General features: G+C 68.3%; 52 protein-coding genes (2 of these 52 running past the window's edge). 25 read left to right on the top strand and 27 right to left on the bottom strand.

Going from position 1 to position 56,834, the window contains the following annotated elements; genetic code table 11:
* Window positions 1-405: the 5' end (the start) of a diacylglycerol kinase gene (locus ACFXNW_RS10330; protein WP_379417309.1), read on the bottom strand. Its footprint begins 684 nt before the window's first position; 405 of the gene's 1,089 nt are visible here — the first part of the coding sequence; it begins with the start codon at window positions 403-405; its stop codon lies beyond the left edge, outside the window.
* Window positions 406-415: 10 nt separating this feature from the next.
* Window positions 416-1,207, bottom strand: coding sequence for an SDR family oxidoreductase (locus tag ACFXNW_RS10325; protein WP_379417308.1), 792 nt, complete (start codon window positions 1,205-1,207; stop codon window positions 416-418).
* A gap of 95 nt (window positions 1,208-1,302) precedes the next feature.
* Between ACFXNW_RS10325 and ACFXNW_RS10320 the strand changes: the two genes are divergently transcribed.
* Window positions 1,303-2,187: a helix-turn-helix domain-containing protein gene (locus ACFXNW_RS10320; protein ID WP_379417307.1), complete on the top strand. Its 885-nt coding sequence runs from the start codon at window positions 1,303-1,305 to the stop codon at window positions 2,185-2,187.
* 15 nt (window positions 2,188-2,202) lie between these two features.
* Here the strand turns inward: ACFXNW_RS10320 and ACFXNW_RS10315 are convergent, their stop codons facing one another.
* Complete coding sequence (locus ACFXNW_RS10315; RefSeq protein WP_379417306.1) at window positions 2,203-2,913, bottom strand: histone deacetylase; 711 nt, start codon at window positions 2,911-2,913, stop codon at window positions 2,203-2,205.
* Window positions 2,914-2,941: 28 nt separating this feature from the next.
* Entirely contained in the window at window positions 2,942-3,670 is a 729-nt protein-coding gene (lexA, locus tag ACFXNW_RS10310) for a transcriptional repressor LexA (protein WP_379417305.1), read from the bottom strand.
* Between the two features lie 289 nt (window positions 3,671-3,959).
* Here lexA and ACFXNW_RS10305 point away from each other — a divergent pair, with 289 nt between their 5' ends.
* From ACFXNW_RS10305 to nrdR, 3 genes are all read left to right on the top strand, one after another.
* The gene (locus ACFXNW_RS10305) at window positions 3,960-4,487 is read left to right on the top strand and encodes a hypothetical protein (RefSeq protein WP_379417304.1); all 528 of its coding nucleotides are present in this window, start codon (window positions 3,960-3,962) and stop codon (window positions 4,485-4,487) included.
* 165 nt (window positions 4,488-4,652) lie between these two features.
* Window positions 4,653-5,906, top strand: coding sequence for a hypothetical protein (locus tag ACFXNW_RS10300; protein ID WP_379417303.1), 1,254 nt, complete (start codon window positions 4,653-4,655; stop codon window positions 5,904-5,906).
* Between the two features lie 208 nt (window positions 5,907-6,114).
* A complete protein-coding gene (nrdR, locus tag ACFXNW_RS10295) occupies window positions 6,115-6,585 on the top strand; it encodes a transcriptional regulator NrdR (RefSeq protein WP_379417302.1) in 471 nt (156 codons plus the stop codon).
* A 44-nt stretch (window positions 6,586-6,629) separates the two neighbouring features.
* Here nrdR and hrpA read toward each other — a convergent pair whose 3' ends face one another.
* Window positions 6,630-10,847: an ATP-dependent RNA helicase HrpA gene (hrpA, locus tag ACFXNW_RS10290; protein ID WP_379417301.1), complete on the bottom strand. Its 4,218-nt coding sequence runs from the start codon at window positions 10,845-10,847 to the stop codon at window positions 6,630-6,632.
* Window positions 10,848-11,086: 239 nt separating this feature from the next.
* Here hrpA and ACFXNW_RS10285 point away from each other — a divergent pair, with 239 nt between their 5' ends.
* The 3 genes from ACFXNW_RS10285 to ACFXNW_RS10275 all read left to right on the top strand — a co-directional run bounded on the left by ACFXNW_RS10285 (window position 11,087) and on the right by ACFXNW_RS10275 (window position 13,981).
* Window positions 11,087-11,740, top strand: coding sequence for a Pr6Pr family membrane protein (locus ACFXNW_RS10285; RefSeq protein ID WP_379417300.1), 654 nt, complete (start codon window positions 11,087-11,089; stop codon window positions 11,738-11,740).
* Entirely contained in the window at window positions 11,740-12,963 is a 1,224-nt protein-coding gene (locus ACFXNW_RS10280) for an aspartate aminotransferase family protein (RefSeq protein ID WP_379417299.1), read from the top strand. Before ACFXNW_RS10285 ends, ACFXNW_RS10280 begins: the two co-directional genes overlap by 1 nt.
* A gap of 328 nt (window positions 12,964-13,291) precedes the next feature.
* Window positions 13,292-13,981 (top strand): DUF5134 domain-containing protein, encoded by a 690-nt coding sequence (locus ACFXNW_RS10275; protein WP_379417298.1) that lies wholly within the window; start codon window positions 13,292-13,294, stop codon window positions 13,979-13,981.
* Window positions 13,982-13,984: 3 nt separating this feature from the next.
* Here the strand turns inward: ACFXNW_RS10275 and ACFXNW_RS10270 are convergent, their stop codons facing one another.
* The 3 genes from ACFXNW_RS10270 to ACFXNW_RS10260 form a co-directional block, all read right to left on the bottom strand.
* Complete coding sequence (locus ACFXNW_RS10270) at window positions 13,985-14,659, bottom strand: PhzF family phenazine biosynthesis protein (protein WP_379417297.1); 675 nt, start codon at window positions 14,657-14,659, stop codon at window positions 13,985-13,987.
* Window positions 14,660-14,799: 140 nt separating this feature from the next.
* Window positions 14,800-15,339 carry a carboxymuconolactone decarboxylase family protein gene (locus ACFXNW_RS10265; protein ID WP_379417296.1) on the bottom strand — a complete coding sequence of 180 codons (540 nt, stop codon included), beginning with the start codon at window positions 15,337-15,339 and terminating at the stop codon, window positions 14,800-14,802.
* A 12-nt stretch (window positions 15,340-15,351) separates the two neighbouring features.
* The gene (locus tag ACFXNW_RS10260) at window positions 15,352-15,939 is read right to left on the bottom strand and encodes a peroxiredoxin (protein ID WP_379417295.1); all 588 of its coding nucleotides are present in this window, start codon (window positions 15,937-15,939) and stop codon (window positions 15,352-15,354) included.
* Window positions 15,940-16,070: 131 nt separating this feature from the next.
* On the opposite strand from ACFXNW_RS10260, the gene ACFXNW_RS10255 reads away from it, so the two are divergent.
* On the top strand, window positions 16,071-16,979 hold the full coding sequence (locus ACFXNW_RS10255) for a hydrogen peroxide-inducible genes activator (protein ID WP_379417294.1): 909 nt from the start codon (window positions 16,071-16,073) through the stop codon (window positions 16,977-16,979).
* Window positions 16,980-17,006: 27 nt separating this feature from the next.
* On the opposite strand, the gene speD is transcribed toward ACFXNW_RS10255, so the two are convergent.
* The 4 genes from speD to ACFXNW_RS10235 all read right to left on the bottom strand — a co-directional run bounded on the left by speD (window position 17,007) and on the right by ACFXNW_RS10235 (window position 22,936).
* Window positions 17,007-18,215: an adenosylmethionine decarboxylase gene (gene speD / locus ACFXNW_RS10250; RefSeq protein ID WP_379417374.1), complete on the bottom strand. Its 1,209-nt coding sequence runs from the start codon at window positions 18,213-18,215 to the stop codon at window positions 17,007-17,009.
* Between the two features lie 8 nt (window positions 18,216-18,223).
* Entirely contained in the window at window positions 18,224-19,336 is a 1,113-nt protein-coding gene (locus tag ACFXNW_RS10245; RefSeq protein ID WP_379417293.1) for a type III PLP-dependent enzyme, read from the bottom strand.
* A 99-nt stretch (window positions 19,337-19,435) separates the two neighbouring features.
* Complete coding sequence (locus tag ACFXNW_RS10240; protein ID WP_379417292.1) at window positions 19,436-21,934, bottom strand: DEAD/DEAH box helicase; 2,499 nt, start codon at window positions 21,932-21,934, stop codon at window positions 19,436-19,438.
* Window positions 21,935-21,976: 42 nt separating this feature from the next.
* The gene (locus ACFXNW_RS10235) at window positions 21,977-22,936 is read right to left on the bottom strand and encodes a proteasome assembly chaperone family protein (protein WP_379417291.1); all 960 of its coding nucleotides are present in this window, start codon (window positions 22,934-22,936) and stop codon (window positions 21,977-21,979) included.
* A gap of 261 nt (window positions 22,937-23,197) precedes the next feature.
* Here ACFXNW_RS10235 and ACFXNW_RS10230 point away from each other — a divergent pair, with 261 nt between their 5' ends.
* Together ACFXNW_RS10230 and ACFXNW_RS10225 are read left to right on the top strand one after the other, a co-directional pair.
* On the top strand, window positions 23,198-23,926 hold the full coding sequence (locus ACFXNW_RS10230; RefSeq protein WP_379417290.1) for a DUF5642 family protein: 729 nt from the start codon (window positions 23,198-23,200) through the stop codon (window positions 23,924-23,926).
* 312 nt (window positions 23,927-24,238) lie between these two features.
* Entirely contained in the window at window positions 24,239-25,669 is a 1,431-nt protein-coding gene (locus tag ACFXNW_RS10225; protein WP_379417289.1) for a DUF4192 domain-containing protein, read from the top strand.
* 32 nt (window positions 25,670-25,701) lie between these two features.
* On the opposite strand, the gene galE is transcribed toward ACFXNW_RS10225, so the two are convergent.
* Together galE and ACFXNW_RS10215 are read right to left on the bottom strand one after the other, a co-directional pair.
* Window positions 25,702-26,682: a UDP-glucose 4-epimerase GalE gene (gene galE, locus ACFXNW_RS10220; protein WP_379417288.1), complete on the bottom strand. Its 981-nt coding sequence runs from the start codon at window positions 26,680-26,682 to the stop codon at window positions 25,702-25,704.
* Between the two features lie 3 nt (window positions 26,683-26,685).
* Window positions 26,686-27,372 carry a metal-dependent transcriptional regulator gene (locus tag ACFXNW_RS10215; RefSeq protein WP_379417287.1) on the bottom strand — a complete coding sequence of 229 codons (687 nt, stop codon included), beginning with the start codon at window positions 27,370-27,372 and terminating at the stop codon, window positions 26,686-26,688.
* Between the two features lie 186 nt (window positions 27,373-27,558).
* Between ACFXNW_RS10215 and ACFXNW_RS10210 the strand changes: the two genes are divergently transcribed.
* Both ACFXNW_RS10210 and ACFXNW_RS10205 read left to right on the top strand, forming a co-directional pair.
* On the top strand, window positions 27,559-28,827 hold the full coding sequence (locus ACFXNW_RS10210; protein ID WP_379417286.1) for an acetoin utilization protein AcuC: 1,269 nt from the start codon (window positions 27,559-27,561) through the stop codon (window positions 28,825-28,827).
* Window positions 28,820-31,495 carry a GNAT family N-acetyltransferase gene (locus tag ACFXNW_RS10205; protein ID WP_379417285.1) on the top strand — a complete coding sequence of 892 codons (2,676 nt, stop codon included), beginning with the start codon at window positions 28,820-28,822 and terminating at the stop codon, window positions 31,493-31,495. Before ACFXNW_RS10210 ends, ACFXNW_RS10205 begins: the two co-directional genes overlap by 8 nt.
* A gap of 174 nt (window positions 31,496-31,669) precedes the next feature.
* Here the strand turns inward: ACFXNW_RS10205 and ACFXNW_RS10200 are convergent, their stop codons facing one another.
* The 3 genes from ACFXNW_RS10200 to ACFXNW_RS10190 all read right to left on the bottom strand — a co-directional run bounded on the left by ACFXNW_RS10200 (window position 31,670) and on the right by ACFXNW_RS10190 (window position 34,850).
* Window positions 31,670-32,638 carry a sigma-70 family RNA polymerase sigma factor gene (locus ACFXNW_RS10200; protein WP_379417284.1) on the bottom strand — a complete coding sequence of 323 codons (969 nt, stop codon included), beginning with the start codon at window positions 32,636-32,638 and terminating at the stop codon, window positions 31,670-31,672.
* Window positions 32,639-32,826: 188 nt separating this feature from the next.
* A complete protein-coding gene (locus ACFXNW_RS10195; RefSeq protein ID WP_379417283.1) occupies window positions 32,827-34,347 on the bottom strand; it encodes a methyltransferase in 1,521 nt (506 codons plus the stop codon).
* Window positions 34,348-34,436: 89 nt separating this feature from the next.
* The gene (locus ACFXNW_RS10190; RefSeq protein ID WP_379417282.1) at window positions 34,437-34,850 is read right to left on the bottom strand and encodes a DUF3099 domain-containing protein; all 414 of its coding nucleotides are present in this window, start codon (window positions 34,848-34,850) and stop codon (window positions 34,437-34,439) included.
* An 82-nt stretch (window positions 34,851-34,932) separates the two neighbouring features.
* Between ACFXNW_RS10190 and ACFXNW_RS10185 the strand changes: the two genes are divergently transcribed.
* Window positions 34,933-35,169: a DUF3039 domain-containing protein gene (locus tag ACFXNW_RS10185; protein WP_379417281.1), complete on the top strand. Its 237-nt coding sequence runs from the start codon at window positions 34,933-34,935 to the stop codon at window positions 35,167-35,169.
* Window positions 35,170-35,206: 37 nt separating this feature from the next.
* Here ACFXNW_RS10185 and ACFXNW_RS10180 read toward each other — a convergent pair whose 3' ends face one another.
* Window positions 35,207-36,355 (bottom strand): YihY/virulence factor BrkB family protein, encoded by a 1,149-nt coding sequence (locus ACFXNW_RS10180; protein WP_379417280.1) that lies wholly within the window; start codon window positions 36,353-36,355, stop codon window positions 35,207-35,209.
* A 167-nt stretch (window positions 36,356-36,522) separates the two neighbouring features.
* On the opposite strand from ACFXNW_RS10180, the gene ACFXNW_RS10175 reads away from it, so the two are divergent.
* The gene (locus ACFXNW_RS10175; protein WP_379417279.1) at window positions 36,523-38,250 is read left to right on the top strand and encodes a DEAD/DEAH box helicase; all 1,728 of its coding nucleotides are present in this window, start codon (window positions 36,523-36,525) and stop codon (window positions 38,248-38,250) included.
* 22 nt (window positions 38,251-38,272) lie between these two features.
* On the opposite strand, the gene ACFXNW_RS10170 is transcribed toward ACFXNW_RS10175, so the two are convergent.
* Window positions 38,273-38,887, bottom strand: a complete 615-nt coding sequence (locus tag ACFXNW_RS10170; RefSeq protein WP_379417278.1) for a TetR/AcrR family transcriptional regulator — start codon at window positions 38,885-38,887, stop codon at window positions 38,273-38,275.
* A gap of 105 nt (window positions 38,888-38,992) precedes the next feature.
* Between ACFXNW_RS10170 and ACFXNW_RS10165 the strand changes: the two genes are divergently transcribed.
* Window positions 38,993-39,733, top strand: coding sequence for an SDR family oxidoreductase (locus tag ACFXNW_RS10165; protein WP_379417277.1), 741 nt, complete (start codon window positions 38,993-38,995; stop codon window positions 39,731-39,733).
* Here the strand turns inward: ACFXNW_RS10165 and ACFXNW_RS10160 are convergent, their stop codons facing one another.
* Entirely contained in the window at window positions 39,734-40,501 is a 768-nt protein-coding gene (locus tag ACFXNW_RS10160) for an AraC family transcriptional regulator (protein ID WP_379417276.1), read from the bottom strand. It abuts the gene before it with no gap.
* A gap of 54 nt (window positions 40,502-40,555) precedes the next feature.
* Between ACFXNW_RS10160 and ACFXNW_RS10155 the strand changes: the two genes are divergently transcribed.
* Window positions 40,556-41,125, top strand: a complete 570-nt coding sequence (locus tag ACFXNW_RS10155) for a class I SAM-dependent methyltransferase (protein ID WP_379417275.1) — start codon at window positions 40,556-40,558, stop codon at window positions 41,123-41,125.
* Between the two features lie 181 nt (window positions 41,126-41,306).
* Here ACFXNW_RS10155 and ACFXNW_RS10150 read toward each other — a convergent pair whose 3' ends face one another.
* Both ACFXNW_RS10150 and ACFXNW_RS10145 read right to left on the bottom strand, forming a co-directional pair.
* A complete protein-coding gene (locus tag ACFXNW_RS10150) occupies window positions 41,307-41,867 on the bottom strand; it encodes a hypothetical protein (RefSeq protein ID WP_379417274.1) in 561 nt (186 codons plus the stop codon).
* Window positions 41,867-43,633, bottom strand: coding sequence for a DEAD/DEAH box helicase (locus ACFXNW_RS10145; RefSeq protein ID WP_379417273.1), 1,767 nt, complete (start codon window positions 43,631-43,633; stop codon window positions 41,867-41,869). Before ACFXNW_RS10145 ends, ACFXNW_RS10150 begins: the two co-directional genes overlap by 1 nt.
* 130 nt (window positions 43,634-43,763) lie before the next feature.
* On the opposite strand from ACFXNW_RS10145, the gene ACFXNW_RS10140 reads away from it, so the two are divergent.
* A complete protein-coding gene (locus ACFXNW_RS10140) occupies window positions 43,764-44,540 on the top strand; it encodes a TetR/AcrR family transcriptional regulator (protein WP_379417272.1) in 777 nt (258 codons plus the stop codon).
* A 182-nt stretch (window positions 44,541-44,722) separates the two neighbouring features.
* On the opposite strand, the gene ACFXNW_RS10135 is transcribed toward ACFXNW_RS10140, so the two are convergent.
* Window positions 44,723-44,917, bottom strand: a complete 195-nt coding sequence (locus ACFXNW_RS10135) for a hypothetical protein (RefSeq protein WP_029903635.1) — start codon at window positions 44,915-44,917, stop codon at window positions 44,723-44,725.
* A 305-nt stretch (window positions 44,918-45,222) separates the two neighbouring features.
* On the opposite strand from ACFXNW_RS10135, the gene ACFXNW_RS10130 reads away from it, so the two are divergent.
* Complete coding sequence (locus tag ACFXNW_RS10130; protein WP_379417373.1) at window positions 45,223-45,552, top strand: DUF952 domain-containing protein; 330 nt, start codon at window positions 45,223-45,225, stop codon at window positions 45,550-45,552.
* Window positions 45,553-45,614: 62 nt separating this feature from the next.
* On the opposite strand, the gene ACFXNW_RS10125 is transcribed toward ACFXNW_RS10130, so the two are convergent.
* Window positions 45,615-46,262, bottom strand: coding sequence for a response regulator (locus ACFXNW_RS10125; RefSeq protein WP_379417271.1), 648 nt, complete (start codon window positions 46,260-46,262; stop codon window positions 45,615-45,617).
* Window positions 46,259-47,473, bottom strand: a complete 1,215-nt coding sequence (locus ACFXNW_RS10120; protein ID WP_379417270.1) for a sensor histidine kinase — start codon at window positions 47,471-47,473, stop codon at window positions 46,259-46,261. The genes ACFXNW_RS10125 and ACFXNW_RS10120 overlap by 4 nt, the downstream gene beginning before the upstream one ends.
* A gap of 109 nt (window positions 47,474-47,582) precedes the next feature.
* Here ACFXNW_RS10120 and ACFXNW_RS10115 point away from each other — a divergent pair, with 109 nt between their 5' ends.
* The 6 genes from ACFXNW_RS10115 (at window position 47,583) to ACFXNW_RS10090 (ending at window position 53,407) form a co-directional block, all read left to right on the top strand.
* Window positions 47,583-48,281, top strand: a complete 699-nt coding sequence (locus ACFXNW_RS10115) for a GAP family protein (protein WP_379417269.1) — start codon at window positions 47,583-47,585, stop codon at window positions 48,279-48,281.
* A 9-nt stretch (window positions 48,282-48,290) separates the two neighbouring features.
* A complete protein-coding gene (locus tag ACFXNW_RS10110; protein ID WP_379417268.1) occupies window positions 48,291-48,773 on the top strand; it encodes a cation:proton antiporter regulatory subunit in 483 nt (160 codons plus the stop codon).
* Window positions 48,774-48,777: 4 nt separating this feature from the next.
* On the top strand, window positions 48,778-49,962 hold the full coding sequence (locus ACFXNW_RS10105) for a cation:proton antiporter (protein WP_379417267.1): 1,185 nt from the start codon (window positions 48,778-48,780) through the stop codon (window positions 49,960-49,962).
* Between the two features lie 94 nt (window positions 49,963-50,056).
* Complete coding sequence (locus ACFXNW_RS10100; protein ID WP_379417266.1) at window positions 50,057-51,481, top strand: ethanolamine ammonia-lyase subunit EutB; 1,425 nt, start codon at window positions 50,057-50,059, stop codon at window positions 51,479-51,481.
* Window positions 51,478-52,305 (top strand): ethanolamine ammonia-lyase subunit EutC, encoded by an 828-nt coding sequence (eutC, locus tag ACFXNW_RS10095; RefSeq protein ID WP_379417265.1) that lies wholly within the window; start codon window positions 51,478-51,480, stop codon window positions 52,303-52,305. Before ACFXNW_RS10100 ends, eutC begins: the two co-directional genes overlap by 4 nt.
* Before the next feature lie 325 nt (window positions 52,306-52,630).
* Entirely contained in the window at window positions 52,631-53,407 is a 777-nt protein-coding gene (locus ACFXNW_RS10090) for an MHYT domain-containing protein (protein WP_379417264.1), read from the top strand.
* Window positions 53,408-53,479: 72 nt separating this feature from the next.
* Here the strand turns inward: ACFXNW_RS10090 and ACFXNW_RS10085 are convergent, their stop codons facing one another.
* Together ACFXNW_RS10085 and ppgK are read right to left on the bottom strand one after the other, a co-directional pair.
* Complete coding sequence (locus ACFXNW_RS10085; RefSeq protein WP_379417263.1) at window positions 53,480-54,850, bottom strand: RNA polymerase sigma factor; 1,371 nt, start codon at window positions 54,848-54,850, stop codon at window positions 53,480-53,482.
* Between the two features lie 170 nt (window positions 54,851-55,020).
* Entirely contained in the window at window positions 55,021-55,779 is a 759-nt protein-coding gene (gene ppgK / locus ACFXNW_RS10080; RefSeq protein ID WP_379417262.1) for a polyphosphate--glucose phosphotransferase, read from the bottom strand.
* Between the two features lie 166 nt (window positions 55,780-55,945).
* On the opposite strand from ppgK, the gene ACFXNW_RS10075 reads away from it, so the two are divergent.
* On the top strand, window positions 55,946-56,834 hold the 5' portion of the coding sequence (locus ACFXNW_RS10075) for an inositol monophosphatase family protein (RefSeq protein WP_379417261.1). Its footprint extends 44 nt past the window's final position; only the first 889 of its 933 coding nucleotides appear in the window; the start codon lies at window positions 55,946-55,948; the stop codon falls past the right edge of the window.

Below are 56,834 nucleotides of genomic sequence, written 5' to 3'. Positions count from 1 at the left end.
GACGAACAGCGACGAATTACCCGTGGCGGCAGCCTTTTCCACGGGGACGAGCAGCTCGTCCGGGATCACATCCCACGGGTACTGCAGGAACACCGGTGCGCTCGCCACCACATTGATCCCCGCCGCGAGCAGCACCCGCAGTTCCTCGAGTGCCTCGACCAGCCGGTTGTCGGTCATGGCCGTGTAGACAACGCAGTCGGGCTTCAGCGCCAGGATGCGCTCGGTGTCGGTGGTGGCCAGAATGCCGGTCGGCGCCATACTCACGAGTTCGCCCGCGTCGTGGCCGTCCTTGTCCGGACCGGAGACCCGCACGCCGACGAGTTCGAGCCGCGGATCGTCGATTACACCGGCCAACGAGTGCTGTCCGACATTGCCGGTGCCCCATTGCACTACGCGATATGTCATCGTCGTCACCTCACAGATCGGGAAGGGGGATGTCGAGATTCGGTGCGATGAGGCCGCCGTCGACCTCGAGCACCTTGCCGGTAAGGAAATCGCCCGCAGGCGAGGCGAGAAACAGTGCCGCCGAGGCGATATCGGCCGGATCGCCCAGCCGGCGCATCGGGGTGGCCTGTTCGAGTTTCGAACGCATCTGCTCGTTGCCCGCGACGATCTCGAGGGCCGAGGTGAGAATCGATCCGGGCGCGATCGCGTTCACCCGGATGCGCGGGCACAGATCGAGTGCGGCGCTGCGGGTGTAGTGCGCGAGCGCCGCTTTCGCGGTGGCGTAGGCGGCGAACGCGCGGCCGGGCAGCCTGCCCATCGTCGAGGTTACGTTGATGATCGAGCCGGTACCCGCGGTGTCGAGGATCTTCGGTACGGCGGCGCGCACCAGGGTGTGCGCGGTGCCGACATTGAAGGTGAAGGCCTTGGCCAGATCATCGGCGCTGGTGTCCAGCAGCGGTTTCGGCATCGCGCCGCCCACGTTGTTCACCACGGTATCCAGGCGGCCGAACTGTTCGACGGCCGCGTCCGCCAACGCGGCGGCCGCGTCGAGATCGGCGAGATCGGCGACCACCACGTGTGCGCGCTGCCCGGTCGCCTCGATTCGAGCGGCGACCTCGCGCAGATCGGATTCGGTGCGCGCCGCGATCACCACGTCGGCGCCCGCCTCCGCGAATCCGACCGCGATCGCCGCCCCGAGACCGCGCCCCGCGCCGGTGACGACGGCTACCCGGCCGTCGAGCCGGAATCGATCCAGAATCATCGCCGCGTCCTCCTAGGTGTCGAATACTCGACTATCATTCGGCGAATAGTCGATGCAGTGTAGGGCGGTACGTGCCCGGCGACAAGGGGTTGACGATGTCTATAGCGGGGTCGCCGCCGACGCGACGGGTCATCGCGGTGGTCGAGCTGCTCACCGAATCCGATCGTGGGCTGAGTGCATCGGAAATCGCGGCATCGCTGTCGCTCGCGCGCGCCACCGTCACGGCGGTACTGGCCGAACTCACCGGAGCGGGATGGGTGCGCCGCGACGATGACCTGCGGTATCGGCCGGGTCCCGCGCTGGCCAAATTGTCGCCCGCTCCACCCGGAGCACCCGGCGCGGCCGTGCAGGCCGAATTGGCCGCGCTGGCTTCGGCCGCCGGCTGCGGTGCCACGCTCAGCCGCATCGAGAGCGACCAGCTCACGGTGGTGGCCAAGCAGTACGCCGATGCGCGGGTGGTACCGGGGTTGACTGTCGGGCAATCGCTTCCGCTGGCGTATCCGGCCGGTGCCGCGGTCATGCCGTGGCGCACCGACGCCGAGCGTCGCGCGTGGCTGTCGACCGCGTCGGGTGCCGGCCGCCGAGAGGCACCCGCATTGCTGCGGTTCGTCGCGGGCAATGGCTATGCGGTGTTCCGGCCCGACGCCGACGATGCCGGTCTGGTCGACGTTCTCGCCGATCTGCTGGGAGCGGTGGGTGCCGAGGTGCTGCAGCCGCAACTACGGTCACGGGTATTGCGGCAGTTGTCGCGGTTGACGGCGCGGCCCTACACCGACGTCGAGGTCGCCGCGGAGGAACCGTTGCCGGTCAGCTACCTGTCCGCGCCGGTGTTCGATGGTGCGGCCGCGCCCTATGAGGTCCAGATCGGGCCGCTGCGGCCCGCGGTCCGCAGGGCCGAGCGGGCGGGCTATATCGAGGCGATTCGGGCGGGCGCACAGGCGATTTCGGCTGCCTTCGGGAAGCCGCCGGGCATAGCGTGAACACCTCGGCGCTCCTCACGGGTATGGCTCGCCGGAGTCCTGGCCGCCGGCGGGTGGTGGCGCTGGGGCGTCCTCGCTCAACAATGTGGCCACGGACGCGGTGGTCCAGGTGAGGTCGGCGCCGGGGCGGGTGGCCAGATAGGCGGCGGTGCGCTGGATCGTCCATCCGTGGGAGGCGATCAGCCCGCGGGCCAGGTGCCGCAGGTAGGCGGCGGCCGGGGGGTTGCCCGCGACATCGTGGCATCCCCACGGAGCGGTGAAAGTGAGGATCGGGTAGCCGTCGCGGATGCCGGCGTAGACGAGGGTTTCGTACCGTCCCGGACCGAAGCGGGCGCGTCCGGTACCGACTGCGGTGGAGAAATCCAGATCCGTGCCTGGTTCGCGGTACATCTCCTGTGCGGCGATATCGCTGAACTGGGCGGCGGTGAGCAGGTAGGCGTGTGCGGCGGTGTGGTCGGCGATGTCGGGGTCGTAGAAGGCGCGTCCGCCGGTCCAGACGGCGGATTCGGTGGCGAAATACAGCAGCCCGGGCAGCAGCAGCGGCACCGAATTTCGCGGCGGTGTGGCGTCACGGCAGCCGGGTAGGGTCATGACACCGCCGTCCGGTGCACCGCCGTGCAGATAACAGCCCAGACGCTGCGGATTCATATTGGAGCCGTAGCTGGCGTACCAGACCAGCTCCGTCGAGGGGACTTGCGAATCCCCGACGGCCGCATCCGACCTCACGCGACCGCCGGGACACACGACATGGCTCTCAGATCTTGCGAATGACCGTGACGACCTTCCCGAGAATCTGGGCGTCGTTACCGGGGATCGGCTCGAAATGCGGGTTGTGCGGCATCAGCCAGACATCCTTGCCCGACCGTTTGAACGTCTTGACCGTCGCCTCGCCCTCGATCATCGCGGCGACGATATCGCCGTTGTCGGCGACGTTCTGCTGCCGGACCACGACCCAGTCGCCGTCGCAGATGGCGGCGTCGACCATCGACTCGCCGACCACCTTCAGCAGGAACAGCGACCCGTCGCCGACCAGCTCCTTGGGCAGCGGGAAGACGTCCTCGACGGCCTGTTCGGCCAGGATCGGGCCACCGGCGGCGATACGCCCGAGCACGGGGACGAAGGTCGGTGTGGGCCGATCCGGGTCTGCGGCGGCGACATCGGCGCCCCCGCCAACGGCGGCCAGGCTGGTGACAGCACGGACCGCCTCGTCCAAGCCGCGCACATCCACCGCGCGCGGCCGGTTCGGGTCGCGGCGCAAATAGCCCTTGCGTTCCAAGGTGCGTAGCTGATGCGCCACCGAGGACGTCGAGGTGAGGCCGACCGCGTCACCGATCTCGCGGATGCTCGGCGGGTAGCCGCGCTCGCTCACCGAGGTGCGGATCACCTCCAGCACCTTGCGCTGACGCACGGTGAGATCCGTTCCGGTCCCGGCTGTTTCGGTGCCGAGACCGCTCCCGTCGCCCGTGCCGTCTGTCTGGCTCACCGTTGCCGCCCTTTCGTGTCGGTGCCCGGCTCGACCACGCCGTACCGGAGTCGATGTCGTTCTCTGAATCTAGTCCGGTCGGCGCGATGTATCAAACATCTGTTCGACGCATGTCCGGCGTTTCTACTGACTTTGTCGGTGCGCCGTGGTAGAAATCGAACATCAGTTCTTTCGAACAGGTGATCGAATGAGGGTCGATCGGCCGGCAATGCCGCAGGTAGAGCGACCGGCCGCCGCGAGGTGCGGCGGGTGACAGCAACGACGGGGTATCACCACGGAGGTTTGTCCGATGAGCACAGCGATCAGCGAAATCGACACGGCCACAGTCGGGCACGGGGGCTCGGGTGGCCCTGCGGGTGCGCGGCCCGGCCTCGTTTGTGACAGCGAGGAGGGGCGCACGGCCGCGCCCGGGTCATCGCCCGACGCCCTCCATGACGGCGGGCGGGAAACCGCGACGGCAGTTCGGGTTCGTCCCGCTCGCAGTGCTCGGACCCGCGGCGCGATCTATCGCCCCACGGATCGGCGTCCGCGCGGAGCCGGCCCGCGAGCCGGTGTGGTCCGCTACGACTCGCGCCCGGTCCGGCTCGTGCCGTCGGGGTACGCGGCGCGACCCGAGGAGCGGGTGGAGCAGGCTCAGGTCGGCTTCGCGGTTCTCGCGATCTCTGCTCTGCTGAGCGCGCTGGTGGTCACCGTGCTGATCGGCATCGCCCATCTGCGTGCGGAAGCGGTGACCCCGCAGCATCATCCGGACGGTCCCGCGATCGTCGAGCCGGAAGCGCCGATGCCTGCGGGCGGTCTGTCCGGTGTGCCGCGCTGAGTGAACTGATGCCGGATGCGGGCGCGCGGGCGTCGACGCGCAGGCGACATCGAGGATCGGCCAACACCCGTGGCCGAATATGTTGATCGACAACTGAAACACGTTGCTAGTGTGCTGAACACCTGAATTCGGCAACGTCGCCGACAACTGAACCGGGACCGCATGATGCCTCAGCACACCGCCGGATACCGCCTCCGGTTTCTCGCCAGGACCGCCGTTGTTCTTCTCTGTCTGCTGTTCGGGTTCGCCTCCGTCCCGGTCGCGCACGCAGTACCGGCGTACACGCCCTACCTCGATCTGCCCGCCGTCAACGACGACGGCTCCGCGGGTGGCGGGCTGAATCCGGCCCTACCGCTGGACGAGCCGACGTTGCGAATCGCGCTGGATCAGGCCAGAGCCGACGGCGTGGCACCCCACCGCTACGCGACGCTGCTGCATCAGTATTGGCTGGTGGTCGCGGTGGACAATGCTGGAATCGACCTGGCGGCATGGGATCCGGGTCGCGGACCCGCCGCAGGAGAGCGGACGTTCAACCAGGTCTACGTCAATTACCTTCGCCTGGCGTCCGGGCATCCGGAGTTCTGGTGGGCGGGGCTGGCGGGAATCGCCGGCGGGTCCTTCGCGTCCGGATATTTCGATATGAGCGATGTCGGCCGAGTGATCGATCTGCCGGGAATCCATCAACTCGGCAACGTGGTCGCCGATCTGCTGCGACACACGCCAGAAGAACTGGTGCGCGGGCTCCCCGACGACATCCGACTGCTGGCCACCGAGGGTCCACGTTTGAGCATGGACGATCTGGTCTGGTACCAGATCCGGTTGATGACCATGCAGAAGCACATCTTCATCGACCTGGTGCCGATGCACGAGGCCTACCTCGCGCAAGGGCCGGCAGGTATCGATGAGATGTACCGTGCCGGGATCCTCGACGATGGCCTGCGTACCGCCTGGGATTCGGTGGCCTCAGGCACCCGCGCCGGATACATCGACGCGCTGATCCGGATGACGGACCGGGAGCAGAATCATGTCGTCGCCGATCAATGGGACGTCACCGCCGCCGGCCGTGGCGCGATGGGGCGCGTGCTCACTTATGTGAGCACCGTGGCCGGTAAGGCGGGCGTTCCGGGTGTGCGCGCGCCCGGAGTTTTCGAGCCCGCCACCGTCACCGCCGAGCTGGGTGGGCGGACGTTGACGCTGCGCACCCCGCTCCCGGGCTGGAACTGGGCCGATCGCGGTGCCCGCTGGACCTACATCACCGGCGATCTGGTGCCACGCCATATCGATATGAAGTCCGACGCGTCGCTGGCGGCTGCCGTCCTGGCCGAGCCGTTCTGGGACAAATTGGCGCGCGGGCGCCTGCTGCAGCGCCTCCCCGACGTCATCGCTGACATGACGAGCCAGTGGCAGCTCACCGGTTGAGTTCGACAGGTACCTGCGGCAATCGCGGGGTGAGCACCACCGAGCCGAACCCCACGCGGGTATTCTCGAAGTGCTATGGAGGTATACCGGAGTTCACCACGGGTGTACCCGGTGCCGGGCACCACCCCGGCCCACGCGCTCGCCGGACGGTTGGCCCCGATCGGCAACCGGCCCGGACGCGAGCGTACGCATCGACGAAGGATCTCGGATGCACTGCCCGTACTGCCGGCACCCTGACTCCCGGGTGGTCGACTCGCGCGAGGCCGATGAAGGCGCGGCGATCCGCCGTAGACGTTCCTGCCCGGAATGCGGACGCCGTTTCACCACGGTCGAAACCGCGATCCTGTCCGTGGTCAAACGCAGCGGAGTCACCGAACCGTTCAGCCGCGAAAAGGTCATCCGCGGGGTGCGCCGCGCCTGCCAAGGCCGCGAAGTCGACGACGACGCGCTGAACCTGCTCGCACAGCAGGTCGAGGACTCTGTCCGGGCCAAAGGTTCGCCGGAAATCCCCAGCCATGAGGTCGGCCTGGCCATCCTCGGCCCACTACGCGACCTCGACGAGGTGGCGTATTTGCGATTCGCTTCGGTCTACCGGTCGTTCACCTCGGCCGAGGATTTCGAGCGCGAAATCCAGGGCATGCGCCAGGCGCGCGCCGCCACGGTCGGCTCCACGGACTGAGGGCCACACCGTTCAGAAGCAGATGCCCGGCGGGCACCGAACACCTACCGGCGGATCATGCCCATCGCCTTCTGGATCCGCTTGGCCGACACCGGGTACGGCGTGCCGAGCTTCTGCGCGAACAGGCTGACCCGCAGTTCCTCGATCATCCACCAGATCTCGGCCACCTCCGGCGCGCGGCGGCGCGGTTCGGGCAGCCCGGCCAGCAATCGGTCATAGGCCGCCAGCACCGTGTCGATCTCGGCCATACCCTGCCGATCGCGCACCGCCGAGCCGGGCAGGGCCTCGAGCCGCACCGCCGCGGCCAGCAGGTATCGCGGCAGCTCACGTAGTCGCGCGCTGCCCCATTCGGAGATGAAGCCGTCGAACACCAGATCGGCGAGTTGATCGCGGACGTCGTCGGCGATATCGCGTTCGGCGGTGGTCGCCAATGCCGTCGACACTCGATGAGCCTCGGTCAGCACCGGCACCGCCAGCCGCACCATGCGTGCGGCTGCGGCGGCCAGTTCCGGCCGGACCTTCGCCACCAGCGCCTCGAACTGTTCGGGGCGGTAGACCGGTCCACCGGCCGCGGCGATCAGCTCATTCGCGGCGGCTGCGCGGCAGTCGGCGACCAGGCCGTCGAGCGAACCGTACGGATTCTGACTCACCACCAGCCGGTCGGCGGGCGACAGGCCCGCGGTTACCGCACGTAACGAGGTCGGGATGGCGCGCAACACCAGTTCCCTGGTACCGGCTCGCATGGCCGTGGCCTGCTCGGCGGGGGAGCTCAGTACTCGCACTGCGACACCCTCGTCCTCAGGGACCAGGGCCGGATAGCCGGTGATGGTCTGCCCGGCTACCTCCCGTTTCACTGTCGGTTCGACCGTGCCGAGCGACTCGGCGGTCCACACGAGTGCGGGTGCGCGCTCCGCCCCGGCCGTGGCGCGGGCGACCGACTTCGACACCTGCTCGGCCAGCTGCGTTTTCAAGCGCGCGAGGCTCTTGTCACGGGTGAGCACCGTGCCGCGGTCGTCGACGGCGGCGAAGGTCATCCGCAGATGATCAGGCAGTGCCGCGGGATCCAGATCGTTCGGTGCGATCGGCACCGCGCCCAGCCGTGACAGCTCCCGAGCCAGCCCGGTTCGCAGCGGTTCGGCGCGCGGGGTCAGCGCAGCCAGAGCGGCAGCGGCGAAATCCGGTGCGGGTACCACCGCGCGGCGCAGATTCTTGGGCAGCGTCTTGATCAGCGCGGTCGCCAGCTCGTCGCGCATACCGGGCACCAGCCAGTCGAAACCCATGGCACGCACGTGCGCCAGCTGCGCGACCGGTATCCGTGCGGTGACGCCGTCGTCGTCGTTGCCGGGTTCGAATTGGTAGGTGAGCGGGAAACTCAGCTCGCCCTGGCGCCAAGTGTCGGGGAAGTCGGTCGGGTTCAGCGTCGCGGCGCCCTCGTTGACGACGGTGTCGGAGGTGAAGTCGAGCAGCGCGGGATCTGTGCGCTCGGCCGTGCGCCACCAGCTGTCGAAATGACGGGTGGAGACGATATCGGCCGGCACGCGCCGGTCGTAGAACTCGAACAACACCTCGTCGTCGACGAGGATGTCGCGGCGGCGAGCGCGATGCTCTAGATCGGCGACGTCGTCGAGCAGTTCCCGGTTGCGGTGGAAGAACTCGTGCTTGGTCTGCCATTCGCCCTGCACGAGCGCGTGGCGCAGGAACAGTTCGCGTGAGATGACCGGGTCGATGCGTCCGTAGTCGACCGGGCGCTGAGTCACCAGCGGAACGCCGTAGAGGGTGACGCGCTCGTAGGCGCGGGCGGCGCCGCGTTTGGACGACCAATGCGGTTCGGAATAGGTGCGTTTCACCAGATCACCGGCCAGGCGTTCGGCCCACTCGGGTTCCACCCGCGCCGCCATCCGGCCCCACAGACGTGAGGTCTCCACCAGTTCTGCGGCCATCACCCAGCGCGGTGGTTTCTTCGCCAGCGACGACCCGGGGAAGATCATGAACTTCGCGCCGCGCGCTCCGAGGAATTCGCGTGATTCGGCTTCCCGGACACCGATATGAGAGAGCATGCCCGCGAGTAAGGCCTGGTGGATCGCGGTCACATCCCACGGGAGGGTGTCGTCGTCGGTGCCGGCGGGAGCCGCTGCTTTCGCAGGCTTGCCCGACCCCCGGCCACCGGAGCGCTCGGGTGTGCCGCGCTTCGGTTCGGCCGCACGGCCCGGCGCCGCGTGCTCGCCGTGCGCCGACCAGCCCAGGCCCTTGGTGATGGTGCGCAACTGCCCGTGCAGGTCCTGCCACTCCCGAATCCGCAGATAGTGCAGGAATTCCTCGCGGCACATGCGCCGGAACTGGTTCGACGACAGCGACTTACGTTGCCCGGACAGGTAATCCCACAGCCGCAGGTACGCCAGGAAGTCGGAATTCTCGACGGCGAACCGCGCGTGCTTGGTGTCGGCGGCCTGCTGCTGATCGGCCGGGCGTTCGCGCACATCCTGGATCGACAGCGCCGCCACGATGATGAGCACCTCACCGAGACACCCGTTGCGATGAGCCTCCACCAGCATCCGCGCCATCCGCGGATCCACTGGTAGCCGCGCCATCTCGCGGCCGATCTGCGTCAGCGACAGGCTGCTCTCGTCGTCGGCGCGGCGACGGGCTCCGCGCTTGCGTCCACGCGGTGGGCCGCCTGCGGGGGCCGCCGCCTCATCCGTGGCTGCCGCGGCGTCGTCCACTGGGCGAGTGCTGCTCTCGGCAGCGTCGGTGACGGTGGACGTGCCCTGTGCCGCACCAGTCGTCTGCGGAGAAGCTTGCGGCGCACCGACAGCCCGGCGGGCGAGCGCACCCAATTCTTCGAGCAACGCGATGCCGTCGCGGATCGCGCGGGAATCGGGCGGCTCTACGAACGGGAACTTCTCGATATCACCGAGCCCGAGCGCCGTCATCTGCAGGATGACCGCAGCGAGGTTGGTGCGCAGAATCTCCGGATCGGTGAACAGGGGACGGGACTCGAAATCGTCCTCGGAGTACAGACGGATGCAGATGCCATCGGCCACTCGACCACAACGCCCGGAACGCTGACGTGCCGAGGCCTGCGACACCGGTTCGATGGGCAACCGCTGCACCTTGGTGCGCATCGAATAGCGGGAGATGCGCGCGGTGCCCGGATCGACGACGTACCGGATCCCCGGCACCGTCAGCGAGGTCTCCGCGACATTGGTGGCCAGTACGACCCGGCGTCCGGTGTGCGAGGCGAACACTCGATGTTGTTCGGCGGCCGAGAGCCGGGCGTAGAGCGGCAGGATTTCGGTGCGTGGCAGTTTAAGCTCGCGCAGGGCGTCGGCGGTATCGCGGATTTCGCGTTCACCGGACAGAAAGACCAGCACATCGCCGTCGCCTTCGGTGAACAGTTCGGTGACCGCGTCGCCGATGGCGTCCACCGGATCGCGGTCGAGGACACGTTCCTCCTCGTCCTCCACACCGGACGGTACCGCCAGCGCCAGCGGCCGATAGCGGACCTCCACCGGATAGGACCGGCCCGAGACCTCGACGATCGGCGCGGGGTCACCGGCGGCATCGGCGAAATGGCGGGCGAACAACTCCGGGTCGATGGTCGCCGAGGTGATGATCACCTTCAGGTCGGGCCTGCGGGGGAGTAGCTGTTTGAGATAGCCGAGCAGGAAATCGATATTGAGGCTGCGTTCGTGGGCCTCGTCGATGATGATCGTGTCGTAGTTGCGCAGCAGCCGGTCGCGTTGGATCTCCGCCAGCAGGATGCCGTCGGTCATCAACTTCACCAGGGTGTGTTCGGCGGCCTGATCGGTGAAGCGGACCGTATAGCCGACGGCGTCGCCGAGTTCGGTACCCAATTCCTCGGCGATCCGTTCGGCGACCGCGCGGGCGGCGAGCCTGCGGGGCTGGGTGTGGCCGATCATGCCGCGAATGCCGCGACCCAATTCCAGGCAGATCTTCGGGATCTGGGTGGTCTTACCCGAGCCCGTTTCGCCCGCCACGATCACGACCTGGTTGGCGGCGATGGCCGCGGCGATATCCTCGCGCCGCGCGGTGACCGGCAGCTGCGGTGGATAGCGGATCTCGGGTACGGCGGTACGACGGTTGTCGATGCGTTGCTCGGCCACCGCGATCTCGGTCTCGATGCGCCCGAGGTCGCCTCCGCGTGCCCGGTCCAGCTGCCTGCGCAGCCGATGCTCGTCGCGGAGTGTGAGAGTGGCCAGGCGGGTGCGAAGCTCACGCGGGCTGGCTGCGGTCCTGGTCATTGCGGCATCCAGCCTAGTGGACACCCACCGGCGGAGGCTCCGCATTTTCTCGTGACGACAGCGGGTGGCGTGGCATTTGCCCAGCGTATCGGTGATGGAGCACGGTACGATCGTCGCCCAGTTCACATCTGCATGTAGCGCCAGGCGCCGCGGACAGACTCCTCGACGGTGATTGCCGGGTGTGTGCGCACCCGCGATTCGGCCGGTATGCGGGTGGCCGGTGTGCGACGATCGGCGCCATGATCACCAGCTGGGGTACACCGGCGTGGATCCGGGTGCTGCGACTTGCCTTCGGTGTGCTTGGTGTGGTGGCACTGGCCTGGATACCGATCCGCAATCTCGGCGAATCCGACTTCTCGACCGTCAACTACTTCAGCTACTTCACCATCCAATCGAATGTGCTCGGCGTCGTGGTGCTGCTCATCGGTGCGCTGGTCGATCCGAACGACCACCGCTGGCAGGTCGTGCGCGGGGCGAGCACGCTGTACCTGCTGATCACCGGCGTGGTGTACGCGGTGCTGCTGGCCGATATCGACGTCATGCTCACCGACCGGTGGATCAACGATGTGCTGCACCGGCTGCTGCCACTGGTCATGATGCTCGACTGGGTCCTGGTTCCGGTGAGCCTCGGGCTCACCGGTCGATTGCTCGGTGCCCTGCTGATCTATCCGGCGGTCTACGGCGCGTACTCGCTGATCCGCGGCCCGATCGTCGACTGGTATCCGTACCCGTTCCTCGATCCGCGCGAGCAGGGCTATGTCTCGCTGGTCATCGGTCTGGTGGTGCTCGCCGGAGGTTTCGCGCTGCTGGCGGTGGCCGTCGTAGCACTCGGCGGACTCGCACGCCGCTGGCAGGATGGACGGCGAACAGCCGCCGAAGCGAGGAGCGCCTGATGGGATCACTGTGGCACGGTTTCGCCGATATGGGCGCCGTCGAACGCGACGGCGCTTTCGTCGTCGCGCGGGGCGAGGGCGCCTACATCTGGGATGAGGCGGGCAACCGGTACTTCGACGCCACGGCAGGTCTGTGGTTCGCCAATGTCGGCCACGGCCGTCGCGAGATCGCCGACGCCGTCGCCGAGCAACTGTCGCGGCTGGCGCACTACTCCAACTTCGGTGATCTTGCCGCGCCCGTCACCCGGGACCTGGCCGAGCGGCTGGCCGGGCTGGCCCCGGTGCCCGGCAGCAAGATCTTCTTCACCTCGGGCGGATCGGACTCCATCGATACCGCGGCCAAGCTGGCCCGCCGCTACTGGCACGAATTGGGCAAGCCGGGTAAGTCGATCATCGTCGGGCGACGGCTGGCCTATCACGGTATGCACGTCGCGGGCACCGCGCTGTCGGGGTTGGCGCCGAACCGGGAAGGGTATGGCGAGCTGATGGCCGACGCCCGCACCATCGAATGGAACGACGCCAAAGCACTGCTGGCGTTGATCGAGGACATCGGCGCGGAGCGTATCGCGGCGTTCTTCTGCGAGCCGATCATCGGCGCGGGCGGGATCTACCTGCCGCCCGAGGGATACCTGAACGAGGTGCGCCGCATCTGCCGCGATCACGACATTCTGTTCGTCGCCGACGAGGTGGTCACCGGTTTCGGCCGGATCGGCGGATCCTGGTTCGCCTCCACCCGTTTCGGCCTCGAACCGGATCTGATGACCACCGCCAAGGGCCTCACCTCCGGCTACTTACCGATGGGTGCGGTCTTCATCGCACCCCACGTGGCCGAACCGTTCTTCGCCGAGGGGGTGTGGTGGCGCCACGGCTACACCTACGGCGGTCACGCTGGTTCCGCCGCGGCCGCCATGGCCAACCTCGACATCATCGAACGCGAGTCGCTGCTCGACGCCTCCGCGCAGTTGGAAACGGCACTGCACGAATACCTCTCGCCGCTGGCCGAGCATCCTAGGGTTGCCGAGGTCCGCAGTGGTCTCGGCGCCGTGGCTGCCATTCAGCTCGTCGACCCTGCCGAAGCTCCAGCCATGGTGAAATCCCTTCGTACCCACGGTATTTCGGCGAGAGCAGCAGGCGCAGGCGCACTGCAGATCTCGCCGCCGTTCGTGACCACCGACACCCAGCTCACCGAACTCGCCACTGCCGTCAGCCGCGCACTGGGCTGAACGGCCGCAGCACCGAGCCGACGACGCGGCGGGGCTGCGCACCCAGGCCTCGGCCCGGGATCTGAAGGGGTGCTGGATCACCGGCAGGTGCTGCGTCGGCGGCGGTGGCAGGGGGCAGCGCCGAACGCACTGGATCAGCGCGGATGAAGTGCACGCGCTCCGCGCCCGACTCAGTTGCCGGCTTCCGGAAGGCAGTCGATGCGAAATCGACACGGCTGTGCGGCAAGGGGGCAGCGGGGGAATCCGCCGCAAAAAGGCGTAGGGCGGGCTTGCGCGATGCGATCATGGATGGCGGTGTCCACGGTCGCTGTGTGAGAGGCGGTGGGGTGTGGCCGAATTCGTGCTCGAGTATGCGACGCTGCGGTGGTTGGCGGTGGCCGCGTTCGTAGTTGCCGGGGTGGTCGTGGCCGCGCGAGTGATGACAACTGCCACGGTGAACGTCGCCCCTGCCGGGTCCGCGGCCGCCGTCGAGTCGGGGCGCGCGCGCCCGATCGTGCCCGCCGATGCCGCTGACCGGGCAACTCCACTCGGGCCGCCCGTCGGTGCAGATGATCGGGAATCCGATGCCGCGCATCTGATCATGTGCGCGGTGATGCTCGCGATGCTGGTGTTTCCGGTGCACACGCATGCTCACGCGCTGCGCGGTGTGCTGATCGCGATGACGGTGGCGTTCGGGACGCTGCTCACGGTTCGGGCGGTGGAGTGGCACGCCGGTGGCCGGGTGCTACCGGTGGCGAGGGTAGGCGCTCTCGGATACCACGTGCTGGCGGCCGCAGTGATGCTGTACGCGATGTCCGGTCACACGACGAGCGGGCATTCGGGCGGGCCGGCGACTGCTCCCGCGATCGGCCTGGCAGTGCTGTTTGTTGCCGACGCCGCGATGATGCTCGTCTGCGCGGTCACCGGCAGGCACCACCGCTGGCTCGTCCACGCGGGATCCAGGCCCGCCGCGCTGGTCCCACACGTCGTGATGGACCTGGGCATGGCGTACATGCTGGTGGCCGCGGCAGCCGGATAACGCCTACAGATCCACGATCGAATCGGCGACCACGCGTCCACCGAGCCGGACCCAGCCGTCGGAATCCCATTCGGTGAAGATCTGCGACCCTTGGCCCTGGGTGATGATCAAGCCACGGCGCAGCAGCGCGGTCAGCGCGACCGCAGCCGCGCCGGTGGCTTCGTCCTCGGCGATTCCCATGGCGGGCGCGAACATCCGCGAACGCAGGGCGCCACGGTGCTCGTCGGTCCACGACCACAGATAGTGCGAGCCCTCGGGGAAATCGTCGGGGTTGACCATGGTGAGTTCGTCGGGCTGCTCGAGCTGATGGAAGGTGAAATCAGGGGCCCAGGTACCACGCGCCCTGACCCACACCAGGCCGTCGGCCAGCTCCACAGCCACCGGTCCGGCCGGTACGTCGAGGGTGTGGGCCGGCAGGCCGTGCTCGGCCAGCCACCAGCCGGTGCCGACCGACGGGTGTCCGGCGAACGGCAGCTCCACCATGGGGGTGTAGATCCGCACGCGAGCGATCTCCTCGACAGGGTCGTCCACGAACACCGTCTCGCTGTAGCCGAGACGGGCCGCGAGAGTCTGCCGCTGCGACAGCTCGATCTGCGCGGCCCGCACGACACCCAACTGGTTGCCGAATCGTCCCGCCGGATCGGTGAATACCCGCAACACTTCAGCCTGTGTGCCCATGCCAGCCGAGCGTACTCGGCGACGGTGGCGCCGTAGGGGCCCCCATGTCACACATCACAGCAAATAGTTGGCAAACGTTGCTGGATGACGATGGCCCCGACCGCATCGGTCGGGGCCATCGAATCGGCAGAGAACGCAGGTCAGACCGTGGTGGTAGCCAGTGCCTCGGTGGTCTGCACGGCCTGGCCGACACCGGCCACGATCGCGGCCGCGCGCAGCGCCTCGAAGATCACCTCACGTGAGACGCCCTCTTCGCGCAGGGTGTGCTCATGCGCCTCCAGGCAGTGCTGGCAGCCGTTGATCGAGGACACCGCGAACGACCACAGCTCGAAGTCGGCCTTGTCGACACCGGGGGTCCCGATGATCTGCATGCGCAGACCGGCCCGCAGATCGTCGTACTTACCGTCCAGGAATGCCTTGCCGCGGTAGAACACGTTGTTCATGCCCATGATGGACGCGGCACCAAGCGCGGCGTTGTAGGCCTCCGCGGACAGGGTGTCGGCAGCTTCCTCGGCGATCTCGCGCAGCGTGGTGGCCGAGCGGGTCGCGGCCGCGGTGGCGAGCAGGGTGCCCCACAGCTGCTGCTCGTTCAGCACGGTGGTCCGCGCGATCGAGGACAGATTGAGCTTGAGGTCCTTGGCGTACTCGGGTAGCGAGTTCTTCAGATTATCGATGCTCATGGACTATCTACCTCAGACGCTCGCGGACAGTAGTTCGCCGGCGTTGATGGTCGGGTCGCCCTTCTTCCAGTTGCAGGCGCAGAGCTCGTCGGACTGCAGTGCGTCGAGAACGCGCAGCACCTCGTCGACGTTGCGGCCCACGGAGCCGGCGGTCACCGAGACGAACTGGATCTCGTTGTTCGGATCGATGATGAAGGTGGCGCGGTCGGCGACACCGTCGGCGTTCAGAACGCCGGTGGCAGCGGCCAGTTCACGCTTGAGGTCCGACAGCATCGGGAACGGGAGGGTCTTGAGGTCCTCGTGCTGGGCCCGCCACTGGAAGTGCACGAACTCGTTGTCGACCGACGCGCCGAGCACCTGGGCGTCACGGTCGGCGAACTCCTCGTTCAGCTTGCCGAACGCGGCGATCTCGGTCGGGCACACGAAGGTGAAGTCCTTCGGCCAGAAGAACACGATCCGCCACTTGCCCGCGTGGTCGTCGCTGGTGATCTGGGTGAAGTAGTCGTCTGGCTGCTGAGCGTCGACCTTCGACAGGTCACCGCCGATCACCGCGGTGAGGTTGTACGCCGGGAACTGGTCGCCGATGGTCAGCAAGGCCATGCTCATCTCCTCGTCATGTCGATGGCCGGCGTGGTCGGAATGACCAGCCGGCGGGTGCAGAAAGCTCTTCTGTGATCTTGCCCAAGAACCGGTAAAAGGTAAAGGTGATAGGTCGCACTACACTGATAGGCGTGACTGATCAGACTTATCAGCCAACCCTGTCGCAGCTGCGTGCGTTCGTCGCGATCGCCGAGTATCGGCACTTCGGCACGGCTGCGGCCCGGCTCAATGTGAGCCAGCCCACGTTATCGCAGGCGCTTGCCGCGCTCGAACACGGCCTCGGGTTGCAGCTGATCGAGCGCAGCACTCGGCGTGTGCTGGTGACCGCCGCGGGAATGCGTTTGCTGCCACAGGCAATGGCGACGCTGGAGGCGGCCGACCGGTTCCTGGCCTCGGCGACCGGCGACGGCCTCGGCGGCACACTGCGGATGGGCATCATCCCGACCGCCGCCCCCTATATTCTGCCGTCGCTGTTGCCCGCGCTGCGCCGTAAACTGCCCGCGCTGGTGCCGCAGGTGGTCGAGGATCAGACCGCGCGGCTGCTCGAGGGGCTGCGCACCGGAGTGCTCGACGTCGCTGTGCTCGCGCTGCCGACCGAGGCGTCGGGTCTGGTCGAGATTCCGTTGTACACCGAGGAGTTCGTGCTGGTCCTGCCGCGCGAGCACGAACTGGCCGGACGCACCGATATCGAACCCGCCGCGCTGGACGCACTGCCCATGCTGTTGCTGGACGAGGGTCACTGCCTGCGTGATCAGACTCTGGAGTTGTGCCGCTCGGCCGACGCTCATCCCGCCACGGTCGGCGATACGCGTGCGGCGTCGCTGGCCACCGTTGTGCAGTGCGTGGCCGGCGGGCTCGGCATCACTCTCATCCCGGAGATGGCGGTGGCGGCCGAAACCGGTCGCGGCACCTTGGACACCGCCCGGTTCGCGGCCCCGGCCCCCGGCCGCACCCTCGGCGTGGTCTTCCGCGCGTCGACGGCCCGCGCCGACGATTACGCCTACCTCGCCGAGATCATCCGCACCCAGCGGCCCGCCTGAATCGTCTCGGACCGCCTGCGGAAGCCCTCAGTCCCTGTTGCGAAGTGCGTAGGGTTCGATCGCGCCGCGCACCAGGGCGCGGGCGTCGATGGTGGTGGGACGGTAGGGCAGGGTGGTGAGGCGGTCGGTCATACCGGGCACCGGATCGTCGATACGATCGACCAGTCCGAACAGGAACGACCATTCATGCTCGTCACTGCCGTAATGCACGACGGTGCCGAAGTGTTCGTGGAAGCGCCGCCAGGAACGCTCGAGAGTCTCGTTGCGCCACATCGTCGCGCAGCCCGCCTGTGCGCTGAGCACGCCGCCGGGTGCCAGCAGTGCGCGACATCGCTGGAGGAACTCGGCCTCGTAGAGCCGGTTGTGCTGGGCATCCTCGACGCGTTCGTCGGGCAGGTCGATCACGATGACGTCATAACGGACACCCTCGGCGGCAGCGCCGGCCAGGAAGTCCCAGCCGTCGGCATAATGCACCCGGATCGGGCCCGAACCTTCGACGGCGGCGGCTAATTCGCTGGTCGTATAGCCGTAGGGCAGATGCTCGGCGCACAACTGCACTGCGACCCGGTCGATGTCGACGTGGTCGACCCTGGTGGCGCCGGCGGCCACCGACATCTGACTGGCCACGCCCTCGCCGGAGCCGATGATGAGCACATTGTCGAGCTTCTCGGCCAGCACGAAGGCGGGCACCATCATCGCCTCGTGATAGGTGATCTGGGAGAACTCGGTGGACTGGCGGTCGCCGTCGGAGAACAGGCTGATGCCCTGCGCGGTCCGCGCGATGAGCAGATGCTGGAAGTCGGTCCTGGTGTCCACCAACACCTCCGACAGGTCCCAGATGCGGGTCAGGCCGGCGCCGAGGGATTCCTCGACCCGCTGACCGGCGCGTCCCCTGCGAACAGTGGTCATGCGAACTTCCTTGGGTGACAAGGCGTCCCGCAACAGGTCCACCGTCTTCTCCGCGCCCGCGACGATGCTGCCGCAGGTGAACACGTCGACGAAGATGTCACCGGATTCGGGGTAGGTGTGGATCGAGGCATGCGATTCCGACAGCAGCGCGAGCACGGTCACACCCTGCGGGGTGAACTGCTTGCGCACCACATCACAAATGGTGACACCGGCGCCGATCAGCGACTGACGCAACGCGTCATCGAGTCGCTGCAGATCGTTGCACAGCTCCGTATCGACGCCACCGAACTCGGCCAGCACATGCCAACCGGTGAATTCCGCCGTCATGGACACACTCACTCTCCCTCAGCGCCCACGACATGCACGGTCAAGGGCGGAAAACCATTGAAGGACACCGACGAATAACTCGCGGTATAGGCGCCGGTGTCGAGAATCTGGACGCGATCACCGGCTCGCAACGTGGTCGGCAGAAGGACCCGCGTGCGTTGGTACAGTACATCGTCGCCGTCGCAGGTCGGACCCGCCACAACGGCCTCGTCGACGGGATCTCCGTCGCGTTCGGTGACGAAACGGTAAGCGATGTACTCGTTTTCGGTTTCGGCCATACCGTTGTAGCGGCCGATGTCGAGATAGATCCAGCGTCGCCCGTCCGGCGCGATCCGCACTCCGACCACTTCGGCGTGCACGACTCCTGCGGTGGCCACCAGTGCGCGGCCCGGCTCCACGACCAGCTCGGTGTTCGCGGGCAACAGGTTCATTGCCGCGCCGATCGCGACCGCCGCGATCTCGTCGACGCCCGGCGCGCGATCGACGTAGGACACCGGCAGGCCGCCGCCGATATTCACCGACGACACCGCAATGTCCTTGTCGGACAATGCCTGCACGATCCGCGCGGCCTGTTCGATGCCGATACGCCAGGCGCGCGGGTCCAGTTGCTGTGAGCCGACATGAAAGTACGGGCCGGCGACGATCAGGCCGAGATCGCGGGCGCGCACCAGCAGTCGCAGCGCCTCGACCGGCGAGCAGCCGAACTTGGTGCCGAACGGTGTCTGCGACTGCGGCGCAGCGGACAGGAAACGGCATTCGACCTCGGCGCCCGGCGCGTGCTCGGCGATCCGTAGCAGATCGTCTTCGGTATCGAAGGCGAAACGGCGCACCCCCAACGCGTGCGCGCGAGCGATCTCGGCGGCCTTCTTGATCGGATTGCCGTAGTACAACCGCCCGGGCTCGACACCGAGGCCGAGACACATCTCGATCTCGCCCACACTGGCGACGTCGAACTGCGCGCCTTCGTCGTCGAGAATCCGCACGATCTCCGCCACCGGACTCGCCTTCACGGCGAACCGGATCCGCGCCCGCTTGCCCGCTCGGGTCAGGGCGGCATCGAGCGCGTGGTAGTTCTCACGCACACGCTCGGGGTCGACGAGAAGGTACGGGGATTCGGGCATCGGTGGATCTTTCGGTCGGGCAGCGGAGGAGAACAGTATCAGCGGCCGGTACCCAGAAACTAATCCGTCAAACCTCGTGTTTCGGTGGTCGAATTCCGGTCATCCCGCGGTCACCGTGACCTCGTCGAACACCACTTCGCCCGCGGCATCCGACTCCGCCAGATCGACCACACCGATCAGCGCCCAGCCGTGGTCGCCTGCCGGATCGTCGAGCGTCTGACGCACCTGCCAGAACCCCGGCCGGGCCTCGATCCGGAACAGCTGCGGGCCGCGGGCGTCGGGACCGGTACCGATCGCGTCGTATTCGGCGAAGTAGGGCTCGAGGTCGGCCTCCCAGTCCGGGCCGGTGCCGAGGTCCTCCAACGCCTGCCAGCGTCGCAGCGCCGCCAACTCGACCCGCCGGAACATGGCATTGCGGACCAGCACCCGGAAGGCACGTTCATTGGCCGAGATCGGCCGGATGGTCTCTGCGCCGAAGGCCAGCTGATCGGCATCGGTCTCGGCGCCGGGACTGGTCAGCTGCTCCCATTCGTCGAGCAGGCTCGAATCCACCTGCCTGACCAGCTCGCCCAGCCATTCGGTGATGTCGTCGAGCTCCTCGGTCCGCGCCGATTCCGGCACGGTGCGCCGCAGCGCGCGGTAGGCGTCGGCCAGATAGCGCAGCACCACGCCCTCGGAGCGGGCCAGCTCATAGTGCGAGATGAGTTCGGCGAAGGTCATCGATCGCTCGATCATGTCGCGCACCACCGATTTCGGTGACGGCGCGAACTCCGACACCCACGGATGGCCTGCCCGGTAGGTCTCGAAGGCGGGTTCGATCAGTTCCGACAGCGGCTTGGGCCAGGTGACCTCTTCGAGCAGCTCCATGCGCTCGTCGTAATCGATACCGTCGGCCTTCATCTCCGCGACGGCCTCGCCCCTGGCCTTGTGCTGCTGCGCCATCAGCAGCTGGCGAGGGTCCTCCAAGGTGGACTCGATGAGTGAGACCACCTCCAGCGTGTAAGCGGTGGATTCGGCGTCGAGCAGTTCGAAGGCGGCGAGGGCGAACGGTGACAGCGGTTGATCGAGGGCGAAATCGCGTTGCAGATCCACGGTGAGGCGCGCGCGGCGGCCCTGGGCATCCGGATCGGAAAGCTGTTGCACCACACCGGCATCACGCAATGCGCGATACAGCCGGATGGCACGCAGGATGTGTTTACGCTGGGCGGGACGCGGTTCGTGATTGTCTTCGAGTAGATGCCGCATGGCATCGAAGCAGTTACCGGGGCGGGCGATCACATTGAGCAGCATCGAGTTGGTGACCGCGAACCGCGACACCATCGGCTCCGGCGGCGCGGCCACCAACCGGTCGAAGGTCTCCTCGCTCCAGGATACGAAGCCCTCCGGGGGCTTGCGTCGTTGCACCTTGCGCAGCTTCTTCGGATCGTCACCGGCCTTGGCCAGCATCCGGGTGTTTTCCACCTCGTGATCGGGAGCCTGCACCACCACGGTCCCCATGGTGTCGTATCCGGCGCGTCCGGCGCGACCGGCGATCTGATGGAATTCGCGGGCCTTGAGCCTGCGGGTGCGCACACCGTCGTATTTGGTCAGACCGGTGAGCAGCACCGTGCGGATCGGGACGTTGATCCCGACGCCGAGCGTGTCGGTACCGCACACCACCTTCAGCAGCCCGTCCTGGGCCAGTTTCTCCACCAGCCTGCGGTACTTGGGCAGCATCCCGGCGTGGTGCACGCCGACGCCGTGCCGGATCAGGCGCGAGAGAGTCTTGCCGAATCCGGCGGCGAACCGGAAGCCGCCGAGCGCTTCGGCGATGGCGTCCTTCTCCGCCCGGCTGGCGAAGTTGACGCTGGTCAACGCCTGGGCGCGCTCGAGCGCGGCGGCCTGGGTGAAGTGCACGACGTAGACCGGCGCCTGATGGGTGGTCACCAACTCTTCGAGCGTCTCGGTGATGGGGGTGCGCGCATAAGAGAAGGTCAGCGGTACCGGGCGCTCGGTGCCTGCGACGACAGCGGTGGAACGCCCGGTGCGCTTGTGCAGATCGGTGGCGAAGAAATCGACCTCGCCGAGCGTGGCCGACATGAGCAGGAACTGTGCGCGCGGCAGTTCCAGCAGCGGAACCTGCCAGGCCCAGCCGCGATCGGGATCGGCATAGAAATGGAACTCGTCCATCACCACCTGGCCGATATCGGCGTCCGCGCCCTCGCGCAGCGCCAGATTCGCCAGGATCTCCGCGGTGGCGCAGATGATCGGCGCCTCGGGGTTGACCGCGGCGTCGCCGGTGACCATGCCGACGCGGTCGGCTCCGAACACCTCGCACAGCGCGAAGAACTTCTCGCTCACCAGGGCCTTGATCGGAGCGGTGTAGTAGGTGCGCTGTCCACGGGTCAGGGCGAACAGGTGTGCGCCGACCGCGACCAGGGATTTACCGGAGCCGGTCGGTGTCGCCAAGATGACGTTGGACTCCGAGGCCAGCTCCAACAGCGCTTCGTCCTGCGCGGGATACAGCGGCGTCCCCTGCTCGGCCGCCCACGTCCCGAACGCCTCGTACAGTGCGTCGGCGTCGGTTCCCGGTATCTCGAGCAGTTCGGTCAGATCCACTCCGACAACCCTACGGGCCGCCGTCGGCCGGACCGATCCAGGTCAGCGCGGGTCGTCGCCGTCGCCGAAGTCGAAGCCCTCGCCCTCGTAACCGCCCTGTTCGGCGAGGAATCGCTCGAACTCGGCGCCGAGTTCGTCACCGCTGGGCAGTTCGCCGTCGCCGACAAGCAGACTCGACTGACGCTCCTGCGCGGAGACGAAGGTGTCGTACTGGCGTTCCAGCGCGTGCACCACCGTCTCGACCTCGGAATTGCCCGCGATGTGCTCGTTGACCTGTTCGCGCACCCGCGCCGCGGCCTCGCCGAGCGCGGCCAGCGGGATCTGCAGGCCCGCGTTATCGCTGACGTGCTCGAGCAGCGTCTGCGCGGCCTCCGGATACGCGGTCTGCGCCAGGTAATGCGGCACATGCACCGAGAAACCCAGCGATTGGTGACCGTGCTGGGCCATCCGGTACTCCAGCAGCGACGAGGCACTGCCGGGCACCTGCAGCTCGCCGGGCCAGCGATGGTCCTCATCGATCAGATCGCGATCGGAGGAATGTGCGGTGATACCGAGCGGGCGGGTGTGCGGGATCGCCATCGGGATGGCGCTCAAACCGATACTGCGCCGCACACCGAGCTGTTCGGCGAGCAGTCGCACGGCGGTGGTGAACTTCTCCCAGCGCAGATCCGGTTCCATCCCCGACAACAGCAGGAACGGGGTGCCCGCGGTGTCACGCAGTGCCCACAGGTTCAGCTCGGGTTCGGCGTATTCGGCGAAGTGATCGGACTTGAACGTCATGAGGGGTCGTCGCGACCGGTAATCGAGCAGCTCGTCCACGTCGAACGAGGCGACCAGTTCGCTTTCCAGGCTCTCGCGCAGGTGCGTGGTGGCCAGGCGCACCGCATGACCGGCATCGGTGAAGCCCTCGAGGCCGTGCACCAAGACCGGACCCGAGCCGTCGTCGGACGACAGCTGTGGAGCGGGGAACTCCAGTTCGTACATTCGCGACTCGTAGTCCATCGCGTACTCCTTCCTGCGCGGCGTACCGGGCGTGCCGACGCCGGCGCGCAAGTATCTCGCACCGTTGGCCGCGTCGCCGGGTCAACCACAGTCCATTGTCCCCCATGGGCGATGTACTCAGTCGCGCACGGCCGGACATCGACCCATACGTGGGGGCAACAGCGTCGATGCCACAGGCATTCCCGACCGGAGACATCCGGCACCCGTGACTCGATGACGGTCGGCGTGGCGAGGGCGGGGCCGCTCGATGAGTTTGGCAGAGTGGGGCTTGTGGGCGTGCCGGATTCGACGCACAGGATGTCGCTGGGCCGCGCGGTGGCCGGTGGCGCGCTGGCGGTTGCCGCGCTGGTGATGGCGGGTTGCGGATCGAACGTCTCCGGTCACGCGGTATCGGCCGAGCCGACGGCGGTAACTCGGCAGGTCACGGACCGATTGGCCGCCTTGCTTCCTGGAGCGGAAGAATTTCCGGACCGCTATCCCGCCGTGGTGCTGCCACCGGAGGCCGCAGGACAGGCGGCGGGCGACCTGGACGGCGTCGGTACCGGTGCGAGTGTGCAGCCTGCCGAGTGCGCTCCACCCGAGACCCGTCCCGGCCCGGACCGGCTCGCTGTGGCTGTGGGGACCGATGACGCGGCGCGCGCCACCCTTACCGTCGAGCTGACCCGCACCGATCAGCCGCTGGTGCGGTTGCGTAATCAGGTGCAGCAGTGCGAGAGGATCCGAGTGTCGCGCTCGGGCGCGGCAAGTACCGTGACCACCGAACTCGAGCAGGCGCCGCAGGTCGATGCCGATGACGCCCTTGCGCTGCGGCGCACGGTCGATCCCGACGTCGGGGGTGCTGGGCTCACGCAGTCGATGAGTACGCTGATCGCGCAGGTCGGGGACGTGCGGATCGCGGTCACGTACATGTCGTTCAGCGACGCACAACCGGATACCCAGGCGCTGGAACAGCTGTTCCGGACCACTGTGGACAGGGTCGCGGGCAGCTGAAACGCGCGAGTTGTCCACAAGGGGAAGTTATCCACAGGCCTGGGTAAAAGCCCAGGTCGCGCTCGCGCCGCCGTTCCGCCGCTGGTGCAGGCTGCACCCATGACGACTCCCGCGACACCCTCCGAGCCCACTGTGCATCGGTCCGCCCACGCCGCCCGCACGGCCGAATCAGCAGCACCGGCCGACGATTCCGATGCCATATGTGTTCGACCCGGCAGACCCGGCGCCTCCCGCCGATCGCGTGCCGGAGCAGGTGGCCCCCGCATGTGCGGCCCATGCCATCGACGTGTGCCCGGCGAAGGACGCCGAACCGTGGAGGCGGACACCACACCCGATTCCGTCGTGCTCGGTCCGGTTGTCCCGGTGCGGGACACGCGCCCTACGCCGAACCCGGTCGGGCAGAAGAGTGCCGACGCCGGAGGGCTCGACCTCCCTCCCGCTGAGCCGGGGGTGGCGGGACTCGGCACCGGCGAACCGTCCGACGGCGACTGGTCGGTCGACATCGACCCAGCCGTCGAAGCGGTGCTCCGTGACGGCGGCGGTGTCCTGCGCTGCGCGGACAACGACGAGGCCGAGTGGCGAGACGATCCCGGCGGGCAGCGCGACAGCGACGACGGGCCAGGGGATGTCGTTCATCCGGAGGATGGCCGGGTCGAGATGCGGCTCGGGGAGATCAGGCTCGCGGAACCGGGGGAGTTCCTCGCCGGTGTCCCGGCGATTCTCGGGTTCGTGCCGGTGCGGTCGCTGGTGGTGGCGGTGCTGCGGGCCGCGCCGTTGGATCCGGGCAGCGCACTGATCGACGTGGTGGCGCGATTCGACCTGGACTCGCCTGCCACCCGGCCTCCGAGTCCACCGATGACGCTGGCGTCCACGGTGGCCGGTGTATGCGAGCAGGACGGGGTGGTCGGGGTGCTGGCGAGCATCGTCGACGATCGCCTCAGCGAACCCGACGCGGGCGCGTCCGGGCGCGATCGGCTGATCACGGCGTTGGCGACGCAATTGGAGCTGCGTGGGATACCGCTGTGCGGCGCGTGGGCGGTGCAGCGGATCGGGCCCGGTCATGGGTGGTGGAGTGTGCTCGGCGCGGATCGGCGTGGCGTGGTGCCCGATCCCGCAGCCTCGCCGATCACGCTCAGCCATGTGCTCGACGGCCGGCAGGTCAGGCGGTCGCGATCGGAACTGATCGCGCTGGTGGCGGCGGATTCGCGGATGCGTGAACTGGTCGGTGCGGAAATGGGTTCGGCGCTCGCGCGGGCACATCGGCGATTCGCCGAGGCGGCCGGCGGCCAGGATCGGATCGGATACAGCAGGCGCGCGGTGGAATACGTGCTGTGGCAGATCACGAATGTGGCGTCGGGTGTGCCGATGTCGGCGACGGAGCTCGCGGAATTAGCTGCGGCACTGCGTGATCGCCACGTCCGCGACACCATGTTCGCGCTCGCGGGCACCGACCATGCCGACGCCGCGGAGCAACTGTGGGCGATGATGACGCGCGGCCTGCCCGATACCGACCGCGCCGAAGCCGCCACCTTGCTCGGCTACTACGCCTATGCCCGCGGTGATGGACCCTTCGCCGGGATCGCACTGGCAGCGGCGCTCGACGCAGACCCCGACCACCCGATGGCGGTATTACTCGATACCGCCCTGGGTTCCGGTATGCATCCGGAGCAGCTCCGGCGCCTGATCAAGTGCGGACAGGAGACGGCCACCGACCTCGGCATCGATCTCGACGTGGCGCGATGACGCCGCGGATTGCGGCACACACCGGGCGAGGCCTACCTCGCGCTGTGGGCGCGGGGACCGAGCTCGCGCAGGAAGTTCCAGGCGTCGGTGACGATCTCGTCGAGGTCGTTGTGTTCGGGCCGCCAGCCGAGCTCGGCGACCGCGCGATCGCTGGAGGCGATGAGTACCGCCGGATCACCCGCGCGGCGCGGCGAATCCTTGGCGGCGATGGGCAGGCCCGTGACCCGCTCGCACGCCGAGATCACTTCGCGGACCGAGAACCCGGTACCGCTACCGAGGTTGAACACCCGGTGGGTGCCCGCCTCGGCGGTGCGCAGGGCGAGCAGATGGGCGTCGGCGAGATCACGGATGTGGATGTAATCGCGGATGGCGGTGCCGTCGGGCGTCGGCCAGTCGGTGCCGAAGACGGCGATGGACTCGCGATGACCTGCCGCGACCTGCAGCACCAGCGGAATGAGATGGGTCTCCACCACCCGGTTCTCGCCGAGTCCGCCATAGGCGCCCGCAACGTTGAAATACCGCAGGCTGGTGGCCGCCAGGCCGTGCGCGACGGCATAGGAGGTGATGGCGTGGTCGATCGCCAGTTTCGAAGCGCCGTACGGGTTGGTGGGCCGGGTCGCGGCGTCCTCGGTGATCGGCACCTGCTCCGGTTCGCCGTACACCGCGGCCGTGGACGAGAACACCAGGCGCGGCGTACCGGTGGCGCGCATCGCCTCCAGCAGCCGCAGCGTCTTCACCACATTGCCGTGCCAGTACTTCTCCGGCTGCTGCACCGATTCACCCACCAGCGACTGCGCCGCGAAATGCAGGACACCGTCGAAGCTTTCGGAAGCCAGCAGATCCGGCGCGGCGTCGGCGATATCGCCCTCGACGAAACGCGCACCCGCGGGAACACCATCGGCGTTGCCCGTGGACAGGTCGTCGAGGACGACCACGTCATGACCGTCCTCGATCAGGACCTGCGCGCACACTCCACCGACATACCCGGCACCGCCGGTAACCAGAAGTTTCACCGGTCAGACCAACTTCACCTGGACGGCGTGGGCCATTTCGTCCGACAGCTCGAAACCGTCGTGTCCCGGCACCGTGATCACCACGGAGCCGGGTTTGGTCTCGACGGTGACCCTGGCATCGGGCACCACGCCCGCTTCCCGCAGCCGATTGATGACCTCGGGATCGGTCTGGATGTGCTCGGCGAGCCTGCGGACCACGACCGCGTGCACCTGGCCGTGCGGCAGCTCCGAGAGCCGGGCCAGATTCTCGTCGGCCGAGGCGATCGGCACCACACCGAGCTCGTCCAGGCCGGGGATCGGGTTGCCGTAGGGGGAGGTCGTGGGGTGGTTGAGCACCTCGACGAGGCGGCGTTCGACGTCCTCGCTCATCACGTGCTCCCAGCGGCACGCCTCGGCGTGCACGTTCTGCCAGTCCAGCCCGATGATGTCGACCAGCAGCCGCTCGGCGAGCCGGTGCTTGCGCATGACCGCGACGGCCATGCTGCGGCCCTTGTCGGTGAGCTCGAGATGGCGGTCACCGGCTACCAGCAGCAGGCCGTCGCGCTCCATCCTGGCGACCGTCTGGCTGACCGTCGGCCCGCTCTGCTCGAGGCGCTCGGCGATCCGAGCGCGCAGGGGCACCACGCCCTCCTCCTCGAGGTCGTAGATGGTACGGAGGTACATCTCCGTGGTGTCGACCAGATCCTTCACCTGTTACCCCTTCGTCGGCACGAATTCTACCCACGCGACGTCTCGTTTAGCGCACGCCACTGCGGCAGGCGTCGCGCGTCGGGAACCCTGTCGGCGCACGGCATACCGCCGTGTTCGCTCATGCATGTATTTCTACTGCATGTGAACGCGGAACGGGGCCGTCAGCTTCCCGCTAGCGTTGCGAGCATGGCCACTGCAGTGTCCGGCGCGCATCCGGGACCCACGAACGAGGCAACGGTCGTGTGGACCGACCGATTTCTCGATTACACCTGGACCCCGCAGCATCCGATGAAACCGGCGCGGCTGGCGTACACCATGGCGCTGGCGCGCAGCCTCGGTGTCCTCGAGGGCGTGGAGCTGCTCGAGCCGGCCTCGGCAGGTGCCGCCGACCTGCTGCGCATCCATACAGCCGAATACATGGAGGCCGTCGAGCACGCCGTGCCACCGCCGATGCCGCACGGTGAGCCGCCCGCCGCACCGCCGTTCGGCCTGGGCTCGGCCGACAACCCGGTGTTCCCGGGAATGCATCAGGCCGCCTCGGTGATCGTCGGTGGCACGCTGGCCGCAGCGCGCGAGATCGCCGAGGGTCGTACGCGCCGTGCGGTGAGTATCGGTGGTGGTATGCATCACGCGATGCCTGCCTCAGCGGCGGGGTTCTGCGTCTACAACGATGCGGCGGTGGCCATATCCTGGCTGCTCGACCACGGTTTCGACCGCATCGCCTATCTCGATGTCGATGTCCACCACGGCGACGGCGTGCAGCGCGCGTTCTACGCGGACCCGCGAGTACTCACCGTCTCGATCCATCAGCATCCGGCGACGTTGTGGCCCAACACAGGTTGGCCCGAGGAGACGGGCAGCGGTGCTGGAGCGGGCACATCGATCAATCTGCCGGTACTGCCAGGCACTCGGGACGCGCAGTGGTTGCGCGGATTTCACGCCGTAGTTCCCGGCGCGGTAGCGGCGTTCCGACCGCAGATCGTGGTCAGCCAGTGCGGCGTCGACAGTCATCGAGAAGACCCACTGGCGGATCTGGAACTCACCGTCGACGGTCAGCGCGCGGCGTTTCTGGCCATGCGCGAGCTGGCCGATCGCTATGCCGAAGGGCGGTGGCTTGCGGTGGGCGGCGGTGGATACGGCCTGGTCCGCGTGGTTCCGCGAGCCTGGACCCACCTGCTGGCGGCCGCGCTGGACCGCGATATCGCACCGGAGACCGCCACCACGCAGGACTGGATCGATATGGTGCGTGCGGCGGCGCCACGCGTCGATCCGCCGTCCACGATGGGTGACGGCGCGGATGTGTCGTTCCGCCGCTGGGACGGACCGGGCGGCACCCCCGAAACCGGCGACGCGCGGGTCGACCGAGCCCAGCGCGCCATCGATACCGCCGTGCTGGCAACCCGCCGTGCGTGCTTCGGCCCGCTCGGCCTCGACCCGGAGGATCCCCGTGACTGAGCTAGATACCCCGGACACCCCCGCGGTTCCGCCACCGCCACCCCAACACTGGTTCGCCGATGTGCTGGCCTCCGACGGCGGTGTGGTGCGGTTGCGCCCGATCACTGCCGATGACGCCGACCGGTTGCAGCAATTCCATGCCGCGCTCTCGGATCGAACCAGGTATCTGCGCTATTTCGGGCCCTACCCGCGGATCTCGCCGAAGGATCTGTATCGCTCCACCCATGTCGATCATCACAACCGCGTCGGGCTGGTGGCAGAGCTCGGCGAGTCGATCATCGCGGTGGGCCGCTACGAACTGCTCGATCGCACCGGCCCGCGCGCGGCGGAGGTCGCGTTCGTGGTGGCCGACGGGCATCAGGGCCGTGGCCTCGGCTCGATTCTGCTGGAGCATCTGGCCGGCGCGGCGGCCGAGAACGAGATCGAGACGTTCGTCGCGGAGGTACTGGCCGAGAACACCGTCATGGTGACGGTTTTCCGGGAAGCGGGCTATCAGGTCGAGCGCAGCAGGGACGGGTCGGTCCTGCATCTGGAGTTCGCCATCGACCCGACCGAGGCATTGCTGTCGGTGCGTGATGCGCGCGAACGGGCCTCGGAGGCGCGCAGCGTCGGAAACCTGCTGTCGCCACGGTCGATCGCGGTCATCGGCGCCACGCCGAGCGCGGGGCGCGTCGGTGGCGCCGTCCTGGCCAATCTGCTGTCCGGTGCCTTCCAGGGGCCGGTGTTCCCGGTGAATCCGGCCCGTAGTTCGGTGCGGGGCGTTCGTGCCTACGCCACGGTGCGTGAGATCCCCGACGAAGTCGACTTGGCCGTGGTGGCCGTGCCCGCGGCGTCCATCGATTCAGTGCTCGACGACTGTATGGCCAAGGGCGTCAAGGGATTGGTCGTGCTCACCGCAGGCTTCGGCGAGACGGGTCTGGACGGGATGGCCGCCGAACGCGATCTGGTCGCTGCCGCCCGTGGGCACGGGATGCGGGTGGTCGGTCCGAGTGCGCTCGGTATCGCCAACACCGATCCGGCGATCGCGCTCAATGCCACCTTGGCGCCGGTGCTGCCGGGGCGCGGTCGGATCGGATTCTTCTGTCAGTCCGGACCGTTGGGTGCGGCGATTCTCGGTGAGGCGGCGGCGCGCAATCTCGGATTGTCCACCTTCGTCTCTGCCGGTAACCGTGCCGATGTGTCCGGCAACGACCTGTTGCAGTACTGGGATACCGATCCCGATACCGATGTGGTGTTGCTGTACCTGGAGAGTTTCGGTAATCCGCGCAAGTTCTCGCGTATCGCGCGCCGAGTGGCGCGGACCAAGCCGATCGTGGCGGTCAGCAGCGGCAGGCTGGCGGCGCGGGCGCAACCGGCAGGCGATATGGATCGTTCGATCGTGCGCGACCTGTTCGCACAGGCCGGGATCGTGCAGGTCGATTCGATTTCCGAGCTGTTCGACTGCGCGGCGCTGCTCGGGTATCAGCCGTTGCCCGCGGGTGCGCGGCTCGCGGTGATCGGTAACAGTGCGGCGCTGAACTGGCTGGCGGTCGACGCGGCGCGTGGTGAGGGTTTGGTGGTCGGTGAGCCGGTGGATCTCGGTCCGCAGGCCACGCCGGGCGACTATCTCGACGCGGTGGTCGCGCAGTTGCGTTCGGAGCAGGTGGATTCGGTGATCGTGGTGTTCGCGCCGCCGGTCCCGTTGCCGACCGGTGAGTTCGCCGATGCGATCCGGTCCGCGTCGGCGGCGGTGCCGGAGGCGGGCAAACCGATTCTGACCACCTTCATCGCCGAGCAGGGGATTCCGAACCTGCTGGCGGTGCGGGGCAGCGGTGCGGCCGCGGTGCGCGGATCCATTCCGTCGTACCCGGATCCGGAACGGGCTGCGCGGGCGCTGGCCCGGGTGCGCCGGTACGCACAGTGGCGCGACCGGCCGGTATCAGCGATGGCACGGCCGGACGGAATCGACAGCGTGCGGGCCACCGAACTGGTCGCGGGCTGGATGGCCGATTCCGGTGGCCGCCGGTTGACCGACCTGGAGACGGTGGCGTTGCTGGAGTGCTACGGGATTGCGGTGGTCGAGTTTCGCGAGGTGCGTGACGCCGATGCCGCGGTGGCGGCGGCCGAAGAGCTGGGATATCCAGTGGCGGCCAAGGCGACCAGCGAGGCATGGCGGCGACGTCCGGATCTGAGCGGGGTGCGGCTGGACCTGTGGCGTCCCGACGCGGTGCGGCAGGCCTATACGGACCTGGTGGCGCTCAGCGGCGAACCGGCCCTGCACCTTCAGCGGATGGCGACCAAGGGTGTCGGTTGTGTGCTGCGGGTGCAGGATGATCCGTCGTTCGGTTCTGTGATCGAGTTCGGCTTGTCGGGATTGATCATCGAGATGCTGGGCGACCGCGCCTATCGCGCACTGCCCTTGTCACAGGATGAGGCCGCCGCGTTGATCGATGCACCGCGCGCCGCGCCGCTGCTGTCGGGCACCCCGGCCAGCCCGCGGGTGGACAAGGCGGCATTGATCGAGCTGGCGCAACGTATTTCGGCACTGGTCGATGATCTGCCGGAGATGCGAGAACTGTACTTCGACCCCGTGTTGGCCTCGCCGTCGTCGGCCGAAATCCTCTATGCGCGAGCCAGAATCGGCCCCGAACCCAGCCGTTTCGATACCGGGCCGCGACGGCTCGGGTGAGCCGGGCCGGGCGCTGTCGCCAGCCGGATGCGGTGAGAGCGCCTCCCGCTCACACGTTTACGCCGACCGGTTCGCACGCTCCGGAGGGGGCGGTACGTGCGGACACCGGTCGGCGTCGGGAAGGTGACGCTGCGGTCACCGCGTATGGCTCGTGCCGGCGTGCCGGCACGAGGATCAGCTGGCGTAGGCGCGCAGCCTGTCGGCGCGCTCACCCTTGCGCAACTTGGACATCACTTCGCGCTCGATCTGACGGACTCGCTCACGGGAGAGGCCGAACAGCTTGCCGATCTGATCGAGGGTGCGGGGCTGGCCGTCGTCGAGACCGAAGCGCAGCCGGATCACCTGCTGTTCGCGCTCGTCCAGGGTCGCGAGGACGCTGCGGACATCGTGGTGCAGCAGACCCGCGATGACGGCGCTCTCGGCGGAGGTGGCTTCGGAATCCTCGATGAAATCACCCAGCGGTGCTTCCTCATCGTTGCCGACCGGCATGTCCAGGCTGACCGGGTCGCGGCTGTGGTCGAGCAGATCGGCGATCTTCTCCACCGGAATGCCCGACTCGTTGGCCAATTCGGCGTCGGTGGCCTCGCGGCCGAGCTGCTGGTGCAGTTCGCGCTTGATCCTGGCCAACTTGTTGACCTGCTCGACCAGGTGGACGGGCAGGCGGATGGTGCGGCTCTGATCTGCCATGCCCCGGGTGATGGCCTGACGGATCCACCAGGTGGCATAGGTCGAGAACTTGAAGCCCTTGGCGTAGTCGAACTTCTCCATGGCGCGGATCAGGCCGAGGTTGCCCTCCTGGATGAGATCCAGCAGCGGCATCCCGCGTCCGGTGTAGCGCTTGGCGAGGGACACGACCAGACGCAGGTTGGCTTCCAGCAGATGCGAGCGTGCGGCTTGGCCTTCGCGGACGATGACGGCCAGATCGCGCTTGCGCGGGGCAGACAATCGCTTGCCGGTCTCCAGCAGGTGCTGGGCATAGAGGCCCGCCTCGATGCGCTTGGCCAGCTCGACCTCGTCGGCCGCCGTGAGCAGCGCCGTGCGGCCGATCCCGTTCAGGTACACGCGTACCAGGTCGGCGGCGGGGCTCTGGGCGTCGAGATCGGAATCGCTGGCGCGCACTCGAGTGGTGGCGGGGCTTGTCATGACTTGCCTCCTGTCGGTGGTGTCTCACTCCGATCAACGGACCCGACATAGGGAAAGTTCCCTGACCGGGCGCCGGTAAACCGCTTCTGAACTGCGGTTTTCGCCACGTTCGGCTGAGAAGTTCCTGAGAACACCCCACGATGGGGAACGCACCTGTGCCGTGTCATGGCCGCGGCGGGCCGTGTGCGCTACCCGGGAAGGATCAGTCCGTGGCGTACCAGTCCGGCCACCACCCCCAGTGCGTCCGCCGCGAACTCGGGAGTCACGGTGTCGGATCCGTGGGCGATGGCGAGCAGTTCGATCAGTTCGTGCAACGGCAGCCCGTCTGGCCGCATTCCCGCTACCAGGGAGATCGTCGTCTCGTCCACCTCGTGTTGCCAGCGCGGCCCGTCGCCGCGGTGCAGCCGCGCCACCCGTTGTGCCCAGCCCTGCGGCCCGGGCAGATATACCCGTTCCAGTGCCGTCGCCGGGTCGACGGTGAAGCGGGCCGACCAGGCGAGGTCGTTGTCGGCGGCGACCGCGCGCAACCAGGCCGAGCGTTCGAAGTATTTGCTCGCCTCCGCACCGAGCGGGTCGTCGAAGCCGTGGGTGAGGTCCTCGGCGAGCAGTTCGGTGGGCCCGTCGATAGCACGCAGATAGACGAAGCCGAACCCGATGCCTTCGACATCGGCGGTGGTAAAGGCGTCCAGCCACTGTTCGGCGCGTTGCTGAGCCTGGGGATCACGCGGATCCAGACCGGCGTCGCGCAGCCAGGTGCCGACATAGAGCGCGGGGTCGGCGACATCGCGCTGCACGACCCACGCGTCGACGCCGTGGGAGGGCAGCCAGGAGGAGACCCGTTGCCGCCAGTCCTCGCCGTCCTGGTGTACCCAGGCGGCCAGCATCGCGGCGGTGCCGCCCGGTGCGAGTAGCCCCGGCGCCTGGGAGATCACCAGCTCGCTGGCGCCATCGAGGGCGAGACCGGAATCACGGTAGGTGTGCTCGACCCGCGCAGGTCCGACCACGAACGGGGGATTGGCCACCACCTGGTCGAAGCGGCGCCCGGCGACCGGCTCGAACCAGGAACCTTCCACCAGCTCAAGATCCAGCTCGTTGAGCGCCGCGGTGGCCTCGGCCAGCCACAGGGCGCGCCGATTCACATCGGTAGCGGTGACCCGGCCCGCGTAGGAAGCGGCGTGGACGGCCTGGACACCGCATCCGGTGCCGAGGTCGAGTACCGAGCCGACCGGGCGGGTCGGGGTGGCCTGCAGCAGCGACAGCGACGCGTGACCGACGCCGAGGACGTGGTCGGCGGTGAGCATGCGTCTGCGCATCGAATCGTCGAGATCGGACAGGATCCAGCGGGTGCCCGAACCGGAATCCAGTGGGCGCAGATCCAGCGCGGCGCGCAGCTCATCGCCGTCGCGTTCCAGCAGCCCCGCCGCCACCGCCTGGTCGAGGTCGACCGGCGCCAGGGCTGCCGCGACCGCGTGCTCCGGCAGTGCGTCGCCGAGCAGCAACAGACGGATCAGCGTGCCGAGTTCGCCCGCCGCGCGTGCGGCGCGCCGTACCGGCACCGGTTCGGAACGGCCGAGCGCGGCGTGGACGTCGGCCCCGAGCACCTCCGGCAGAGTGTCGGCGTCATATCCGACTCGGATCAGCGCGGCCCGCAGCGCCGGGCACAAGGCGGTCAGCAGTGATCCCGTGGTGGTCGAACGATTCGTAGGCACATCGGTACTCTGCCACCGCTGCGGCCTGCGACTGCCCTGCTACCCCGGATTGTCGAGAGCGCCGGCGCCGGGGCCCGAGGCCGTGGGACTCAGCCGTCGATGGCGTTGTGCGGCCGCGATTCGAGGGCGGGACGCGGCCGGTCCCATCGACTGGGTTCGTTTTTGTCGCGGGGCGGGCGATCGTTGGCGATCAACACCGCGATCCACGGCAGCGGAATCGAGGCGACAATGATCAGGATCGAGATCAGCGCGTTGCTGAACGCGCCGTAGGCGATCGCCGCCAGCACCAGTGCCGGTATGCGGAAGGCCATGATGATCGTGTAGCGGCGGACCCGTGCCCGGTGCTGGTCATCGAGCGAGGGCGCGGCCTCGGTGATGAGTGCGGGATGTTTGTCGTCGCCGGGAAAGTAACCGGCAGAACGGCTGGGCCGGGGCGGCATCGGCGCGCCGGTCGGGTCGTCACGGCCGGCGCTCTCGTCGGAGGAATCGCCGTGCTGCTGCATACCCCGAGTCTTCCACTCTCGACACCGGGCCGCACACCCGGTGGTCACGCCGCCGCGATCGGGATACGGCATCATGGAAGGCGTGAGTACCGACACTCTGGTTCGCCCGGATACGACGACCGACGAGACGACCGGCGACGACGTCCCCAAGTTCTTCCACTACGTGAAGAAGAACAAGATCGCCGAAAGCGCGGTCATGGGCACCCATGTCGTCGCACTGTGCGGCGAGGTGTTCCCGGTGACCCGCTCGGCCAAGCCCGGCTCCCCGGTCTGCCCGGACTGCAAGAAGGTCTACGAGCAGCTGCGTAAGGGCGACTGACACGGCGTCTGCCGCAGGCTCGCGCGCAGCGACCCGGTCATCGTTCGGGCCCGGCGCGCGAGGGCTGCGGGCTGTCGTCGACCGGCGGTCCGGTCGCGGTCTGCGCTTCTCGATGCGGTGGGCCGGGTGCCGCGCCGTCGGCCGGGGCCTGCGCCCACGTGGGTTCGATGCGTGCGGAGGCGCCGGTCGTCTCCGGTTCCTGCTCCGCGGAATCCCCGCGTACCTGTTCGGCCAGCCACGCCTTCACCTGTTCGACCCTGGTGGCGCGCGCGGGCCAGAATTCCTGCACCGCCGCGTTGAATTCCGCGCCGACGATGACGGCGAACGCGAGGAAGAACGTGAACAGCAGGAACGCGATCGGCGTGGCCAGCGCGCCGTAGCTGACGCCGGTGCGGGTGACCCACCCCAGATATCGGCGCAGGCCCTCGCTGGCCGCCATGAAGAACACACCCGCGACCAAGGCACCGCCGAAGAGCCGATGCCACGGCAGTGAGGTGTGCAGTGCCAGCTTGTACAGCGTGGTCAGCCCCACGATCAGCAGCAAGCCGACGCCCGGGTAGTAGAACGTGTCGATCAGCCGCAGGCCGGGCTCCCGCCAGCCGTCGGGCAGGGCACGCCCGATCAGCACCGGGCCGAGCGCGATCAACGGCAGGATGAACACCGCCGCCACCAGGAACTGCACGTAGAGCAGCAGCGCGAAGATGCGCTGCCAGACCGGATGCCTGGCGTCTTGCTGGTCGTGCGCCTCAACGATCGCGTCGACGAAGGTGGCCATGGCCGAGGAACCGGCCCACAGCGACAGCACGAAACCCACCGACACGAATGCCGCCCGGCCCCGGCCGAGCACATCGCTGACGGTGGGCTCGATGAGATCGTGCACCACCGTCGGGTTGAACAGGTCCCGGCTGAAGGTGAGGATCTTCGATTCGACGATTTCGACGGTGTCCGGACCGAACAAACCACCGACATAGCCGAGGCTGCCGAGAACACCCAGCAACAACGGCGCCAACGACATGGTCTGCCAAAATGCCGCCGCCGCGGACTTGGCGAAGATCGAATCCTGCCAGGCCTTGACCGCCACCCTGGCCACCAGCCGCCAGGTCTGCCGACCCGCCCGCGCCACGCCTGCGGCGGCGCGCCGCGAGGTGCCGGCCGCGGTGGCGCGGATATCGGACAGGTTGCTCATGGTGTGACAAGCATCGCGCACTCGCGCCGGATCGGCCGGACTGGGCGGGCGTCGTGTCGGCGGGCAGCAGGTGAACCGCTGGTTACCTGCGCGCCTGTTGTGACGCCGGTCGCGCCCGCCGCGTCGGTTTGGCGACACACGGGGATCGCCCGATAGTGTTGCCTCCCGTGACCGGTTCGGGTGGCGCCACTGCGGCGGGAGGAGCGCTACGCGCCTGGCAGCGTCGCGCACTCACCAAATACCTTGCGACGAAACCTCGTGACTTCCTCGCGGTCGCGACGCCCGGCGCGGGTAAGACCACCTTCGCGCTGCGGGTCGCCGCGGAGTTGCTGGCCGATCGCACGGTGGATCAGATCACCGTGGTCGCACCGACCGAGCACCTCAAGCATCAGTGGGCGCAAGCGGCGGCCCGCGCCGGAATCGCGCTGGACTCGCGGTTCTCCAACAGCACCGGCGGCACCTCCGGCGACTATCACGGTGTGGTTGTCACCTATGCCCAGGTCGCCTCGCATCCGTTCAAGCATCGGGTGCGCACCGAGAATCGCCGCACCCTGGTGATCCTGGACGAGATCCACCACGCCGGTGACGCCAAGACCTGGGGTGACGCCGCCGCCGAAGCGTTCGGTGACGCGACGCGCAGGCTCGCGCTCACCGGAACCCCGTTCCGCAGCGACGACAGCCAGATCCCCTTCGTCACCTACGAACCCGATGAAGGCGGCTTCCCGCGCTCGCGGGCCGACCACTCCTACGGGTACGCAGAGGCCCTCACCGACGGCGTCGTCCGGCCGGTGGTGTTCCTCGCCTATTCCGGTGAGGCGCATTGGCGTGACAGCGCCGGCGAGGAGTACTCCGCGCGGCTGGGTGAGCCGCTGAACGCCGAGCAGACCGCACGGGCGTGGCGGACCGCGCTCGACCCCTCGGGCGACTGGATGTCGGCCGTGCTGCGAGCGGCCGATATGCGGCTCGGGCAGCTGCGGTCCTCCGGTATGCCCGACGCGGGCGGGCTGGTGATCGCAACCGATCAGGAACGGGCCCGCGCCTACGCCGAACTGCTCGAGCATCTGACCGGTACACCTCCGGTGCTGGTGCTGTCCGATGATCCGACCTCCTCGGCTCGAATCGGGGAGTTCGGTGCGGGCACCCAGCCGTGGATGGTCGCGGTGCGCATGGTGTCCGAGGGCGTCGACGTGCCGCGACTGGCGGTCGGCGTCTACGCCACCAGCGCCTCGACCCCGCTGTATTTCGCCCAGGCGATCGGCCGGTTCGTGCGTGCGCGCAAATCCGGCGAGACCGCGAGCGTGTTCCTGCCGTCGGTGCCGGTGCTGCTCGATCTGGCCGCGCAGCTGGAACTGCAGCGCGACCACGTCATCGGCAAACCGCATCGGGAGAAGGACGGCCTCGACGACGAGCTGCTCATCGATGCCAACAAGCAGAAGGACGAGCCGGGCGAGGACGAGAAACCCTTCGTCGCCCTGGCCGCCGACGCCGAACTGGATCAGGTGATCTACGACGGTTCCTCCTTCGGCACCGCGACGTTCGCAGGCAGCGCCGAGGAAGCCGACTATCTCGGCATCCCCGGCCTGCTCGACGCCGAGCAGATGCGTGCGCTGCTGCGTGAACGTCAGGCCCGTCAGGTCGCCGATCGCGCGCCTGTGGCGTCGGTCCCGGAGCCCGCGCCGCACGCGGCGGGTGCGGCGGAGCGGGTGGCGACGGCCGACAAGCTCGGTGAGCTGCGTCGCGAGCTCAACAGCCTGGTGGCCATGCATCATCACCGGACCGGCAAGCCGCACGGCGTCATCCACGGTGAGCTGCGCCGCCAGTGTGGTGGTCCGCCGACGGCGTTGGCCAGTGCCGATCAGCTGGGTGAGCGCATCGCGGCGTTGCGCCGTATGTGATCGCGAAAGCCGGAGACGAGGGTCAGGTCGCGGTCGCCTGCTCGGTTGTGGGCCAGGCGGCCATGGCGCGATCGATCGAGCGCATGAGTTCGTCGTGGCCTTCGCCGTCACGGGCCTGGATGGAGAGCCCGTAGAGCACGGTGGTGTAGAACGCTGCCAGCTCGGCCGTATCCGTGTCTGCCGGGAGGTCGCCGTCGGTGACGCCGCGGTCGAGTCGGGCACGGAGGTCGGCGCTGGTCTCTTTGCGCTTGTCGACGAGGAATTCGCGAATGGTCTCGGTGCGGGTGGTGTAGGTCGATCCCGCGAGCACGACCATGCATCCGTGTGGTTTATCCGGTGCGGTGTAGGCGACGGCATTGTCGCGCAGCATCGCCTCGATCGCCTCGCGTGCGGTGGGTTCGTCGGTCAAGGCGCGGGCGGTGAGGCTGCCTTCGGTACGGCCGTAGAGCTCGATCGCCTCCCGGAACAGAGTTTCCTTGCCGCCGAAGGCCGCGTACAGGCTGGGGGAGTTGATGCCCATCGCGGAGGTGAGGTCGGTCATCGACGAGCCTTCGAACCCGTGCTCCCAGAACACTTCCATGGCGCGCTGCAGGGCGAGGTCGCGGTCGAAAGCGCGGGGACGTCCTCGTTCGGCCATGAGAGGTTCCTTTCTGTGTCGATCGTTAAATATACCTCTTGACGTACCGCGTTCCGTCGGCTTAGCTATTTATGTACTGATCGACACATAAATGGAGGAGGGCTCATGCCGGATCTGCACGGAACCGTGGCGCTGGTGACCGGAGGTAGTCGCGGGATCGGCGCGGCCATTGCGCGGGAACTGGCCGCAGGCGGCGCGGACGTGGCACTGACCTACCAGCACGCCGAGGACCGGGCGAAAGCTGTGGTCGCCGAGATCGAGTCGCTGGGGCGCAGAGCCATCGCGGTCCAGGCCGACAGCGCTGACGCGGGGGCGGTAGTGGCCGCGGTGCATCGGGCCGCAGCCGAGCTGGGCGGGCTCGACATCCTGGTCAACAACGCGGGCATCTTCCCCAGCAAGCCGTATCAGGAATTCACCCTGGACGAGGTCGATCGCGCGCTGAATGTGCACGCACGAGCCGCGTTCGTGGCCGGACAGGCCGCGCTCGAGCATATGGGCGAGGGCGCGCGCATCATCAGCATCGGCTCCAACCTGTCCGAGCGGGCGTTGTTCGGCGGGCTGAGTCTGTACAACATGAGCAAATCGGCGCTCAACGGCTACACCAAAGCCCTTGCCCGCGAACTCGGTCCGCGCGGCATCACAGTCAACCTGGTGCAGCCGGGGCCCACTGACACCGACATGAATCCGGCCGACGGCGCGGACGCACCGGATCAGCTCACCTACAGCGCGCTCGGCCGCTTCGGTGCCGCACAGGACATCGCCGCCACCGTCGCCTTCCTGGCAGGCCCATCCGGTCGCAGCATCTCCGGAGCGTTCTTCACCGTCGACGGTGGCACCAACGCCTGATCACTCGGCGAAATACTGCCCAGGGGGCACGCCGACGGCACGGCGGAACGCGGCCACATAGGCGCTGGTGGTGCCGTAGCCGACGCGCCCGGCGATGCGGGAGACCGGCAGGCCGGCGGCCAGCAGTGGCAGTGAGGCGGCAAGCCGGATCTGAGTTCGCCACTGGCCGAAGGTCATCCCGGTATCGGCGGTGAACGAGCGAGCCAGTGTTCGGGCACTGGTGGCGACCGCGGCGGCGAATTCGTCCAGGGTGCGCGGGTCGGCCGGATCGCGCCGCAGTGCAGCGGCGACTTCGGCGGCGCGTGGGTCGCTGGGCGCGGGGGCACCGACCGGTATCACCGCCACCGGTTCCAGCAGGTCGAACACCGTCGCCTCGGCCCGCGCGCGCCGGGGCGGATCGATATCGGGTGCGGTGAGATGCTCGAACAATTCCCGGATCAACCGGGTGACCCGCAGCATGGTCGGCGCGCTGTACTCGATAGGACAGCGGTCCGGATCGATGTAGATGCCGCGCATATCCGCACCCTCGGCGGTCCCGGTGCGGTGCGCGGTACCGCCGGGGAGCCACAGCGCCCGCGTCGTCGGCAGCACCCAGCGCCCACCCGCGGTCTCCACGGCCAGCACGCCGCCTGCGGCCCAGGCGATCTGGTGCTGTGGATGTTGATGCAGCGGAAACCAGTGCCCGCGCGGCAGGGCACCCGCGCCGAGGGCCATGGCCGTCGCGCCGGGCGCGGCAGGCATCACCACGGGCTGTCCGTCTCGCGACACAAGTTGTCACCGTAGCCGGTCGTGGTCACGCATGGTTTTTCCTAGCGTGAGCTCATGGCGATGAACCTCTTCCATCGAATCCTGTGCCGGTCCGCGTTCTGGGAGCGCGCCAGCGCGACCCGGATCGTGCCCTGGGCGTTGTCGGGAACCGAGCTCGGCGGCGACACCATGGAAATCGGGCCGGGCTACGGCGCGAATGTGAGCGCACTGCTCGCTCGCACCGACACACTGACCGGCGTGGAGATAGATCCGGAACTCGCCGACCGGCTACGTGGACGTCACGGTGCCGCGATGACCGTGATCACCGGCGACGGCGCGGATATGCCGTTACCGGACAACAGGTTCGACGCGGTCGTGTGCTTCACCATGCTGCATCACGTGCCGTCGGCGCAACAGCAGGACGCGGTCTTCGCCGAGGCACTTCGGGTCTTGCGACCCGGTGGCATCTTCGCAGGCAGCGACGGGCTCGACAGCCGAGCCTTCCGGTTGATCCACCTCGGTGACACCTGCGTGCCGGTGCCGCCCGATGCCGCGGCCCAACGGCTCGCCAGGGTCGGCTTCACCGATGTCGAGATCGAGACCGGTTCCGGCAGCTTCCGTTTCCGTGCACGCAGGCCGGCGTGATCCGGCCGTCGGCGGCCACGCGATCCACGAGTGCCTGGCCGCCTCGCGCGGCGCTTGCGGGACTCGTGCTCTGAGTGGTCGACGCCGGATCCACGCCACCGCGTCTCGAGCTGCGCTGGGCTCGAGTCTGCGAGCTCATCTGGTCCGCCGTGGTTCGGCCACCGATCGCGCGGGATACAACTCAGCTCGGTGGGTCGAACCATCCGGCGGCCGCGAGCGTGTTGATCGGGATCCAGCGCGCGGATTCCGCCGTGATCTCCGCGCCGTCCGTGGCGTCGGTGGCTGTGAAGTACCCCTGGATCTCGAGCGCCAGGCGCGGTGATTCGTCGACGCGGCGGGCCATGTCGTACAGGACGGCCAGCACGTGCACGCACCGATCCGTGCGGGCCGAGCAGGAACAGTCGATGGCCGCCGGGACCGGTGCGGGGGCGATCCCCACGGCGACGATGGCGCGATGCATCTCGTCGGTGAGGGTCACCGGGTCGGCCGGGATGATCGCGGCGATCGCGTCGATGGTGGTGCGCGGCATCGGTGCGACCTCCACATGTGTCACCGACGCCTGACCGCCCCGGTGGATGTGCCCGCGCACGATCCGGCCGGTGACGGTGGTCTGCACGCCGTTGTTGCGGGCGATGCTGCGTGCCCGCGGCAGTAGCGGCTCGGGTCTGGTCTGGCGCAGCGGTTCGGCAAGGCGCACCCAGTCCTTGCCCCACAGGGTGTATCCGAATTCGTTGTCGGCCATCAGTTCTCCCGTTTGCGGCGCAGGATCTCGATCAGCTGGTCGTCGTCGAGGCGGGCCAGCTCGGCGATGCCCGATGCGTCCGCGAGGTCGGTCAGCGCCGATTTGCGCCGCTGCATGGCGGCGATGTGCTCCTCGACGGTCGTGCCCGAGGTGAGGGTGGTGACCGTGACGGTGCGGGTCTGCCCGATCCGGTGCGCCCGGTCCGAGGCCTGGGCTTCCACGGCCGGATTCCACCAGCGATCGAAATGGATGACGTCGGCCGCGCGGGTGAGGGTGAGCCCGGTGCCTGCCGCGCGCAGGCTGAGGATCAGCACCGGCGGCCCGTCCGCGGACTGGAATCCGCTGACGATCTGCGCGCGCTCGGACTGCTTCAGTCCGCCGTGGAAGAACGGTGCCGTGACCCCGAACTGTTCGGCGAGATGCCGGACCAGCAGCTCACCGGTCTTGCGGTACTGGGTGAACACCAGCGTCGGCGCGCCGAGGTCGAGATTGTTGGCCACGATATCGGTGCACAGATCGAGTTTGCCGGACCGGCCTGCCAGCTCGTCGAGCTCCCCGGTGATCAGGCCGGGATGGTTGCACACCTGCTTGAGGCTGGTCAGTGCCGCCAGGACGCGGCTCTGGCGCTGTACGCCGTGACCGAAACCGTCGTCGATGGCTCGATCGAGCAGTTGATCGTAGAGCCGTTCCTGTTCGGCGGTCAGATCGCAGAGTAGATCGGTGTGGATCTTGGCCGGCAGCGACGCGGCGACCTGGTCCTTACGGCGGGTCAGCACCACCGGCTCGATGGCCTCACGCAGCCGGGCGGCCGCTGTCGCCGACCCCTCTTGGATCGGCCGGACGAATCGACGCCGGAACTGGGTGCGATGTCCGAAAAGCTGTGGCGCCACCAGATTCAGCAGCGCCCACAGCTCCTCGAGATGGTTCTCCACCGGTGTCCCGGTCAGTGCAACGGTCGCCGCGGCGTCGATGGCCCTTGCGGCTTTGGAGACCTGGGTGCGCGGGTTCTTCAACGCCTGTGCCTCGTCGAAGACGGCGGTCGCCCACCGGGTCTCGCGCAATCCGGCGCCGTGCAGACGTAGCGTCGGGTAGCCGGTGATCACGACCGTGCCCGGCTCGGCGTCGAATTCCCCGCCGCGCCAGGCGATCGGGTGCAGGCCGGGTGCGAAGCGATGGATCTCGTGCACCCAGTTGCCGACCAGTGAGGTCGGGCAGACCACCACCTGTGGTCCGTCGGCGGCCCGGCCGACAAGCAAGCCGATGGTCTGCACGGTCTTACCGAGTCCCATCTCGTCGGCGAGAACAGCGCCGCCGTGTTCGGCGGTGGTCGCGCGCAGCCAGCTCACGCCGCGCGCCTGGTAGGGGCGCAGTTCGGCCTTCAGCGTCTGCCGCAGGTCGGCGGCGACCGCCCGCGTCGCCTCGAATGCGGTGAGTGCGTGGCAGGCCGAGATGATCGCGGTGCCGGTGGCATTCGGTACCGCGTGCGCGGCGAGCGGGAGCGGCACGCCTTCGGCGGGGAGGTCGGTGCTCGACTGCGCCTGCCGCCAGGCCATGACCGAGGCATCCGGGTCCGGGAGGGCGGCCGTGGCGAACTCCTCGGGCTCGAGCAGTGTGCAGTCGACCTCGGCGACCTCGACCGTCGCGCTGCCTGCCGCGGCCTGCGCGGCGGTCCCGGTGGGGACGGCCAGGGCTTGGCTCGCCGCGACGCCGAGATCGCGCGGTGGGCGTCCAGGACCGTGACCGGTCCAGGTCCACACCGCGAACATGTTCCGGTCGGGCAGGTAGGTGGCCTGTGTGCTGGGCAGAGCGAACCCCTCAAATCATCGTATGGTGTACGGAGTATTGTGGTAACGCATACCGTACCGGAATTGTTCCGCAGTTGGCACGAGGAGTTCGATGGCCGATCGTCACGCAGCGGAGGAGTCTGCCGATCAGGCGCGGGCATTGCTGGCCCTGCTGTGGCGACACGAACTCCCACCGCGTCCCGGTGGTCGCGGCCCGAAGCAGACGGTCAGCGTCGACGAGGTGGTGCAGACCGCCATCGCGCTGGCCGACCGCGACGGTCTGGCGAAACTGTCGGTGCGTGCGGTCGCCGGCGAACTCGGGTTGCGCCCGATGAGCCTCTACACCTATGTGCCGAGCATGCGAGCCCTGACCGTGCTGATGGTCGACGCGGTCGCCGCCGCCGATGAGCCACTGCCCGTCGACGCACCGCCACGTACGCGCATGGCGGCCCTCGCGCGGCAGGTGCGCGCCGAGGTGATCGCGCACCCGTGGCTGCTGGACGTCTCACCGTGGCGAGTGGTACTGGGGCCGGGGCGAACGCGTCGTTACGAACGTCAGCTCGCGGCGCTGGACGGGATCGGGCTGACCGATGTCGAGATGGACCGGGTGATCGCGGTGCTGACCGAATTCGCCACCGGCAATGCCCGCATGGCGGTCGCCGCGGCGCGCGAGGCGGCCGAGATGAGCGATGCCAGATGGTGGGAGGTACACGGCCCGCTGTTGACCCAGGTCATGTCCGCGCATGCGTTTCCGCTGGCGTCGCGAGTGGGTGCGGCGGTAGGGGAGCTGTACCAGGCACCCGCCGATCCGGACGGCGCGTTCGAGTTCGGGTTGGCGGCGACGCTGGACGGAATTCTCGGCACCGCCGGTAGCTCCAGGGCTGACTGAAGCTCGCGCGCTCGGGGTCCGATGCGCCGCCCGGAGTCGACGACGCTCGGGTCCTACGACGACTGCTCGCGGCCGCAGGAGCTGGCTCCGGAAACACCACAGCGGGCGACCGTTCAGGTCGCCCGCTGTGGATTACACGGTATTCGGTTGTTCGATGCTGTTGTGTCGGACGCGAGGAGCGGTCAGAGGGCGGGAGCGGATTCCGTGTCGATCACGGCTTCGAGCTCGCGCAGCCTGTCCATGTGTTCATTCGCGTGGTGCTGGCAGAAGAGCAACTCTCCACCTGCGGGCAGAACGGCACGCACTCGGGCAGCCGCCCCGCAGCGGTCGCAACGATCGACCGCGGTCAGTGGGGTGCTTGTCAGGGTTCCTGGCATGACTCCTCCGTCCTGGCTCCCGGCACACAGACCGTTCACCTGGTGTGGGGCCCGTGGTCACTCCGCGGGCTCGCTACCGCTACTTCCCAGCAGTGGTATGACTACTCTGTCAGACGTTCGGGACGGGGGCTTTGTTCCCGCAAGCGAATCGATGTGTTTTCCCTAACACGACCAGTGGTTTTTCGCTCTGCGCGAACGCCACTGGTCATGGGTGGGAAGTCACTCGAATCTCTGACTCGAACAGGCCGATCCAGTTGTCTACCGGGAGATTACCCGTGACCTACGACACTCACACTCTGGTTCATATGTGCACCGTCACCGAATGGCAGACCGCACAGCGCGCCGGTGCGCACCGGCCGGCCTCGCTCGACATCGACGGGTTCGTGCATCTGTCCACCCCGCAGCAGGTGCATCTGCCTGCCAACCGTCTCTACGCGGGCCGGCGCGACCTGGTTCTGCTGCGGCTGGACCCGGCCCGATTGGGCTCGCCCGTGAAGTGGGAGCCTGGCGTGCCCTCCGACGATCCCGAGCTGCGGTTCCCGCACCTGTACGGGCCGCTACCAGCCGCCGCGGTGGTCGCCGTGGAGGATTTCCAGCCCGACGCCGACGGAGTCTTCGCCGAACTCGACCGCTGAGTTCGCCTCATGGGCGCTGAGGGGCGAAGCCCACTCCCAGCCCGCGCATGGCCGGAGCACGCCTAGTCGCCGGGCAGTTCGCGCGCCAGGATCGCCGCCTGCACTCGCGAGCGAACGCCCAGTTTGGTGAGCACCCGCGAGACATGCGTCTTGACGGTGGTCTCACCGATGAACAGCCGCCCCGCGATCTGGGCGTTGGACAGCCCCTCGCCGAGGCAGACGAGCACCTCGCGTTCGCGTTCGGTGAGATCGGCCAGGCCATCGGGCGCGCTGTCGGCGGGTGCGCCGGGGGTGGCGGCGAAGGCGTCGATCACCGCGCGTGTCACTTCCGGTGCGAGCACGCCATCGCCGGCCGCGACAGCGCGCACCGACGCCACCAGGTCCTGCCCCGACACCGACTTGAGCACGAATCCGGAGGCCCCCGCGCGCAAGGTGCGGAAGACGTATTCGTCCAGATCGAAGGTGGTCAGGATCAGCACCCGGGCCAGTCCGTCTGCGGTGATCCGGCCGGTGGCGGTGATGCCGTCGACACCGGGCATGCGCACGTCCATCAGCACGACATCCGGTCGCAGCGCCCTGGTCTGCGCGACCGCCACGTCGCCGTCGGCGGCCTCGCCGATCACCTCGATGCCCTCGGCCGCGTCGAGGATCATGCGCAGGCCCGCACGGATCGCACTGTGATCGTCGGCGATCAGCACCCGGATGGTCATCGCGGTTCACCCCGGGTGATGGCGACGGTGGTCGGCAGGCCCGCCCGCACCGTCCACACCCGGGCGGCCGAGCCCGCCGCGAACTCGCCGCCGAGGGCCGCGGCGCGCTCGCGCATGTTCGTCAGGCCGCGGTGCGGCAGGTCCGCCGGGTCGGCAGTGGATCCGTTCGCCCGCGGCGGCAGGGGATTGCGGACTGCGACGGTAAGCGTCGTCGCGTCGGTGGCGATGTCGATGTCGACCTCCTGCCCGGGGGCATGTTTCATGGCGTTGGTCAGCGCTTCCTGAATGATCCGGTAGGCGGCCTGGTCGACGGCACTCGGCAGCGGGGTGCGGTCCACCTCGCCGTGCACCCGCACCGTGCCTCCCGCCGCGCGGGCCGCGTCGACCAGCAGCGACAACTGGGCCAGACCGCGCGGGGCGGCCAGATCCTCGGCGCCGTCGTCGCGGCGCAGCAAACCGATCATGGTGCGCATCTCCTGGAGGGCGCTGACGCTGTTGGACCGGATGGACTCGACAACCCCGGCCAGGGCGGGGTCGTCGTTATCGCGGCGCGACAGCAGGCCGAGCGCGGCTTCGGATTGGATGGCGATGGCCGACAGGTGCCCGGCGATCACATCGTGCAGATCGCGCGCCATCGTCTTGCGTTCGTCGGCGATCGCGGCCCTGCGGTCCAGTTCGGCCACCAGTTCCAGCGCGCGTGCCTTCGCCCGTTCGGCCTGCGCGGTCTCCTTGTGCGCGCGCACGGTCAACGCCCACCAGATCGACGTGCCGACAAAGGCCGACGAGGCCAGCAAGGTGATCAGCATGGCGCGCCACTCGCCGGAGATGACCAGCGCAGCCACCGCGCCGACTGCCGTCCCGGTGATGGCAGCGCCGACCACGAACCGCGACTGGCGCCGGGTCCCGTACAGCACGCTCGCGTAGATGAGGTCGGAGTAGACGATCCAGATGGGCACTGTCGGACCGAGGGCGAAGTCGATGAGCACCGGCACCAGGCCGACCGCGAGGGCCCACATCGGCTTGCGGCGCCGCCACATGCTGGTCGCGCACAGCAACGCCAGCAACGCCATGCGCACCGTCAGCGGCGTCTCGGAACTCGGCCCGGTCATCGCGTACAGGCCGAAGCCGTACAGCGTCGCGCCGACGGTGAAGACGAACGCGACGATCAGCGCCTCCTGCGCCGTCGCCGACAACGCCGTCCACCACTTCACGCACCCATCTCAGCACAGCGCGCCTCCGGTGCGGGTCCACCGAAGTGATGAGCCGCGATCCCACCGTCGACCGACGCGCGCGAGCGCTCATCCGCGCGAGGCTCGACCGGTGACACTCGTTCTCGGTCTGGCCGCACTCGCCTTGGTGGACAGCACCTCGATCGGCACCCTCGTCGTCCCGCTGTGGTTGCTGCTCGCCCCCGACCGTCCGCCGCTACGACGCATGCTGGTCTACCTGACGGCCATCGCCGGTTTCTATTTCGCCGTCGGCGTCGCGCTGTTGCTCGGCGCGTCGGCCGGCTTGGCCCGCTTCGGCGACCTCGCCGACAGCCCCTGGGTCCTCTGGCCGCAGCTCGCGCTCGGCATCGCGTTGTTCGCGGTGTCGTGGCGGTTCGATTCGAAGAAACGGCGCGAGCGCGGCGAAGCCGATCGCACCGCGGCCTGGCGCGACCGCGCCCTGCGAACCCAGTCCTCGGGTCGAGGGCTTGCCGTCCTCGCGGTCAGCGCGGGCACGCTGGAAGTGCTGTCGATGGTGCCGTACCTGGCCGCGATCGGACTGCTGATCTCGAGTGACCTTCCCCCCGGCGCGTCGGTGGCGCTGCTCGCCGCCTATTGCGCGGTCATGGTTGTGCCCGCGCTGGTGCTGATCGGAATCCGGAATCTGGCCCACAACCAGGTGGAACCGCTGCTCATCCGGCTCAATGATTGGCTGTCTCGCCATGCCGACAGCGCCACCGGATGGGCACTGGCGATTGCCGGAATCGTGGTAGCTCGTGGCGCGCTCGGCGGATTGTTCGGGGACGGTTAGCCTGGACTTGTGAATGTCGATGTCACTGCGTTACCCGGGATCGGGGTGCGAAAAGACTTCGAGGTGCGGTCCGGGCGCCGGATCGGTGTCGTCGCCCATCGCGACGGCGACATCGATCTGATCGTGTCCAAGGTCGAAGACCCGGACGCCTGCGCCGCGCAGGTCGCGTTGAGCACCGATGAGGCGGCTGTTCTGGCCAATTTGCTCGGTGCGCCCCAGCTGGTCTCCCGGCTCAACGACGACCATCGCGATATGCCCGGCATCACCACCCGTCAGCTGCCGATCTCCGATGAATCGCCCTACGGCGGTCGCACCCTCGGCGAGACCGCGATGCGCACCCGCACCAAGGTGTCGATCGTCGCGGTGATGCGGGCCGGGCAGCTGCATCCTTCGCCGGGGCCGGATTTCACCTTCACCGCTGGTGACCTTCTCGTCGTCGTCGGGACACCCGACGGCCTTGACGCCGCGGCGAAGCTTCTCACGCACGGCTGATCCGGTGGCCACGACCGCGCTCGCCCTCATCGAGCTGGGCGCGGTGTTGTTCGCTCTCGGAGTGTTCGCCCGGGTGGCGGGGCGGTTCGGGCTCTCTCCCATACCGCTGTATCTGCTCGGCGGCCTCGCTTTCGGTCAAGGCGGGTTCATCAACCTCGGGGCCGCCAACGAGTTCGGGCATATCGCCGGCGAGATCGGCGTGGTGCTACTGCTGTTGCTGCTCGGCCTGGAATACACCGCGGCCGAGCTGGTCACCGGAATGCGCCGGTCCTGGCCGGTCGGCCTGTTCGACCTCGTCGCCAACGCGACACCCGGCGCGGTGGTGGCGCTGCTGCTGGGCTGGGGTCCGGTCGGCGCGCTGACCCTCGGTGGCGTCACCTACATCTCGTCCTCCGGCATCGCCGCCAAGGTGCTCAACGATCTGGGTAGGCTGGGTAACCGCGAAACGCCGGTGGTGCTGTCGATCCTGGTGTTCGAGGACCTGACGATGGCGGTGTATCTGCCGGTGCTGACCACGGTGCTGGCGGGCCTGAGTTTCGTCAGCGGGATGAAGTCGCTCGGCGTCGCCCTTGCCGCGATCACCATCGTGCTTGTGGTGACGCTGCGCTACGGACGCTACGTCTCGGCGGTGGTCGACAGCACCGATCGCGAGGTGTTCCTGCTGAAACTGCTCGGCGCGGCCTTGCTGGTGGCGGGTGTGGCCTCGGCGCTGAACGTCTCGGCGGCCGTCGGTGCGTTCCTGCTCGGTATCGCGATCTCCGGCTCCACCGCGCGGGAGGCGGTACGTCTGCTGGAACCGTTGCGTGATCTGTTCGCCGCGATCTTTTTCGTGGCGTTCGGGCTCAACACCGATCCGACCGCCATCCCGCCGGTGCTGGGCTGGGCGGTCGCGCTGGCGGTTGTCACCACAGTCACCAAGATCGCCACCGGCTGGTGGGGCGCGCGCAGGCAGGGCATCCGGCGCCTGGGCCGGGCCAGGGCGGGTGTGGCGCTGGTCGCGCGCGGCGAGTTCTCCATCGTCATCGCCGGGCTCGCGGTGAGCACCGGCGCCATCGACGGCAAACTGGCCGCACTGGCGTCGGCCTACGTGCTGATCATGGCGATCGTGGGGCCGATCGCCGCACGTGTCGTGGAACCGGTGCTCAGCCGATTCCCGGCCGCATCCGCCGGGCCGGCTATCCAACCCTGACATTCCCGCCGCGACATCGGCCGAAATCCGCGGTGGCATGTTCTACTTCCACCCGACGACAAGTGCGCCGCGCCCGCCGCCGGAAGGAAATCGGATGGCGTCCTACACCGCAACCGCCGGTGGCGTGACCTACCGCTTCGACGGGCTCATCGATCTACTGGCCAAGGCCACGCCACTACGCAGTGGTGACGAACTGGCCGGCTGCGCTGCCGAATCCGATGCCGAACGGGCCGCGGCCCAGTGGGCGCTGGCCGACCTGCCGCTGACGGTATTCCTGAACGAGCCGGTGGTGCCCTACGAGTCCGACGAGGTCACCCGGCTCATCATCGATAGCCATGACCGGATGGCCTTCCAGGCCATCTCGCATCTGACCGTCGGCGGTCTGCGTGACCGGCTGCTCGAGGTCGCGGCGGGCGCGGATGGCATCGAGGCGGCGGCGACGCTGCGGGCCCTCGCGCCCGGGCTGACTCCGGAGATGGTCGCCGCGGTCAGCAAGATCATGCGAAATCAGGACTTGATCGCGGTCGCGCGGGCCGTGCATGTGCACTCGGCGTTCCGCACCACGATCGGGCGGCCCGGCACGCTGGCGACCAGACTGCAACCCAACCATCCCACCGACGATCCGCGCGGCATCGCCGCGGCGGTCCTCGACGGGCTGCTGCTCGGCTGCGGTGACGCGGTGATCGGCATCAACCCAGCCTCCGACTCACCGCACGCCGCCGCCGATCTGCTGAGCCTGCTCGACGACGTGCGCACCCGGTTCGACATCCCGGCGCAATCGTGTGTGCTCGCCCATGTCACCACCACGCTCGCCCTGATCGAAGCCGGTGCGCCCGTGGACCTGGTGTTCCAATCCATCGCCGGCACCGAGGGTGCCAACGCCGGCTTCGGGGTGAACATCGCGCTGTTGCGGGAGGCGAACGAGGCCGGTCGGGCGTTGCGGCGCGGGACGGTCGGTCAGAACGTCATGTACTTCGAAACCGGCCAGGGCTCGGCCCTGTCGGCGGGCGCGCACCTCGGCACCGGTGGCCGCCCGGTCGATCAGCAGACCTTGGAGGCCAGAGCCTATGCGGTCGCCCGTGAGCTGGACCCGCTGCTGGTGAATACCGTCGTCGGCTTCATCGGACCGGAATACCTCTACGACGGCAAGCAGATCATCCGGGCCGGCCTCGAGGACCACTTCTGCGGCAAACTGCTCGGCCTGCCGATGGGCGTGGACGTCTGCTACACAAATCACGCCGAAGCCGATCAAGACGATATGGACACCCTGCTCACCCTGCTCGGCGCCGCGGGGTGCGCATTCGTGATCGCGGTGCCAGGCGCCGACGATGTGATGCTCGGCTATCAGAGCCTGAGTTTCCACGACGCGCTCTACGCACGTCAGGTGCTCGGGCTGCGTCCGGCCCCGGAGTTCGAGGCGTGGCTGCACCGGCTCGGCATGATCGACGACGCGGGCAGGGTGCTGCCGGTGCCGCCGCTGAGTTCACCGCTGCGTGCGCTGACCCGAGTCCGGCCATGAGCGGCGATCGCCTCGCGCCGGACTCGGATGCCCAGCGACAGTTCTGGGCCGAACTGCGTGCCGCGACGCAGGCACGCATCGGGCTGGGCCGCACCGGTAACGCCCTGCCCACCGCGCGCGTGCTCGAGTTCCGTGCGGCCCACGCCGCCGCCCGCGACGCGGTACACACCCCGCTGGAGGTCGACGCACTGCACGAGCGGATCGCCGCGGCCGGGTTGGGCGAGCCGGTGCGGGTGCACAGCCGAGCCCGCGACCGCGCCGAATACCTGCGTCGTCCGGATCTGGGCCGGCTGCCCGGCGAGTCGTGGCCGTTCACCGGCGACCATGGCGACGCATCGGTGCGCACAGGCGACACCGCCGACATCGGGATCGTCCTCGCGGACGGACTCTCGCCGGGCGCGGTCCTGGCGCATGGTCCGGCGATGATCGATGCCCTCGTCACGGAGTTCGGGCCGACCGCGTCGTTCGCGCCGCCGGTGATCGCGACACAGGCCCGCGTCGCGCTCGGTGATCACATCGCCGTCGCGATGGGCGTGGCGACGGTGCTCGTCCTCATCGGCGAGCGCCCCGGGCTCTCGGTCGCCGACAGCCTCGGCGTCTATCTGACCCACCACCCGCGGCCCGGCCGCACCGACGCCGACCGCAATTGCGTGTCGAACATCCACTGCCCGAACGGGCTCGGCTACCGGCAGGCCGCCCGCGTCGTCGCGGGCCTGGTGGCCGGTGCGCGACGGTTGGGTCGCTCGGGTGTGGACCTGAAGGATCTGTCGGGCTCCGATCTGACATCGACGGAGCGCGAGCACTTGCCCAACGCGCACGACTGACAGCCAGGACCGGCTCGGGGGGAGGTCTCGTCGCGTGCCAGTTCGACCGGCCGCTCGCGCATAAGCCGGACAGACGCGCCGGCGAGTTGCCGGTGGCGTGCGTGGGACACCCGGTAGACCCCTCACGGGCGACAGGTGCAGGATCGCCTGCGTCGGGCCTTCCGCTCGCCGAATCCGCCGTACCCGGTATCCCATTCTTCGGTCGAACGCCTTCCTGTTTAAAAGGAAACTAGTACTGTAAATTCCCTACCTGCGGATACTTGTCCATCGGAGGCTCGGATCATGCCGAAGCATGGTTCGAGTTCGAGCAAGCTAGGGAGCTCGTGTGCCCACGATCGATCACTTCAGCTATGGGTGGCTCACACCCGTCGTCGCATACCTCATGTCGTTCACCGGCTCATTGCTAGGCCTACGCTGCATGGCCAGGGCGCGGTCGGCATCGATGCGCGACGGATGGATGGTCGCGGCGGCCGTCGCCATCGGCGGCACCGGCATCTGGGTCATGCACTTCATCGCCATGCTCGGCTTCACCATCGACGGCGCCTCGATTCGCTACAACGTGCCGATAACGCTGATCAGCGCGCTCATCGCCATGGTCGTGGTGTGGATCGGGCTCGGAGTGGCGCAACGGCGCAGCTGGGGCCCGGGTGCGCTGCTGCTGGGCGGCGCGATCACCGGCGCGGGCGTCGGCACCATGCACTACTGCGGTATGTACGCGATGAAATCCGATGCCGCACTCGACTACAACGGATGGATCGTCCTCGGGTCCATCGTGATCGCGGTGATCGCCGCGACCGCGGCGCTCTGGTTCACCCTGCATGTGCGCGGCACACTCGCCACCGTCGGCGCGGCCGCGGTCATGGGCGTCGCCGTTTCGGGAATGCACTACACCGGCATGTTCGCCATGCGCGTGCAACACGTCGCGCATATGCATCAACCCGCCGGCGCGGGCGCCGGCCAACTGCTGACCCCCTTGACCGTCGGCGTCAGCATGCTCACGGTCGTGCTGCTGTTGCATCTGGCCATGACCGACGCCGGGGAACCGGCCGCACCGGCCGTCGACCCACGTCGTCCGGTCCGGTACTGGCCGACCCGGGACTGACCGCCACACGCCAACGGCCCGCGTTCCCGTCCTGATGCAGGGGTGGGAACGCGGGCCGTTGCCGGGTGAAACCTAGTCCAGGTAGTCGCGCAGGACCTGGGAGCGGCTCGGGTGACGCAGCTTGCTCATGGTCTTCGACTCGATTTGCCGGATGCGTTCACGGGTGACCCCGTAGACCTGGCCGATCTCGTCGAGGGTGCGTGGCTGACCGTCGGTCAGGCCGAAGCGCAGCCGGACCACGCCCGCCTCACGTTCGGACAGCGTCTCCAGCACCGACTGCAACTGATCCTGCAGCAGGGTGAAGCTCACCGCGTCGACCGCGACGACGGCCTCGGAGTCCTCGATGAAGTCACCGAGCTGGCTGTCGCCCTCGTCGCCGATGGTCTGGTCCAGCGAGATGGGCTCACGCGCGTACTGCTGGATCTCCAGCACCTTCTCCGGCGTGATGTCCATTTCCTTGGCCAGCTCCTCCGGCGTGGGCTCACGACCCAGGTCCTGGAGCAGCTCGCGCTGGATGCGGCCGAGCTTGTTGATGACCTCCACCATGTGCACCGGGATGCGGATGGTGCGGGCCTGATCGGCCATGGCGCGGGTGATGGCCTGCCGGATCCACCAGGTGGCGTACGTGGAGAACTTGTAGCCCTTGGTGTAGTCGAACTTCTCCACCGCACGGATCAGGCCGAGGTTGCCCTCCTGGATCAGATCCAGGAACGCCATGCCGCGGCCGGTGTAGCGCTTGGCCAGCGAGACGACAAGGCGCAAGTTGGCCTCGAGTAGATGGTTCTTCGCGCGATTGCCGTCGCGGATGATCCAGTTGAAGTCGCGGCGGGTGGCCACCGGCAGCTTCTCGCCCTGCTCGGCGAACTCGCGCATCTTCTCCGCCGCGAACAGGCCCGCCTCGATCCGCTTGGCGAGTTCGACCTCCTCCTCGGCGTTGAGCAGCGCGACCTTGCCGATCTGCTTGAGGTAGGCGCGCACCGAGTCGGCGGAGGCCGTGAGCTCGGCATCCTTACGGGCCTGGCGCAGGGCCTCGGATTCCTCCTCGTCCCAGACGAAATCGCCGGAGGCCTTGTCCGCGGCCGTGGGTTCCTCGGCCGCCTCCTCGGTCTCCTCGGCGACCTCTTCGACCAGTTCTTCGCCCTCGTCGGTCAGGTCGTCCTCGGAGACCTCGAGATCACCGAGGTCCTCCACGTCCACGGACTCGTCGTCGAGGTGTTCCTCGCCGTCCTTGCCCTTGGCCGCGACTTTCTTCGGGCCTGCCTTCTTGGCCGGCGCCTTTTTGGCGGCGGCCTTCTTGGCCGGTGCCTTTTTGGCGGCGGCCTTCTTCGCCGGAGCCTTCTTGGCGGCAGCCTTGCGAACCGGCGGTGCTTCGGTTACGTCGGCGGAGTCTGCGGAGTCGGCGTCGGCCGATTCGGCGGTCTGACGGGTATTCGTGGCTACCACGTACGCCCTTTCGTGACGGTCTCGTGCGGCGTCACGCCAGAGTAGATTTCCGGCGGAGCGGTCTGTCGGGTTGCACCGGCCAGCGCCGGTCGGGTTTCACCGGCTCACCGCCGGGCAGTTCCATTGTAACGATCGGACGCGCAGGGTCTCGCCTCCGATGCCGGGAACCGCTAAGGTGCGATCCCCGCATCGATGGCCATGGCCGCTCCGACGATGCCCGCGGTGTTCTTCAAATTCGCCGCGATCACCGGAGTTCGGTTGGTCAACAAGGGGATCCACTGCCCGGCATCCCGGCTGATCCCGCCGCCCGCGACGAACACTTTCGGCCAGAAAAGATTCTCCAAGCCGATCAGCACGGTACTCACCTGGGTGGCCCACTGCTGGTACGACAGGCCGTCGCGATCCTTGATCGATGCGGCGGCCCGGTGCTCGGCCTCCATCCCGCCGATCTCGACATGACCCAGCTCGCTGTTGGGTACCAGGGTGCCGTCGTAGAGCAGCGCCGAGCCGATGCCGGTGCCGAAGGTCAGCAGCAAGACAAGGCCGTCGAAATCCTTTGCCGCGCCATAGCGGTCTTCGGCCATGCCCGCGGCGTCGGCATCGTTGAGCACACTCACCTCGCGCCCGCCCAGCGCCGCGCTGAACAGTGTCCTGGCGTCGGTGCCGATCCAGGCCGGGTCCACATTGGCGGCTGTGCGCGCCACACCGTCGAGAACCACGCAGGGCAGGGTGATGCCCACCGGCCCGGCCCAGCCCGCCTGAGCGACCAGATCGGCGACCGTCTCGGCCACCGCGTGGGGGGTCGCGGGCTGCGGGGTCGCGATTTTGATGCGCTGGTGCACGAGCTCACCGGTGGCCAGATCCACCGTGGCGCCCTTCACGCCGCTGCCACCGATATCGATCCCGAATGCGTGCCCCCGAGCGGACATGACGGTTCCTCGTTCCCTGTGCCGGCCAGTACGGATTCCGCGCCGCCGCTGCGAGGCTCGGCGACCGCCTGCGGGCGCGCGAACGGTGCCCGACGACGGCATTGTGTCGTGCACGACAAGAGTAGTGGCCGGCTGTCGCCGCACGGTCCGCAGGATCTGTGGTCCGATGGAGTACGTGCCGGAATCGACATCGTCGCGCAAGCCTGTCACCGTGACCGCCGACAATCCCGAGTTCGCCCCGCCCGACGCGGCCGAGCTGCGCCGCGTGGCCGTGGAGCTGGCCGAGACCGCCGCCGCGCATGTGCGCGCACGCAGACCGGAGGTGTTCGGACCCGCCGGTACCGGCGGGGACGGCGCCGTACGGACCAAGAGCACCCCCACCGATCCGGTGACGGTGGTCGACACCGAGACCGAACAGCTCATCCGGACCATGCTGGCCCGGCTGCGCCCGGCCGATCACATCCTCGGTGAGGAGGGCGGTGGCGATCCGAGCCGCGCCGATGACGACACCGTGGTCTGGGTCGTCGATCCGATCGACGGCACCGTCAACTTCCTGTACGGGATCCCCGCCTATGCCGTGTCGGTGGCCGCCATGCGGGCGGGCCGGTCGATCGCGGGCGCGGTCGTCGACGTCGCCGCCGCGCAGACCTATCACGCCGGACTCGGTCTCGGCGCCGAACGCGTCGACGCCGACGGCTCGGTGCACCCGCTGGGCGCCACCCCGGTGCAATCGGTGCGCATGGCGCTGGTCGCGACCGGATTCGGCTACGGGGTGGCGCGGCGTGCGCGCCAGGCCGCGCTGGTGGCCGAGGTGCTACCGCGAGTGCGTGACATCCGCCGGATCGGTGCGGCGGCACTGGATCTGTGCATGGTGGCCGAAGGACGTGTCGATGCGCACTACGAGCACGGTCTCAACCCGTGGGACTGGGCCGCCGGTGCGCTGATCGCCACCGAGGCCGGTGCCCGCGTCGTCCATCCACCGGCCACGTCCACCGGCGGAGCGGGAGAACTCTTCGTCGCGGCCGCGCCCGGAATCGCCGAGGAACTGCTGGCCC

Origin of the sequence: Nocardia sp. NPDC059180 (assembly GCF_042754945.1) — a bacterium.
Taxonomy (GTDB): domain Bacteria; phylum Actinomycetota; class Actinomycetes; order Mycobacteriales; family Mycobacteriaceae; genus Nocardia.
The sequence above is the reverse complement of the archived record's forward strand: the minus strand, read 5'-3'. Positions and strand labels throughout refer to the sequence as shown.

Bases quoted from the DNA above. Each gene is read 5' to 3' on its own strand.
- ACFXNW_RS10325 (WP_379417308.1), bottom strand. From the start codon at position 1,207: ATGATTCTGGATCGATTCCGGCTCGACGGCCGGGTAGCCGTCGTCACC.
- ACFXNW_RS10320 (WP_379417307.1), top strand. From the start codon at position 1,303: ATGTCTATAGCGGGGTCGCCGCCGACGCGACGGGTCATCGCGGTGGTC.
- ACFXNW_RS10305 (WP_379417304.1), top strand. From the start codon at position 3,960: ATGAGCACAGCGATCAGCGAAATCGACACGGCCACAGTCGGGCACGGG.
- ACFXNW_RS10300 (WP_379417303.1), top strand. From the start codon at position 4,653: ATGCCTCAGCACACCGCCGGATACCGCCTCCGGTTTCTCGCCAGGACC.
- nrdR (WP_379417302.1), top strand. From the start codon at position 6,115: ATGCACTGCCCGTACTGCCGGCACCCTGACTCCCGGGTGGTCGACTCG.
- hrpA (WP_379417301.1), bottom strand. From the start codon at position 10,847: ATGACCAGGACCGCAGCCAGCCCGCGTGAGCTTCGCACCCGCCTGGCC.
- ACFXNW_RS10285 (WP_379417300.1), top strand. From the start codon at position 11,087: ATGATCACCAGCTGGGGTACACCGGCGTGGATCCGGGTGCTGCGACTT.
- ACFXNW_RS10280 (WP_379417299.1), top strand. From the start codon at position 11,740: ATGGGATCACTGTGGCACGGTTTCGCCGATATGGGCGCCGTCGAACGC.
- ACFXNW_RS10270 (WP_379417297.1), bottom strand. From the start codon at position 14,659: ATGGGCACACAGGCTGAAGTGTTGCGGGTATTCACCGATCCGGCGGGA.
- ACFXNW_RS10265 (WP_379417296.1), bottom strand. From the start codon at position 15,339: ATGAGCATCGATAATCTGAAGAACTCGCTACCCGAGTACGCCAAGGAC.
- ACFXNW_RS10260 (WP_379417295.1), bottom strand. From the start codon at position 15,939: ATGGCCTTGCTGACCATCGGCGACCAGTTCCCGGCGTACAACCTCACC.
- speD (WP_379417374.1), bottom strand. From the start codon at position 18,215: ATGACGGCGGAATTCACCGGTTGGCATGTGCTGGCCGAGTTCGGTGGC.
- ACFXNW_RS10245 (WP_379417293.1), bottom strand. From the start codon at position 19,336: ATGCCCGAATCCCCGTACCTTCTCGTCGACCCCGAGCGTGTGCGTGAG.
- ACFXNW_RS10235 (WP_379417291.1), bottom strand. From the start codon at position 22,936: ATGGACTACGAGTCGCGAATGTACGAACTGGAGTTCCCCGCTCCACAG.
- ACFXNW_RS10210 (WP_379417286.1), top strand. From the start codon at position 27,559: ATGGCCACTGCAGTGTCCGGCGCGCATCCGGGACCCACGAACGAGGCA.
- ACFXNW_RS10200 (WP_379417284.1), bottom strand. From the start codon at position 32,638: ATGACAAGCCCCGCCACCACTCGAGTGCGCGCCAGCGATTCCGATCTC.
- ACFXNW_RS10190 (WP_379417282.1), bottom strand. From the start codon at position 34,850: ATGCAGCAGCACGGCGATTCCTCCGACGAGAGCGCCGGCCGTGACGAC.
- ACFXNW_RS10180 (WP_379417280.1), bottom strand. From the start codon at position 36,355: ATGAGCAACCTGTCCGATATCCGCGCCACCGCGGCCGGCACCTCGCGG.
- ACFXNW_RS10170 (WP_379417278.1), bottom strand. From the start codon at position 38,887: ATGGCCGAACGAGGACGTCCCCGCGCTTTCGACCGCGACCTCGCCCTG.
- ACFXNW_RS10165 (WP_379417277.1), top strand. From the start codon at position 38,993: ATGCCGGATCTGCACGGAACCGTGGCGCTGGTGACCGGAGGTAGTCGC.
- ACFXNW_RS10155 (WP_379417275.1), top strand. From the start codon at position 40,556: ATGGCGATGAACCTCTTCCATCGAATCCTGTGCCGGTCCGCGTTCTGG.
- ACFXNW_RS10150 (WP_379417274.1), bottom strand. From the start codon at position 41,867: ATGGCCGACAACGAATTCGGATACACCCTGTGGGGCAAGGACTGGGTG.
- ACFXNW_RS10145 (WP_379417273.1), bottom strand. From the start codon at position 43,633: ATGTTCGCGGTGTGGACCTGGACCGGTCACGGTCCTGGACGCCCACCG.
- ACFXNW_RS10140 (WP_379417272.1), top strand. From the start codon at position 43,764: ATGGCCGATCGTCACGCAGCGGAGGAGTCTGCCGATCAGGCGCGGGCA.
- ACFXNW_RS10135 (WP_029903635.1), bottom strand. From the start codon at position 44,917: ATGCCAGGAACCCTGACAAGCACCCCACTGACCGCGGTCGATCGTTGC.
- ACFXNW_RS10130 (WP_379417373.1), top strand. From the start codon at position 45,223: ATGTGCACCGTCACCGAATGGCAGACCGCACAGCGCGCCGGTGCGCAC.
- ACFXNW_RS10125 (WP_379417271.1), bottom strand. From the start codon at position 46,262: ATGACCATCCGGGTGCTGATCGCCGACGATCACAGTGCGATCCGTGCG.
- ACFXNW_RS10100 (WP_379417266.1), top strand. From the start codon at position 50,057: ATGGCGTCCTACACCGCAACCGCCGGTGGCGTGACCTACCGCTTCGAC.
- eutC (WP_379417265.1), top strand. From the start codon at position 51,478: ATGAGCGGCGATCGCCTCGCGCCGGACTCGGATGCCCAGCGACAGTTC.
- ppgK (WP_379417262.1), bottom strand. From the start codon at position 55,779: ATGTCCGCTCGGGGGCACGCATTCGGGATCGATATCGGTGGCAGCGGC.